Genomic DNA, 57,040 nt, shown 5'->3' with positions numbered 1-57,040 from the left:
TTTCTAGCTGACTCTCAAAGTCGATTTTGGCATTTTTAACCGTCAGAATTTCCCACACGCAATCAAGCAATTGACGATATGCTTGAGGCTCAGCGAAGTCAGTTTGCTGACAGAACGCAGCATAGTTTGGATACATACGCTCCACCAGTGCCGCCATAAAGGTGATGTGTTGCCACTGCTCAAGTTTTTCGAGTCGCAGCTGGATCGGATTTTTTAACATGGTCTGCCGTCTACACTGATTACCGACGTATAATGCCGGAAAGGATTTCCGCGCAAGTGTACTTTATATACTGCGTCAGCAAAAGGAACAGATATGAACCAACTCTATCTTTGCTCAATCAATGAAGCGCGATATCGAGCACTGTTAGAGCTGGCTGCGCTGCCAGATCTGGTACTCACTGATTCCATCCAAGACGCGACAATAATCTTAGCTGACCCTCCGAAGCTTGCGCCACGAATTGAACAAGCCACTCATTTGCAGTGGCTGCAGTCAACCTTCGCCGGTGCCGATGCATTGCTAAGCAAGCCACGAACGGATTACATACTGACGAACGTACGCGGTATCTTTGGGCCCTTAATGTCTGAGTATGTGTTTGGACAGCTTCTAACGCTGAGTCGCCACTTGCCCCACTATCGAACGATGCAGACGAAAATGCGCTGGTCACCCGCGCCCTATCAGGGACTAGCTGGGAAAACCATGGTGATCTTAGGCACAGGTTCAATCGGCACACATGTTGCCTCTACCGCTAAACACTTTGGGATGAAGACGATTGGTGTCAATCGCTCTGGAAACGTCATCCCCGGATTTGACAAGATGCTGACCACCAGAGAAATAAAAACTGCGCTTGCTGACGCAGATGTGGTTGTTTCCATTTTGCCGTCAACGACAGAAACGAAAGGTATCTTAAATCAAGAAACCTTGTCCGCTTGCCAAAACGCTATTCTTTTCAATGTTGGGCGCGGCCCCGCGGTGGATGAGCAAGGGCTACTCATCGCTATTGAAGGTGGTCATATTCGACATGCTGTTCTGGATGTCTTTTGCAAAGAACCTTTGGCTTCCTCACACCCATTTTGGCCACACCCTTCGATTACGGTTACGCCGCATATCTCTGCCGAAAGCTTCCCCGAACAGGTGTTTGACATTTTTTCCAGCAACTATCGTCGCTGGCATAACGGCGAATCGCTGCATTTTGTGATGGATTTTTCGTTAGGATACTGATGATTAATACAGAACTAACAATACTTATTGAAGACGTTCGACGCTGCAATCACTGCGAGGCGCACCTACCGCTTGGGCCCCGCCCTGTCGTTCAAGCCAGCAGTGCCGCAAAATTGCTGATTATCGGTCAGGCACCCGGTACGCGCGTTCATGAAACTGGGGTTCCCTGGAATGACCCAAGTGGTGATCGTCTGCGTGAGTGGTTATGGATGGACAAAGACAGGTTTTATGACCCTGCTCAGGTTGCCATTATGCCGATGGGCTTTTGCTATCCGGGTAGAGGAAAGTCTGGCGATCTACCACCTAGACCCGAGTGCGCACCAAAGTGGCATGCGCTCATCGCGTCGCATCTTCCCAATATTCAACTTACCTTGCTGATTGGGGATTATGCCCAGCGGTACTACCTAAAAGACAAACCGAAAACCCTGACCGAAACCGTGAAATCTAATACGAATTGGGCTGCGGATTTTCTCGCACTACCGCACCCGTCACCGCGTAATAACTTATGGCTAAAAAAGAACCCTTGGTTTGAAACCGACACGATCCCGCAATTACGCCAGCGTATTGATCAGCTTTTCTTATGACAATCAGCTTTTTCCTGAACACTTTTAAAAACACCAAAAACAAAACAACATAACTTACTGATATAACTTAAATTAGTATTAATGTTCAGCTTTATCTGCCTTTTCTCCACTGAACCTCATCAGCCCTAATTCTCTTTAAAAAAGCAGAAATCATATATATTTCTAATGCGTTCAGCTTTTTTTGCGTCAAACAGCTTTTTCCTGAACAAATATTTTACATCAAAAAAGTAAAAACCATAACACTATGTATTTAAACGAATTTTTTTCGTACAGCTTTTCGATGAATTTCCCTAACGAACCATGAACAAACAGTAGAAACAAAAAAGGCCGACAATTTGTCGGCCTCGAAATCTTGCGCTTGGATTACTTATGATACGGCTTAGACAACTCATGCACCGCATCAACGAAGACACCTGCATTCTCAGGTGGCACGTCCAGATGGATACCGTGGCCAAGGTTGAAAACATGTCCAGTACCAGAGCCAAATCCTTCAAGAATCGTTGCGACTTCTTCACGGATACGCTCAGGAGAAGCATACAGCATGGATGGGTCCATATTCCCCTGAAGTGCCACTTTGTCGCCGATACGACGTTTTGCGTCTGCGATATCGATCGTCCAATCTAGACCCACACCATCACAACCTGTCGCGGCGATTTTCTCCAACCACATACCTGCATTTTTAGTGAACAGGGTGACCGGCACGCGGCGTCCGTCATTTTCACGGATTAGGCCATCCACGATTTTGTGCATGTATTGCAGCGAGAAGTCATTGTAATCACGCGGTGTCAGGACGCCACCCCATGTATCAAATACCATCACAGACTGGGCACCCGCTTTGATTTGCGCGTTCAAATACTCAATCACGCTATCTGCCAATTTATCCAGCAGCAGGTGCAGGGTTTGTGGCTCTGCGTACATCATCTTTTTGATTTTGGTAAAGGCTTTCGAGCTGCCGCCTTCCACCATGTAAGTAGCCAGCGTCCAAGGACTGCCAGAAAAACCAATCAATGGAACCTGACCATCCAAACCTTTACGGATGGTGCGCACGGCGTTCATCACATACTGCAACTCACCTTCTGGATCAGGCAAACCGATTTTTTGAACGTCTGCTTTACACGTGATTGGTCGCTCGAACTTAGGACCTTCACCTGTTTCAAAATAAAGGCCTAGTCCCATTGCGTCTGGGATGGTCAGAATATCAGAGAATAGAATAGCGGCATCAAGATCATAACGACGCAGAGGCTGAAGCGTTACTTCACATGCGAGCTCAGCATTTTTGCACAATGACATAAAGTCGCCAGCTTGCGCACGGGTCGCCTTGTATTCTGGTAGGTAACGGCCTGCTTGGCGCATCATCCATACCGGGGTGTAATCTACAGGCTCTTTGAGCAAAGCACGCAAATAACGATCATTCTTTAGTTCTGTCATTGTCTACATCCTGAAATTTATTCCGCGTTATTGTAACACCCTCAGAACGCAACAAAAGCAGTCCTTTGTGGAGATGATCATAAATATAGGTACACATTGCATCCTTAAATTGCTGATAGATTAATCACATGTTAAAAAATAGAACAAATAATAAAATGTCTAAATAGACACTACCCATAATCGCATCTTACCCGCCCCCCTACGGCGGGCTTTTTTTTGGAGCCGCGAAAACACTGGCTTTGCCGCGTGTTTACTGGGCTTGAGGCGAATCGGCCAAAATCACCAAAACACGAATTCACGCAAATATTACGGTATATTCTCAATGTTCACCGCCATTTTATCGCCACTCAAACTGGGGGCGATTGGGGCGTGTTAATCAGGTGTGATCATGGTTGCCAGTGGGTTCAACGTTACAGCTTGTTGCAAATGGTCTGGCGCGAAGTGGGCATATTTCATGGTCATTTGGATATTGGCATGGCCCAAAATACGCTGAAGGGTGAGAATGTCGCCGCCATGTTGCATGAAGTGGCTGGCAAAGGTATGGCGGAAAACGTGGGTTTTCTGGCCGTCCGGTAAACGTGGGAACAATTTTGCCAAACGCTTTTCCAGCATTTTACGCACTGGTTGAACTGGCAGGCCGTGTTCTTCATCGTAGCGCATCAGCTCTGAATACAAATCTTCACTGATTGGCACCGTTCGGTTTTGTTTGGTTTTGGTTTTAGTGAACGTGACCTTGAACTGTGAAACCTGTGATCGGGTTAAGTTCTCAATCTCGGAAATACGTGCGCCGGTTGACATGCACAACTTGCAAACCAACAGGTATGACGCCTTATAAGTCGCCTTTTCAAAGCTGCCAAGTAATAGCCTGATTTCATCTTCAGTGAGATACGTCATTTCAGCTTGGTCACTTGCCAGTTTCTTCACGCTCGCCAATGGGTTTGGCAAGTGCCATTCGTCCGCACTGATCAGGAAATTAAACACACCTTTCAACAATGCCAGGTCAACATTGTGCGTGGCTGCTGCGGCTTGTTTGTCTTTGCCATGTTGGGCAGCGTATCGGTTTACGCGAAGTGATCGCCAGTGCAGGAACTCTTTTGCAGTGAATTCACGCGCCAGCGGGTTGCCCAATTCTTCAATGGCCTGATGCAAACGCTTCAAACTTTTTGCGCCGCTGGTTAAGTGTTGGCCGTGCAGCCGAAACCATAAATCCGCCAGTTCTTTCAAGCTGCGGGATTCTGCCTTTTGTCCCATCCATGGGCGAGCGTTAGCCGCATCCATAGTGAAGCGCTCAAAAGAAAGCGCCTCGCCTTTGGTGGCAAAGCGCTTGCGCACCCGCTTGCCCTTTGAGCCGTGCGGGTAACATTCACAAATCCAAGGCAGAGCACTGCCGTCTTTAAGGTTTCGGACTGACATAATTAGATTTCAGCTAACAGCTTTTCTTTCTTCTCGTTGAACTCGCTTTCGGTGATCACACCTGCTTCTTTAAGTTCAGCAAGTTTCTTCAGTTTCTCAACCGCATCTGGTTCTGATTGCTGGGGCTCAATTTTGGCATGCTCTGTTTGATAGCGACCAGAATCAACAGCATCAGAAATACGCTGCTCCAATTCCTTATCAGCAAAAGTCTTGAACGTTAAATCATCGTGGCTTGTGTGGAATCTTAAAACGCGATGACCAAGTGTTGATTTGCGCTCCACAGAAGTGATCGCTTTCAGTGGAATGGTTTCCAGCACTTCACCAAGAAGCCCTTTTCGATAGAAAACTACGCGAGAGCCAGTCACCATCAACACGCCATTGTGTTGCGTGTCTTTGCCCTTGCCCATCATTTCCCCGATGTAACCTTCAGCCCAAACAAGAACCGACTCACCGCTCTGCAAATGGCGATCTTTGAACTTGACGACATGCTTAGACTCTTTCATTTAAACGACTCCATTTTTTATTGTTGTATTGGGATTAATCCCTAATCATGCTCATGGCGACACGGCCTAATACTTTTATATCGCCTTCATCAACAGTCAGTGTCGAGCCATTAAACTCCACAGCCAGTTTCTTGCCTGGCAAACGTTGAATCTGGTTAATCGAAAAGTTGCCATCCACATCAATCAAATAGCGGCCTGATGTTGGGTTGGTTTCATTCTTATCAATGAAGAACCGGGTATCACTCTGTTCAATTACCAATGTGCTATCAGCAAGAAGTCCGTAAACCTCAAGCGTCTTTTCATCCAAAGATAAGTTGCCAGTTTCCTCAAGTTCACCATTTTTCAAAGTGCTAACCGTCAGACTTTCAGTTGCCAATACTCGATTGGACTCGTACGGCTCACCAGTGCCAAAAGAAAGCCACTCAACAGAAACCCCCAAAGCAAGATGGAGACGAAGAACAATCTCATAAGAGAGGTTTCCGCGCTCAGACCAGGTCGAAATTGTGGATTTTGGAACCCCAATTACGTCCGCAAGCTGCCCATGTGAGTTTTTTCCTGTGATCTGCATCAACCTTTCAATAAAAGGTTTCCCACCAACGTACGCAGGTGCGGGTATTTGCGCTTGCAATGAACTCATATGCGATCAATAATCCTCAAAGTTGAACGCTCGCACGCTAAAACGAACACATACACGCCAAATTAGACAAAGTAACGGAGAAGGATACCACTATGAGCGCTTACCCAATAGCACCGCCCGCACCATTCGTAACAAAAAAACGCTTCGCCGAAATGACCGGACAAAGCCCGCGCGCAATCGACAGCATGATTCAGAGTGGCGAATTACCGATTCTTCCAAAGAAGGGTCGCAACTCAGCCGCACTCATCAACCTTGTTGCTCTTTACCGCCGCAGCGCAGAGCAAGCCGCATGAATTCGGCTAATCACTCAAATGAAAGACTGCAATTCAAAAACCTGCCTTTGTGGTACAGAGTTTTCGGATTTGCAGTCATTTTTTGCCTTACGCACTCAATTGAGTATTGATGATGACTCAAAATAATCAAATGGACGGTTCACGTGGGAATGTCCCGCAAGGTTGGCGAGCAGGTTGTCAGGCATTTGCCGCGCTTCGCCTTTCCAGTCAGTTGGAGCGTGGACTGGGTTATGCAGCGGGAACCATCCGCAAGCGCATCAACCCAGATTACGCCGAAGCGAAGCTGACCGTTGAACAACTTATCGAAATCACCAACCGCTCAGGCCGCCCGGAACTGATTGAGGGTGTTTTGCAGAGCGTCAATTACGTGGGTGCGCCAATCACAGGTGCAGACACAGAAGAAACATTGGCAATCAAGGCGCTGAAAGCCAGCCAGTTTTCTGGCGAGTTGGCGCAAGTCGTTCTGCAAAACGCCAACGGCAGCCGCCTACCGCGTACCGAGCGTGACCGCATCAGAAACATTGCGAGTGCAGGCATTCGCAACTTCGTTTCTGTGATCAACACCATCGAAACCAAAACCGCAGGGATTCAGCCGCTTCTGTCCATAGGTGCAGATGTCGCAGCGGGTTTCCCCCTGCCCGGCATCGCATAAGGAAAACGCATCATGAGCAACGCATTTGCACTAACCAGCCAGCCGCACAACAGCAATCAGGCACGCGCCTTGATTGAGCAAGCTGCCAACGCCGACACGCGCCCAGCGGAAGACAGCATCGCTGCTGCAAAAGCGCTATTCACCAAAGGCCACAAGCAAAGCCAAATCGCTCTCGTATACAACGGTCTAGATGAAAGACAGCGTGGACTGATCCTGTTGGCTGGACGCGCAGACCACAAACTTAGAGATAAGAACTTCAAAGAACTGGACGACCTGACCCGCGAAAAAGTGCGCCGTGGCTTGAAAGAGTTTTCAAGCGTGGTTCGCCGCTTTAACAACGCCGTGGGCCATATCGAAAAAACCCTACCTTCAGATTTCAGATAACGGCAAGCAGTACCTTTGGCCCTTCGGGGCCTTTTTTCGTCAGTTGAGAAAGGCAAACACCATGGAAGAACAAAAAGTGAAAGACCTGAAAACCGCGATAGATGGACTGATTTGGTTGAGCACTGAATCAGTGCTGCAACAACCCCGCCGCTTTTTGGTGGACGTGTCAGTTTGGGCAAGTCGCAAAACCGCAAAGGTAGAGATTTTGGACGCCCGCACCGAAGCCGTCATTTATCTGGATTCAAGCAACGGCAAACCCTTCACCGCAGAAACCATTCTGGCAATGGAAGACCGCTTGATCGAGAAATTAGCCGACCTAAAGAAACCGCAGGAGCAAGCAGCATGATCAATTTCCTCGCCATATTCCTCAACCATGACGGCAAAATCGTGCGCAACGAAAAAGCCGAAGTGATGAACATCCAACTGGGTGAATTCGAATCCAAAGACACGGCGATTCAACAGGCAATGGCGCAGCTTGGCTGCGTGAAAGCCGTGAATAACGTGATCCTCAAAGGCCAAAACAAAGGTGGTTTCATGGTGGTTGATGCGCAGGAGTTCGCCGCAGTATGACCCGCCCTGCAACCCCACTGGCGATTCCGGGAACCGCCGCCGCATACGAAGCAGAAAAGCTGGCCCAATTGTGGGCCGCTGGCGCTTTGCCTGCGCGTGAGGTTTCCGGCCTTGCCCTGCCACCGGAAAAACACACCCGCGAACCGGAGGCAATGAGCGTCACCGAGCGCAAGCTTTACTACGTGAACCCAGACGACCACGACTGGCGCAAACCTTACTTTGCCGATCTGCCTGATTACCTGGTGCGCTACTTTGCCAATAAATACATTGGCATTTTCAACAGCAAAGGCCGCAAGGCTGCAAACGAATTCGTTACCAAACGAATGGGCGGTGAACTTCAGCGCCGCATTCGCTTGGTCATGAACCGTTACCGCAAACTGCCAACCCTGAAGAAAGTGGCAGCACTGGCGGGCGACTACGCCGACAAACTCAACGAAGCCGACAAACGCGCCGCACAAGGCAAAGTGTTTGTTGGCCCACAGCAAGAACGCCTGCCGTTCGACTTCGCCACCGCCACACAACGCCCACAGCGCGAAAAGCTACTGTGCGAGCTCGACCGCGACGAAATCAAAGAAATGGCCTTTCAAATGGCGAACGTCTGCCAAGAAAAAATGCTGGCAGAAGTCGACGCCCTGCCATCAGGCACCAAGCACAAAGAAGTGGCTCAACAAGCCTATGAAGCGTTGGCAAAGTTCGTGGAAAGCCTCGGCATCAAGCCACAGCTCACCAAAAAGCGCCCAACGGTAGAAGATTACGAATGCGCATTGCTGGCAACCACCAACGAAAAGTGGTGGGAAAACCGCTTGAAGAAATCCCGCAAAATCATGCGCGAACACCTCGCCATTGCCATGGGCCAAGTCAGCAAGAATGCCAGCCCATATTGCTCACGCGATTGCCAATACGAATACGAAGAACAGAAGAAGCGCAACTGGGAAGCGATCGAAGCCATGGAACTGTTCGACGCCGAAACCGAAGAAACCGCCTCACTGAAAGACATGGTATTGAAGTCAGTGGCAAACCCTGCCATTCGACGCATGGAACTCATGGTGCGCACACGTGGTTGCGAAGATATCGCCAGCCACTTTGGTTTAACAGGCCTGTTCCTGACACTGACCGCGCCAAGTTGTTACCACAACACCTACAAGAAAGGCGGCTTCATTCCCCATTGGAGCGGCGCAAGCCCGCGTGATGCACAGCAATACCTCAACCGCACATGGGCGAAAATCCGCGCAGCACTGGCACGCGCTGACATCCGTTGGTTTGGCGTGCGCACCGCAGAGCCGCACCACGACGCAACCCCACACTGGCACATGTTGCTTTGGGCAAAGCCGGAAGACGTTTTCCGCATCACCAAAGTGTTTATTGAATACGCCATTCAAGAAGACATGCACGAACTGTTCACCCAAAAGCGCCTCTTTTACCCAGTGCAATATGCAGGCGTGCCAATGCCACAGGTAGCGCCAAACAGCGGCTTTACCGTGCCGAAAATGCTAGACCACCGCTTTACCAGCAAACTGAAAGGCGTGGCGAACCTGCGCCCAGTGGTAGAAGTGCCAGCAGGTGTGATGCCATATCCATTCACCGAAGCGCCAGCGCTGACAGATTTCAACGTGGATTATTCAGCGCGTTGCGATGTGAAATTCATCGACCCAGCCAAAGGCACCGCAACCGGCTATATCGCCAAGTACATTTCCAAGAACATTGACGGTTACGCGATGGACGGCGAGAAAGACGACGAAACAGGCAAAGACGTGAAAGACACAGCAAAAGCCGTCACCGCTTGGAAAACCCGCTGGAACATCCGCCAGTTTCAATTCTTTGGTGGCGCACCTGTGACCACATACCGCGAACTGCGCCGTTATGCCAACGCCAACAAAATGGAGTTTGGCAACTACCTGGCACAACAAGAACGCAGCGATCTGATCAAGTTGTTGGAAGAAAGCTACTCACAAAGCTTTGTTGGCCCGCGCCTGAATGCAGTGGCCGTGAAGCACCTGAATATAAACACCAAAGACCTGTTTGCCCGTCTGATGAATACCTACATTCCAAAGACAGACAGCAAAGGCGTAACAGAAACATTGAAAGCCGCCGACCAAGGCGACTGGAAAGGCTACGTGATGGGGCAAGGTGGCCCGTTTGTATCGCGTGACGAACTGCAAATCCGCAACGATTACGAAGTGACGCCGTTTGGTTCTGCCTACGGTTACGCCGTGTCGAAAATCATTGGCTTTGTCGCAGACGGTGAAAGCGTGAAAACGCGCACCAAGGTTTGGGAAATCCGCAAAAAGTCAGACGCGACAGCGGAAGCTCTTGCTCTTTCTGGCGGCTCTGCCGCCTCTCGGAGTTCTGTCAATAACTGTACGCACCCCGTCTGCGTAGGAATTAACGAGCAATTTGGTCACTTATACCGCGAAGGCTGGGAAATTGGCGAAGATGCGCTCGAAGCCATGCTGAAAGGCTCCCGCGTTAACGTTGGCGACGGCAGAACATTGCGCATTCGCCAAGTGACCGAACAGGTATTAGACGAAAACGGCCAATACATCACCATCCAACGACCGCCACAACTCATTGCGGAAGACGATGGCCGCAAACAGCGCGAACAAAAAGCGTTCGATGATGCGCTAGACGATTTCCTCAACTTCGGAAAACCGGAAAGCGCACCACCAAAAGCACCGAAAAACACACAACCCGACCTTTCACGCATCCCGCCAACCTACTGGGATGACGAAGAATGGCCGCTGATTTAATGGGAAAGGAGCAGTCCGCATGAAAACTGAAAACTAATTGGACGCACCTAAGGTCGCCACGAACACTTCTGCTTCGCGCACTTCACCTGTGTCAGGGTTGACCACCTGAAGCCGAGGCCCACAGTAATCGATAAACAGCTTATCACCTGCAACATGTAGTTGGCGCATGCTGCGCTTTTGGGTTTTGAACCAACGCGTGAAGTGCTCGCAGAACTGAGTGTAAGCGTAGGCTTGCTCTGATATTGCTCATGATATTCCTGCCACAACAACATCTTGGTCATGCCCTTACGTCTGAGCTCGACAGCGTATTGCGTGAAGTCTGGCATGACTTTATCGCGACTGGCTTTCTTGCTGTGATACAGCGCTTGAATGAGAGCGGTATCGCTGCAACCTTCGGGCAGAGGCCAGCCAAGTTGGCTTTGTTTAAAGCGAGTCAGGAGTTCCGAGATGGTTGAAGGGCCGAGTTTAAGGCAAGAAGCGATACTGCGATTTGAGAGACCGCAGTCGTACTTAAGGCGTAATACCTCTTTGATTTTGTTCATTGGAGTTCTCTTTTTTGCCATTGTCGCTTCCTTCCCATCTTGTGTAAGAGGTAAAGAATAGCGAGCTATTGATTTAAAAGAGAAAAAGGAAGGATTTCGGCATTCCGATCGCGGTTTTCGCTATTCCGATCACCGATTTCGGAGTGAGGCTAAAAGTGATCGGATAATCGCGGAATCGGTGATCGGTTTAAACCGAAATGGGTGATCGGATAATCCCGAAATGACTGATCGGAATGCTCCGAAATATGCAGCATGTCTCGACAATATAATAAACGTCAAAATATACTGTATGTATGTACAGTGGTTAGGGATAATAAAAAAGTGAATGTTCAATACCAACAAGCCCTCATATGGCTTGAAAACCGCGCATCAGAAAACACCGCGAACCCAGAAGAGAACGCGGTGTTAGACTATTTAATTGGCTTAGTGGAGGCCGACGCTAAAACAGCGCCAGTTGTTGTTGAAGCGTTTGGCGAACAGATGGCGTAACAGAGCGAATCAGCGCCATTGCCAATTCGTTGGTGGTGAGTGCTGAAGGTGAAAGGGTGTAGGCATGAGCGCGACACATCACGAAGCGGTGGCCACAGCCAGAACACTGGCAATATAAATCGCTTACTGTGTTGGAAAGTCGGTTAGTTTTTTGAATGATCGCCCTTTCACCGCAACCACAATAAATGCGTTTTCCTTCCACATACGGTTGCAAAGACAAGCCAGCGGGAACGCTGGCTGGAAAACTTAAAGAATGCCTAAAACTCAGACTGGCAACAAACGTATGGCCGCATTCAGGGTTTGTGCATGAGCAATACAAGTTTGTGATATTTGAGTCTGTGCTGTCTCTCTCGCTGCGGCTCACCACAGCTTGCGCACCGCATGAACAATCCACACGCATGAAAACCTTCCCCTAACTTACTGACCGACCAAACGATAGTAATTAAGTGCTGGTTATTTGTACAGCACCCGTCTAATTCTGTCATGTCTTCTGTGTATCGAAACTCAAAACATAGTTGATATGCACTCGGTTTTTAATGTAATAGGAGAAATGTGCGGACACATGTGATGCTGTGAAAGTTTATTTGATTGATGCAAATGGTGAGTGCCGACAAAAAATTTACGCTATTGATAAAGGACAGGTGTTGCGCGAAGAATTGGCTAATTTCGAAGGTGTATTTTACCACATCAAGAAGGTAGATAGCCTTGGCTGGGTAGCACTGCATACTCAAAATAGGATGTTCCCATCTCCAGACGGACCGAGAGGGAAAACGCCAGCACGTACAAAATTCGATATTTGTGAAAGTGAACAAATACTTCGTGCAGAAATGGAAGCGGCCATATCAGTGCTTAAAGAAAAGGGTGTTAAAGCTGAAGGAGAGATTGTCAATTGTCCTAACAAGGACGTTTTTGCGAGTATTTCTTACGATTGGCCTTTACAAGCATAAAAAAAGCCCGCTATTGCGGGCATTTTCTTTTTAAGCGGTTGGCAGGGTTAGTTCAAACGTCACTTTCAAATCACTGCGGTTGATAATTTCAGGGTCATGGTTGATCTCATCCATCATCAGTTCACACACCGGAATAATTTCATCACGCAGGTATTCGCGGCCCACTTTTTCAGGGTCGCCAAAGCCAGCGGTATTGGTTGGCACTATGCCGCCTTTGCCCGGTGGGAATCGGTGGCTCACCAGAATGTCTTGCGCGGTGATGTTCTTAATGCGTTCAAATTCATCTTTGGTGGCAATGTCGCCCACCGGAATCAGTTGAATACCTTTTTCATGCCCGTTGGGAATGTTGATGTACATGCTGCGGAAGTTGCCCACGCCTTTGGAACTGGCAATGGCTTCTTTCATCATCTTTTCATCTTCATCTTTCAACTTGGGGTCTGTGCTGTAGAAAATGAAACCCATGTGTGCGCCGTTCTTGTAGTAGCGGCGGCGGAATAACGTGGCGTCTTTGTTCAGCAGGGAAGATTGCAACCCGCCCACGTAATCCGGTAGGCCATACACCTGCTGTTTCGGGTCATACTGCGCCAGCCAAATCACGTCTTTGGCTTTGTACAGGCGTTTGTTGTCGTCTCGCTCCAACACCCACACATCACCATTGCGACGTTTTCGCACATACATGGACGGCAGCGGAAACAGGCCAATCACACGGCCAAGGCGATCCCGAAGTTTCAGCAAGGCACCGTGGCCGAATTGGGTATAGTCCCGCGTGAATCGCTGGAACAGGTGGCGGCGAATATTGCCACCGCCTTTGAAACGGCCCGCCACGTAGTTGGAACGGGCGATCAACAAGCTGCCGTGGTAGGCGTTGGCGTTCGCCAGTTGCGCCAGCCCTTCTGGGTTAATGGGTGGTTCCCAGTAGTCTTCAGTGTCGTTGTAAAACAGTTCGCTGTAATCCGTTAGCCAACTGCTGGAATCTGCCGTTTCGAAACTGGAACTGAAGCTGTATGCACTGGCCGGTTCCTTCACTTCGGTGGTGTCATCATTGGCGGCGGGTCGGGTTAGTTGCTCGGTCATGGTTATTTCCCAAAGGTGTATGAGGAACCGCGCTGCGCTTCATCGGTATTAAGCGGTTCATTTATCAGCGCATGAGAAAGCGCCCAGAATGCGTCTGCGTGTCCGGTGGTTTCGCTTCGCTCGGCTTTGAAGGTCATCATGTTGCCGCTGTTGCTGGCAACGCGTTTGATCGCCATAAATGCCATGGCAATGTCTTTGTGTTCGGCATCCCACTGCACGCGGCCTGCGTCTATCACATCAATCATTTTCAGCACGAGGCGGTTTTTGTTTTCGTTGCTGTAGTGAATGGCGTGGGCTTCGCGGGGGTGTTTGGTGCTCACCAAATCCCACACACCCGCGCCAATGCCTGTGGTGTCAATGCCAATGTAAGTCACGTTATAGCGGTTAAAGGCGTCGTCTATCTGGCTGGCCTGATACTGGAAATTGAGCCCTTTCCAATAGTGCTTTTCGAGCACGCGGAAAAGCTCGGCATTAGTTTTCGGTGGCGCGACAATCACCAAGCAGGCGTTATCGCGTGATCGGCTTGGGTCATAACCCAGCCACACTTCTTGGTTGGCATAAGGCCGCGCCGTGTTGGGTTTGAAGTCTTTCCATTTGCTGGCGTCCACCATGCATTTTTCCAGTTTGCTGAATGCAAACACGCTGGCGTTGCCATCGACAAACACGCACATGAACAGGTTGGCAAAATCGGCCTTGCTGTATTCTTCGCGCAGTTCGTCAATATCAAACAGGTCACAACCGCCCGCTGCGGCATCTTCAATGGTGACAACATAGCGCCAGTGTTTATCCGGGCAGAGTGCGCCGCCCTTGCGGAATTCGTCGAATTTCGGGAACTCGACGTTTTCGCGGGTCTTGGAACTGCCGCGCCAGGTGTCGCCCGTCCAAAATGGGTATGCCTGGTGCGTTTTGCTGGAAGGGGTGGAAAAGTAGGTTTTGCGCCACTTCTTATGCGTCGCCATGGCTGACGCCAGCTTGTTCAGTTCGTCAAACTTCGGAATCCAGAAGTATTCATCGACATAAACATGGCCGTGGAAGCCCTGCGCGGTTTTGCTGTTGGTCGAACAAAAACGAAGTTCAGCGCCAGTGCTTAAAATGATCGGGTTGCCTGTCAGTTCAATGCCAAGGAACTCACGCGCAATCTTTACAATGTAGGTGCGGAAAATCTCGGCTTGGGCGCGGGATGCAGAAAGGAATACTTGGTTGTCTCCGGTGAGTATCGCATTTTCCAGCGCTTCACAGGCAAAGTAGTAAGTCGCACCAATCTGGCGTGATTTAAGAATGTTACGAATACGCTGGTGCAGGTTTTCGCGCATCGTAAGCTGGTATTTGAAGAAACTGGCGTGCAGTTCAGCGAAATCATCAGCAGTAATCTCGCTAACATCATTCTTTCTTTTCTTCCCTTTCGGCTTTTTCTCGCCGCTGCTGCGTTCTGAGCGGTTGTTGCTTCTTTCCGGTGTCGTTGGGTTGCCGCTGTTGCTTTCATTCGCTGGCGGCTTGCTGGCGGTCTTTGCGCGTTGGTGTTTTAACTTAACGTGCTGACCAATCAGCATTTCCAGCTCTTTCAACTGGGCAGGCGTTTTTTCTGCTTGGTTGGTTAACAGAATAATGCGGCGGTTGATCGCCTCATCCACTTCTTCTTCACGCAGCAAATCACGCCAGCCGTATTTATCCGCCCAGTGGTAAACAATGCGGTTATTCGGCAGCGCCAATTCATCTGCAATTTCTTGCGGCGTGTAGCGTCGCAAATAGAGGCGTTTTGCCGCCTCTCTGATTTCAGGTGAGTAAGCCATGAGCGCAGTTTACGCATTTAAACGGCCTGAAAATCCAAGTGAAATTCGGAAGAATTCGGATTTCGCCTATATCCGAATTTCTAGGAATGGAACCAGATGAAAGCCCGCCTTTAACGCAGTAACTTGCCCGTAAATTCGAACGCATTTGGCGAAAACGATTCACGAGAGCAGGGACATGTAACCGAATGAGCAAGCAATCTGGCTGGGTAATCATCGCAACGGAAGGCGCTACCGTAGACGGTCGCACCATCACCGCGTCATGGATTAAAGACATGGCGGAAAGCTACTCAGTAGAAGAATACACCGCACTGATTTGGCCTGAACATTACCGTTCTCAGTGGTCATCCTTTGAAGGTAAAAACTGGGGAACAGTGGATGAAGTGAAGGCAGAGAAGAAAGGCGGAAAACTGCGCCTGTTCGCCAAAATCACTGCGAATCATTACCTCATTGAAGCCAACAAAGACGGCCAAAAGCTGTTTACCTCTATCGAACCAAATTTGGATTATCGCGGCACTGGCAAGTGTTACCTGATGGGCCTTGCAGTGACCGACTCCCCAGCGAGTTCAGGCACCACCCGCCTCAAGTTTTCCATGGGCGGCAAAGACTGCGAACGCGAATACAGCCAGTTGGAGCCGCTTCTTTTCCTACAGGCCGACACCGAACAGGAAGAACACGAAGCCGCTGGCTTCTTCAAAGCACTGGCAGCAGGCATTGCAAAGTATTTGCCGCAGTTCAGCGCCGAACTACCGACTGACACCACACCACAACCCGAGGAAATCGACGTGAAGAAAGAAGAACTCGAAGCATTGCTCCAAGGCGCATTGCAACCGTTCTCCACACGCCTCGACGCCATCGAGCAGAAATTCAACGCGCCAGCACCAACAGGCGACAGCGAAGAAACGCCCGAAGGTGACAAAGGCGGCGACGTGACCGCGCCAACTGTTGAGCAATTTAGCGCAGCACTGAGCGACGTGATCAAACCACTGGCAGACAAGCTGAACGGCTTGGAAACCCAATTCAACAAACTGTTGGAAGAAGCGCCAAACCAACGCCCAGCGGGTGAAGGTGCGGACGACAATTTCAGCGCTGATCTGGTTTAAGGAGCTACCTACATGCAACTGAATGAAAGCGCACGTAAGTACCTTGGTCAGTACAGCGCAAATCTGGCGACTGCTTTTGAAATCGCAGACAGCAGCAAGCTTTTTGCGGTGACTGGCCCGAAGGAAACCAAGCTTAAAAAAGCCCTTCTGGATTCAGCAGAATTTCTGAAGCGCATTTCACTGATGGACGTTGATCATAAATCTGGTCAGGTCATCAATGTGGGTTCAACAGGTCTTGCTACAGGCCGAAAAGCAGGCGGACGCCATACCAGCAGCCAAGATGTAGACGGCCACGAGTACAAACTCGAAGAAACCGACTCTTGCGCGGTGGTCACATGGGAAACCTTGTCTGTTTGGGCTAACGCGGGTTCAGCGGGTGAGTTTATGCGCCTGATGAACGAAAACGCCACTATTCGCTTTGCACTGGATATGCTGCGAGTTGGTTTCAACGGTAAATCTGTTGCTACGACCACCAAGCCAGCCGAAAACCCTAACGGCGAAGATGTGAATATTGGTTGGCACAAATGGGTGCTGACTGATGCGCCAGAGCAAGTGATCACTGAGCCTGTGTATCTGGATGCAGCAGGCGGCGGTGATTACAAAACGCTGGATGCCATGGCCGCTGACATCATCAACACCAAGATTCAACCTGCTTACCGAAACGACCCGCGCTTGGTGGTGTTGGTGGGTGCTGATTTGGTGGCGTATGAATCTGCCCGTCTTTACGACGAAGCAACCACCCCTAGCGAGAAAAAGCACGCGCAACAACTGCCATACTCCATCGCTGGCCGTCCTGCCATTGTGCCGCCATTTATGCCGGGTAAACGCATGGTGGTGACACTACTTTCCAACCTGCAAATTCTGACGCAGAAAGGCACACGCCACCGCAAGGAAGAGCACGTGGAAGACCGCAAGCAGCACGAAAACAAGTACCTGCGCTGGGAAGGTTACGCAGTAGGCGATTACGACGCTTACGGCGCAATTGACGAAGCCGCAGTGAATTTCGGCACTGACCCAACACCGGAAGCATAAGAAATGGCTAGGCGTTTATCTCCAGGTATGAGGAGCAACCTCAAATGGGAACGCGCCAGCCATAACAGCGCGGGGGAACCCCCGCCTGTTATCGCGGCGGCCACTACCGGTTCTCTTGAACTCCAACTGATGGAACTGGAAAACGACCGCGCCGTGCTGAAAGGCTTAAACGCAATTTCAGACAAAATCGAGCACAAGCGTTCGGTTCTCATTCCGAAGTACCGCCCGCAGGTGGAAGCGTGGCTGGAAAGCGGCGTGGCGGAAGAAAACCCGATTTTCTCTGAAATGGTGATCTGGTTTTACGACACCGGCGACATGGAAACCTTCATGGCGTGGGTGCTGAAAGCCATTGAACTGGCACTGCCAACCCCGGAACGCTTCAAGCGTGATTGGCAAACCTTCTGCGCTGATAGCGTTTTCGATTGGGCAGACGCCCAGGTGAAAGAAGGCAACGCGATTGACCCTTATTTCACACAGGTGATGGAACGCATTCACGAGGGGGAATGGCGCGTGTTCGAGAGAGTCAGCGCCAAGCTGTACAAACTCGGCGGCCAATACCTGCTGCGCGATGAGCTCGGCAACGTGAATGTGCCAAGTGTCGGCAGCGTTGAAACGCTGGAAAAGGCACTGGCGATGCTCACCAAAGCTAACGACCTGCATTCAAAGATTGGTGTGGGCGACTTGATTAAAAACCGCATTCCGGCACGCATCCGAGCGTTACGCGAAGGCACGAATTTATAAACGGCTCCTAACCCCCCGCGTGCTTCGGCTGGCGAGTCGGGCTGCCGTAAGGCAAACCCAATGACGTTGACCTAGTGGGTAGAAGCACACCGATTTGAGGAACAAACAGCATGAGCGGATTTGGCGGCAAGGTGCCAACCAACCAGAACACCAACATTGCGGGTAACGGCTGGCCGGATTTATCCACCGCTGACTTTCGCAAGGTGCGCCGCATTCCCCATGTGTTTGACGAAAGCAGCGTGGCAATGGCAATCGAAATTGCCGCCGACAACGTGCAAGGCCAGTTGGCTGGCGTTGACCAATCGCTGACAGGCGCAAAGCTGGCGCTGTACCAACGGGCGGTGTACGCACTGGCACACGCTGACCTGCTGCCAGAGTTCGCCACCCAGAACCGCCGCGATGAAGCCGAAAACACGGCAGAAGATGCAGGCGAACAGGGCGACAGGTTCCGCGCTCAATCAACGCGGGACATTGCCCAAATTAAGGGCGAAAGCCCCAACGGAATTGAGTTGCTCTGATGGCCGACGCATACACCAAAACCAAGTTGCAGCACCTCACCGAATACGTGGTGAAGGCACTGAAAACCAGTGTGCTGGATAACAAAATCGACGCTTGGCAGGAAAACGCAAAAATCGTCATCAATGGCGACGACAGGGGCCACGGCATTCGCATTGCTGAATGGCAATACAACGCGGTGATCAGCATTGAAGGTTTTCCACATCACCTATTAGACCCGCGTTACCTGTTGGCGGCGGTGGCCTGTTGGATTAGCGAGTTCGACCACGAGCGCAGTGATCTGGAATTGGAAGACCCAACACTGGCGGTGGACATTCTCGATGAAGGCACCGTGGACGTGACCATTGAGTTAGAGCTTTCGGAGCCTATCGAAATGATCCCAGACCCTAACGGGCTGATTGAATACCAGGGCGAAACCTATCGGGTGCAAACCGTGCCGGTAGATGTAGCGGAAGAAGCCGAAATCAGCAATGAAACCGACGGTTAAGTTAAATCAGCGTGACGCGCTGAACTTCAACGAAAAACTGGCACTGCTGGCACTGCCACCCAAAAAGCGGTTTTGGATTCTGAAAACGCTGGGACGCTGGGAAAAACAGAATGTGCGCAAGCGTATCAGCCAGCAAAAAGACATTCACGGCAAAGGGCTAGAAGCCCGAAAGAAAGGCCGGAAAAAGATGTTCCGCCGCATGGCGAAGGGCTTAGAGCCTTACGTGAAAAACGGCGCGAAAGAATTAGACCTAACGTGGCGCAACAAGCAAACCGCCCGAACAGCGGCAAGGCACCACATAGGCCAAACCCAAAAGATGAGCGCAAGGCAACTGCAACGGCGCTTTGGGAAACCAGATTACGACGCCCCGCCAACCAAAGGCATGGCGCGCAAACTTCGGGAACTGGGTTACACCATCCCGACCAAAAGCGGCAAAGGCCGCAAAAAGCCAACACTGGCATGGATTCAACAAAATCTGACGCACGGTAAAGCAGGCGCAATTATCCGCGAACTGAGCGGCAAGCCGAAGCAATCACAGTGGGACATTCCACTGGCCGAACGCCAGATTCTGGGCAGCAAACACACCGACGTTAACCGCCAGCTTGTGCAGATTTTCGAGCAGGCACAGAGAAGGAAATAACAATGGCATTGGGACAAGTCGAGGTAAATAACCTCAACCTTGGACAAGGCGGCATCCCCGAAATTGAACGGCATTTACTGTTCATTGGTACCACCGCCAAAGCAGCGCTTCAAGGCAAAGTGACGCGCATTGATGCGACCACTGACCTTGATGAACTGTTTCTAAATGGCGAGCAGCCAGACGATGCACTGGCGGCGAACGTTAAAGCGGCGCAAGTGAACGGCGGCCAAAACTGGACGGCTGAAGTGTTCGGTCTTGATGGTGTTGAAGGCGGCCTGACATGGGCGGATGCCATAGACATCGCGAACGAGTCTGGTTCATTTGAAGCCGTGGTGATCATCGACGAAACCACCAACAAAGCAGACTTTGACGCCATGCAGGCGGTAACGGCAGAACTGACCAACAAGCTTGGCCGTTGGTGTTTCGTCTTGGCAGCGGTGCCGGGCATTGATGCGGAAACACAAACGTGGACCGAATACGAAAACGCCACCATTGCCCTGCAAGCAGGCGTGGCCGCCAACATGGTGGTGGCAGTGCCGCAACTTCACGGCAATAACGCAGGTGTGCTGGCTGGCCGCTTGTGTAACCGCGCCGTGACCATTGCCGACACGCCAATGCGTGTGGCAACGGGCCCAGTTCTCAGCCTTGGCGAAGCGCCAGTGGACTGCGCAGGCAAGCCGCTTGGCTTGGCAACACTTGGCGCACTTTCCCGCGAACGTTTCAGCGTGCCGCAGTGGTATGCCGACTATGAAGGCATTTACTGGGCAGACGCTTCAACACTGGAAGCCAAAGGCGGTGATTACCAGTTTCTTGAATACATCCGTCCGGTACACAAGCTGAACCGCCGTGTGCGCATCAAGGCAATTCGCCGCATCGCTGACAAGATTCTGAATTCCACGCCGGAATCTATCGAAATGAACAAGCAATATTTTGCGGCTGATATGCGCGAAATGAGCAAGGGCATTGAGATTGGCGGTATTCAGTTCCCTGGTGAAATCATGCCACCCGCAGAAGGTGACGTGACCATTCAGTGGATGACTAAAACCAAAGTGGCGATTGGCCTGATTGTGACCCCGCACAACTGCCCGAAACACATTGTGGTGAATATCGCCCTCGACCTTTCAAACCAAGCGGAGGCGTAACCCATGCGTATTTCCGGTAAGAACCTCAAATTCATGATGGATGGCCTCAAGCTGCAAGCGCAGAAGTGGACGCTGGACATCACCGATAACAGTGCCGTGACCAAAACCAATGGCGTGCCTGATGGCTACGTGGAAGGGGATGTGGAAGCCAGCGGCGAACTGGAACTGAACACCAGTAATTTCAACCTGCTGATGAAGGTGGCGAAAGGGGCGGGTTCCTTCCGTGGCTTAAAACCTTTCGACGCCATGGGCTTTGGCAAGACTGAGCGTGACGAACTGAAGGTGGAGATGTTCGGCATCAAGTTGAAAATCTCCAGCCTGATTGATGCGGATAGCAACGGGGGCAATGCGCTGGTTCACAAGGTGCAGTTCGATGTTACTGACCCCGACTTTGTGACCATCAACGGTGTGCCGTATCTGCGCCCTGAAGAAACCATCGACATTATCGGGTAATCATCATGCCGGACTTTATCGACCATGCCAGCGATAACGAAACCAAACAGACCGAAGTGGCATTGGCTAACCAGTTGGCAGCCAATGCCAAAGCGAAACGCGAACACCCATTTGGCGAAACGCACTGCTTTGAATGTGGCGCGGAAATCCCCGAAGCACGCCGAATCGCGTTACCGCATTGCTGCACCTGTGTGGACTGTCAGCAGCTTGTCGAACTGAGGGCTAAACGTTGAAACATTTCATTTTAAACCGCCGCTACTTCGATGAAGGCTCCTTCGGCACGCTGCATCGTCAAGATGGCTCACAGGTATGTGTGATGGCGGAACGTGCCGACCTGAACAACGCGCCGGGTAAATCCTGCATTCCAGAAGGTACTTACCAACTGCTGCCGCATGACTCGCCAAAGTTTGGCAGCTGCTACGCACTGGAAGCGCGCACGCTGGGTGTGACCCGTTACGGCCCAAGCCTGCGCACTCACATTCTGATCCACAAAGCCAACCTGCCAAGCCAGTTGCAAGGCTGTTTGGCACCGGGCGTTCACTTCGGTGAATTGCACGGCGAATGGGGGGTAATGAAATCAGGCGCAGCGTTTGATGCGCTGATGAAAGAACTGGGCGGCGAACCCGCCATGCTCACCATCAAGAAGGACTAGGAACATGTGGCAAGACGTTAAACGGATTCTAGGCAGTGTTGCACCGCTGATCGGCTCGGTGATTGGTGGCCCTGTTGGGGCAAGCGTGGGCGCAATGGTTGCCAGCAAGTTGGGTGTAGAGAACACCGCCGAAGCCATTGGCATGGAGCTGGCGACAAACCCAGAAGCCGTGCGGAAGGTGCAGGAACTTGAATTCGAGCATGAGCGTGAACTGAAGCAGTTAGCGCTTGAGCACGCCAAGTTGGAAAGCGAAGAACGCAAGCTGGCGATCACCGAGCAGACCAAAGTGATGCAAGCAGAGCTGGCAAGCAATGACCCGTTTGTGCGCCGCTGGCGGCCAACCTTCGGTTACGCCATGTGTGTAGCGTGGGTGTCGATTTTTATTGGTATTGCAGTGTGCCTGATTGCTTCGCCAGAACAGGCGGCAGCGGTGATCAACGCAGTGGTGGCCTTAACCCCACTATTCAGCGTCGCGCTTGCTGTGCTGGGTATCAGCATTCACAAGCGCAGCCAAGATAAGCAGGTGGCAAAAGGACTTGCCCCTGCGGGCATCCTTGGTGGTCTGAAACAGGCCGTTAAAGGGGGCTAAATGGAAGATTGGCGCGTGTTGATTGCGGTCGCTGGTTTTCTTCTGTCGCTGATTGCCTTTGTGTTCACACGCGCTGAGAAATCCGCCACCACAGCAAAAGAACTGGAACAACGCACCCATAGCAACGAATTAGCAATCGAAAGGATGCGCGGCGACAACGCCGAAAAGTACGCCACCAAACATGAATTGCGTGAAGCGGTGGACGACTTGAAAGAATCCATCAACGGGCGGTTTGACCGTCTTGAAACCAAGTTAGATAGAGAGAAATAACCATGAGCAAAGCAATCGTTCTGGCCGTCGCTGGCACTGATATCACCTTCACCCCATCGCCTGAACTCTATGGCGAATACATCAGCGCAATGGCGCGTGGTGAGTTGGTCGATTCTGCCCACAACTTCGTGATGCAAGCTGCTGAAGGTGATGAAGCAAAAGACGTGCTGCGTCAACTGGATGAAGACAACGCTGGCGCAATGCTCCAAATCGCAGGTGCGGTGGTAGGCGAGTACGCACCGAAGGTGGCAATCACCGTAAAAAAATAGAAGACCTGGTGAAGTCGCTGGAAAGCAGCGACTTACTCCAGATGTACGCATGGCGGCGCAAGTGGCTGCCGCATGAACCGGACACAGAAATAAACCTTGCGCGTGCGGTATTCCTTGAAAAGCAATATTGGGATAACGCGAGCATGGCAACGACAAACGGCACCGCCAAAGCCTTTGCAGGATAAACGAATGTCTCTACCTGAACCGCTTCGCTTCACCGTTGGCCTGATTGACCAAATCAGCAAGCCGCTTGGCAACATCCAACGGCAGTTCACTGATATGTCAAAAAGCTACCGCGACGGCACACACACCATGGTGGCGGGTGCGGCTGGCGTGGCAGGTGCAGGTATTGCACTGCAACAGGCATTGCAACCGGCCATTGATATGGACCGCGCATTGGGTGAAGTGAAATCACTCGGTGTGGCTGATGCGCAGTTGAAGACATTGGCAGAAACGGCGCTGCAATTCTCGGTTGAATATGGCAAGTCGGCGGCGGAGTTCGTCGGCGCGTCTTATGACATTCAATCAGCCATTGCAGGGTTGGCGGGGAATGAACTTTCCGAGTTCACCCGCGCTTCAGGTGTGCTGGCGGCAGCGACCAAAGCAGACACGGCCACGATTACCAGCTACGTGGGTACCATGTACGGCATTTTCCAGAACTCAGCCAATGAGATGGGGAAAGCCGACTGGGTGAACATGCTCGGCGGTCAAACCGCCAAAGCGGTGCAGATGTTCAAAACCACCGGTGCTGAAATGAGTTCGGCCTTTACCTCTGTGGGTGCATCGGCAACTGCAGTGGGCGTGGGTATGACCGAACAAATGGCGATCCTCGGTACGCTGCAAGCCACCATGAGCGGCAGTGAAGCGGGGACAAAGTACCGCGCTTTCCTTGCAGGTGCGGCGAAAGCACAAGACACGTTGAACATGTCGTTCACCGACTCGCAAGGCCAACTGCTGCCGATTGTCGATATTCTCAACCAACTGAAAGGCAAGTTCGGTGACACCATTTCTGTGGCGGAATCGGCGGAGCTTTCCAAGGCGTTCGGCTCGCAAGAAGCCGTGGCAATGATTCAACTGCTGATGCAGAACACCGAAGGGCTGGCAGGTTCAATTGACCAACTCGGCAAGGTGCAAGGGTTGGACGTGGCCGAACAAATGGCCGGGGCGATGACAGACCAATGGGAACGCATGGAGGCGGGTGTTTTCGCCATTCGTGCGGCGATTGGTACGGCGTTGTTGCCTTCCCTGTTGCCTATGGTGCAAACCTTGGCAGACGGTGCCATGGAATTGGTGGAATGGACAAAAGTCTTTCCAAACATCACCAAGTGGTTGGGTTATGCGGCGCTAGGATTCTTCGGCCTTGTCGCCGCTGGCGGTGTGCTCACCATTCTGACAGGTGCCTGCAAAATGCTGTGGGCAACCGTGTCACTCGGTGCGCCTTTGCTGAAAGTGGTGACCTTCGCATTCGGTGCGCTTTCCAAAACGCTGGCCTTTGCCAAAGGCGCAATGCTGGCCCTGAACATTGTGATTGCAGCTAACCCAATTGTGCTGATTGTCGGTGCATGTGTGGCGGCAGTCGCGGCTATTGGTGCGCTGACCTACTACTGGGATGATCTGAAAGCCAGCTTTGGTGACACCGCCTGGTTTGATGCCATCACTCTGCTTTCCGCCCCTTTCCGCGCCGCTTTTCAAGCCATTTATGGTGGCTGGAAATGGGTAACCAGCGGCTTCACTGACTTCACCGCCTTTGATGGTCTGTTTGCCATTGGCGACGAACTGAAAGCGGTATTCGGCAGCCTGTTTGAATGGCTGAACAGCGGATTCAATGCAGCCATGGAATCGGTGAAAGGGCTGGTTGATTGGATTCCGGGCTTTGGTGAAGAAGACGAAACACCGGGGCGAAGAATTGAAGCGGTTCGCCAAGCCACCCCACGTGCGCAGGTTCAGCAAGGCGGTGTGGCGCGTCAAATGGCGACCTATAACAACCAAGGCCGAAACACTCACTATGGCGGCGTGAACATCTACGCGCAACAGGTCAACAACCCGCAAGACCTTGCCCACGAATTGGAGATGGCCGCACCATGAGCAGAGATTACATCTACCAAGATATGCTGATTGAAAACGGTGACGTGAAGCTGGACGACGGACGCAACCCGGTACTGATTAAAGATGCACAGGTGATCGCCCAAGACATTAAGCACGCGATTATTGAAAGCGGCTTGGCCGTGGCCCTAGTGGGTGAAAATTCCCCGTCTGGCCGTGCCGACATCAAAAAGCAAATCGAACTCTTGGTGGAAGAAGAAACACGACTGGTGCCAGGCACAGTGACATTGGAAGAACCCAAGCTGGGCCAAATCTGGATTTTTGCCGATACCCGCGAGTTCGGCGCGTTGAAACTTGAGGTGAGCAATGGCTGATATTCCAAAGCCTGATTATAAGCAAATCGTCAAAGACGCAGGCATTCCAACCGACCACGACGGCTGGCGCAAAGTGCTGAAAGCAGAGATGGAAAAAGAAGGCAGCGTGATCAACAACGACAGCCGCTTTTCTCCTTTCTGGCGCATGATTGAGCAAGCGGTGATCACCTGCACTGTGTGGCTGGTTGAAAAGTTGCTGATCGGCTTTGTATTGCCAAACATGTTTTTGGCGACAGTCTCGGGCGAGTTTCTAAAGCAAAAGGCATGGGGCGTGGATGTAGAGCCAAAGCCTGCCAATAAAGCCAAAGGCAAAGTGGTGTTTCAACGGGCTGCCATTCAAGGGCCAGCGCTGTTAATTCCCGCAGACACTTGGGTTCAAACTGATGTCATCAACGGCAAAATCTACCGCGTGAAAGTGCTGGAAGATACGGTGATGCCGGAGAACGACACTACAGTGGACGCCATTGTGGAAGCGGAAGAAGCGGGCGCAGCCTATAACCTCGGCGCTGGGTATTTCCATGTGTTGCCCTCTGTCCCTTCTGGCATTGCGGCAGCCACCAATGAAGAAGACTGGCTGATTGAAGCAGGTGCCGACGAAGAAGATGAAGACGAATTGCGCCTGCGTGTGCGCAATCAGTGGTCTGCGGTAGCGCAATGGCACATTGATGCTGCTTACCGCGCCATTCTCACCGAGGCGGAAGGCATTCAAACCGATAACGTGTTTTTCGAACACGGTGCGCCGAATGGCCCCGGCACCGCAAACGCGCTGATTCTGCTTGATACCGGCAACCCCGCACCAGAACTGATTGCTGATCTGCAAGCGCGCATCGACGAAGGTTTACACGGCCACGGCGATGGCATGACCGTGAAAGCCATGCCGGAAACGCAGCACAACATCACGGTGTTGGTATGGCCGAAGCCTGTGCTGACAGACGCTGAACGTGAAGCGTTAAAAACAGACGTGGAACTGATCACTGAATCGGCTTTCCGCGAAAACCTCGATTACTCCGTGACGCGCACCCAGCCGGTTGGCCGTTTCAGCTTTTCACGCTTGGAGGGTGAATTGCACACCCTGCTGCCTGGTTTGGAATCGGTGAAGTTTGAACAGGCGGATATTGTCAGCCATCTGACCATTCCGCGCCTTGGCACGCTAACCGTGAACTTGCAGGGCTAACCGCATGAAGCTGCCTGAAATTAAGTTCAAGTATTGGATGGGACGCGGCGAGCTGGTGAAGTTTGCCCGCGCCCTTCGAAACTACTGGCTGAAAGTCGATGAAGCATTGCGCCTGCCTTTAACCCAGTTTGATGCGCTCACCGCGCCCATTGGCATTGTGAAGCTGATGGCATGGGAGCGGGACATTACCCCGCTGGAACGTGAAGACGAAATGATTTTCCGCATCCGTGTGGCAAATGCCTACCCGTTCGCCCGTCATGCTGGCGAAACACGCGGTTTTAAAAACATGTTCGCCAAGCTAGGTGTGGATTGGGTGGAAATCCATGAACGCCAAGACCCTGTGCAATGGGATGTGGTGACGATTGAAACCGCAGACGGGGAACTGGCGCAAAAGAACTGGCTAATGAATGCCATGATTCGCCAATACGGGCGCACCTGCCGCCGCTATCAATTCAATGTGACTTATCCAGCCACGCTGCACATGCACAGTGCGGCGTTTGGGCATCGCTTCGCACTGGAAGCGGCCAAAGCCTGCAACGAAACCGCCGTGGCGGTGCGTGAACAAAGCATCGAACATCATCAACAGATTTTTGTGGCGTCTATGACGCGCCGAATGTAAGGAAAGGGAGCGTTAACTATGAGCCAAGTGGCTATCCCGTTAGAGTTTGAAAAGTATCTGCAAAACAAGGTTTCACTCAGTCAGCCGACTGACCTCAATGAAATCATTTTTGCCATGATTCCTGATCTCGATTTGAGTCAGCCGATTGACCGCACAGTGACACTGCCGCCGCAAGGCCAATGGGTTCACCAAAAGGACGTTGACCAAATCGGCAAGTCCGGCAGTAATGCGGTGGTGTATTCGGTCGTCATTCCGGGCAGCACTGAGCCGTTCACGTTCAACGCCATGTTTTTGCGTGACAAGGCCGTGCCAAACAGTTGCGGCATGGTGGTGTATAAAGCCACTGAAACCAAAGAAACGGGCATGGCGCTAACCAAGTCCATGTTGATGCAATTCGACGGGGCCGCCGCCGCTGCGCAAGTGACAGTGGACGCCGCAACTTGGCAGATTGACTACCAAGCCCGTTTGAAAGGCATGGACGAAGACCACCGCCTGCACTGCTTGGACAATTACGGCCACACGGCGTTTATTGATGGCTTTGACGTAACCCGCCACGACGTTGACCAAACCAAGTATTTGATTGCACCGGGTGTGGTTTACCTCGGCGGCCTGCGCGTGCAACTGGCGGCGCAAATGGTGCAGACCATCACCAATAAGCCGATCACTCTGTGGCTGGATGCCTACCGAGACGGCAGCGCACTTTCCACGCATGAAAACCTGTTTGATGTGGTCGCCACCAATGACGCGCTCACCGATTACACCGACGCCGAAGGCCGCGAACATTACGTGGCAGAGCTAGCCCGGGTTGAAGCGGATGGCTCGATTACTGATTTGCGTGTTAGCGGGAAGATGAAAGCGGAGCTGGCCGAGCTTGAAGCCAAAATGTTGCGCGGTAAGGTTGGCGATCCTGAATACTCGTTCAGCGCGACACCAAAACCCTGGCAGGTGCCTGCGCGTGGAGACATGGCGCTTTCACGCGACGTCGATGCGATTCTTTGGCAACACGCTGTAGACAACAGTTTAGTGGTATCGCAAGCGCTGAAAGATGCAGACCCATTCCAATACGCTGGAAAGTACGGTGACGGTGATGGCGTTTCGACATTTACCACGCCGGATTTGCATTTGGGCACATTCTTGCGTGGTGCGCCGGAGGGTGTGGCGCATGGTGAAACGCAAGGTGACGCGATGCGAGATATTACAGCATCTTTCTACACGAACAACGGATGGATGTTCACGCAGGGACATGGAGCTATGGGTATTTTGGGAGGCCAACAAATTATGGCTAACGCGACGACAACTGCAGGTGGCGCATTAGTGGCACCTGCGGTGGACTTTAAGGCTTCCCGTGTAGTACCAACCGCAAATGAAAACCGCCCTAAAACTATCAACATCGGAGCATTCATCCACCGGGGCCACAACGGAGGCGCATCCGCATGAAAACTGCTTACGCATTCAATCCAACAACCCTGATTTTCACTGGCGCGGTGCCTGTTTCTCTGATTTCTGGATATCCTGACTACATCAAACCCAAGTTTGCATTGTGGGAACCCGCACCCGAGCACAACCCCGAAAACCAACAATGCCGCGCTGACCTGGAAAACCAAACGTGGACTGTCGAAGCCAAGCCGCAAAAAATCGCGGCATACCATAAAGAAACGCAGGCGGAAAAAGTGTTCAGCGATGTTAGCGAGGTGACGGACGATTATACGGTAGACAAACCCACTTCACCGTTCGATGAGTGGACACCTCAAGGCTGGAAAACCAACGAGCAGATCCGTTTTGAACACCGCTATGAAGAGACTGTAGACGCACGCCGCTCAGAATACACGCGTCTTTCCGACCCATTGTATATGGAAGCGTACCGATTAAAGCGCAAAGGATTGGATGACGAAGCAGAAGCCATCGAAAAGCAGGCGGATGGGTTTGTCGAAAAAATCAAAGCGGCACATCCTTGGCCGACACCGCCAGGATGGACATAAATGCTTACCCTATCCGCAACCCAAATCCCGCTGAAAGGCTTAAAAGTCACCGCCCGTCAGCAACTCGCCTGGCAGGACATGTCCGGCAGTTCTGCAGCCACTGACCAAGCCGAAACAGGCGACAAAGCCACCGTGTTGGTGGTCACTGGCACATTGCCCTTCACACAGGCCAAAAGCCTTAACCGCCTATACACACTCGCCCGCGCCAAAGGCAACAGCGCCCGCGTGATCTATCGAATTGGCAACCGCACTGCTGAAGCGCTGAAAATCAGCCAGGTGAAGTTTCAGGGCACCGTGACCGCACAGGAAGATGCCCAGCTACGTCAGTGGCACATTGCCTTTGAACTGGTTGAACACCTCAGCATTTCAGAGCGAACCGAAAAACGCGAGCCGCCAAAGCCCGCAGCACAACAAAAAGCCACAGGCGTAGCGACACCTGCGCCACCGCCAACCGCGACTGCTGACGTGCCACCGGACACCGAAGTGGAAATGACCGGCTTTATGGGCGTGCTACAAGATTTGGATAAGGCGTTGGCATGAATAACGCAAAATTTCGCATCCAATGCTGGAAAGGCAACACACTAATGGAAGTCAGCCAACATCGGCTGACCTTTTCCGATAACGCACCGGGGCGGGCGCAACTCACCATCAAAGGCGACGCAAACCCACAACAAATCATTGCTATTGAACTTGGTTGGGGCGATTCCGTTAAGCGCGTGTTTACGGGCTACATTGAGCGAGTATCACCAAGCAACCCCGGTTTCGTGCAAATCTTCTGCCGTGAACTGGCCGCCGTGCTGTATCACCAATGGCATGTTGTCATGCGTCACCCTAACTTGGCAGGCGTACTCAGCAACCTTGGACTACAAACGGGCTTGCAGTTCGTCTTTCCAGATAAAGCCTACAGCCAAACCGCGATCCCCTGCTTTTACTCAACAGGGAACGGCTACCGACTGTTAGATGAAATCGGCCAAGCCTTCAGCATTCCTGATTACACCTGGCAACAACAAGGCGACGGCAAAATTTACGTGGGCAGTTGGTCTGATTCCCATTGGGCAGACAAACCCGTTGAACTGCCAAACAACATCATGAACCCCAACCAAGCACTGAAAAAAGCCACCATGAATTGCATTCCACACCTAAAGCCCGGCGTGGTAGTGAATGGCCGTAAGCTGGCAACCGTCGAACACACAGGAACAGAGACAATCATCGAATGGACGTAAACGCGATAAAGCGCATTATCTACCGCCTTTTTCCCGAACTGACAGGCAACTGGCACCTGCCACACGCCGCCAAAGTCGTGGCCCTGACAGAATTGCCCAGCGAAGGCGATTTATCTGATCGCTTTTATCCCCACTACGCCGCAGACGTGAAACTGCTGGATGGCAAATTCATGGAGCGTGAAGACATTCCAACCCTTCAAGCCGTGCCACTGCCAGTACCAGGCATTGGCGAACAGGCCGGAAGGCTAGAACCGCCAGCCATTGGCGCAATCGTGGAAGTGGCCTTCTTCAACGGCGAACCGGATAAACCCTTCATTCGCACCGTGTTGCCACTGGGTTGCAAGCTACCCGCCATCAAAGCGGGCGAAAGCCGATACCAACAGCGACCCGGCGTTTATCAGCACGTGGACGAAAAAGGGAATTTCAGAAACATCACCGATAAGCTGGCCCAACTTCATTGCGACCTGCACGAAGTACGCGCCAAAACAGAACAAGACCACCGCGCCCCAAAGACATGGATTGGCTCAAGCGGTGAGAACGTGCTCAAGCTGCTAAGTGAACTGATGCAAGTAGTCACAGAACTGGCCGACACCTGCGCCGCCCATAAACACTCAAGCCCAGAGACAGGCGCACCAACCAGTGCACCAGATAAAGCAGACAACATGACAGGCCACGGCCAAGCATCTACCGCCCTAAAAGGCAGGCTAGATCCCATCACCAAATAAACCCACGTAAAACAAGCCACCCAAGCGCCTCACACAGAGGCGCTTTGTTTATCTTGCCCAGCCACACCGCACAAATCACGAACGCATCACCACGCGCCAAACAGCGGCCACGTAATCCGCACACGTGAACCTTTCCGCCACGTAAAACGCGCTCCTCCTCCCCTCCCGCGACGTATGCGATCTGATTTTTTTTTCAGTTTTGAATTCTGCAAAAATAAACCGCCAACCCGCACCGCTGCTGGGGCTTGGTCAATGATCAGGAATTTCAAAAAGTGCGCTTTTTTTCAGTGTTTTTCAGTTTTAACGATCACCGAAAGCGCAAGGTGCTAAACGTAAGTGATTGAATAAAGTGGAATGAATGCGGTTTACGTGGTCAAAACAGACGATCAGACGACCAAAAACAACGATCAGCAACAACCACGACAAACCCGCGCCAGCACTGGCACCGACGCCAAAAACCGACCGTTGGAAAAATTTCAAAACAGGCACACAAGAGTAACTATTATCAAGGCGGGTATAGTTTTCCTAGAGCATTAGTGCAACTTATGAGTTGGCGATGTTGGCTAACTCAACATTGCCCCAAAGTAAGTTTGAAACAGCAAACCTCGTCATTGTTGTCTCATTAGTTTTCGATAGATTTCCTAATGCCAAACGCGATTTATGTGGAAATACCCCATTTTGTCGTTTTTTCTCGTTCGCGATTATATTGCATATAGTGGTACTATATGTAAAACAATGACTTGTGAAGCAATCTAGTTTCCGTTAGATGCGTAAAAAGCCCCAAAGTGGGGTGTTTAATTGCCCCAAAGTGGGGTGTTTAATTGCCCCAAAGTGGGGTGTTTAATTGCCCCACTTTGGGATCTAATAAATTGTTATACCCTCATGAAATTGCCAGTAACGTGTGCTAAATGCATGCAAGAAGACATTGCAAATGCAATGATCACTGCCACGGTAGAGTTTAGGGATGATGGCCGTTATGAAATAAATTGCCCTAAAGGCCACTCTTCTGTCACTTTATTACAACAGCAGAAATTTGAAATTCTTTTCGATATCGGAGCCTATGCCATCTTAGATGGATACTACCGTGAAGCGGTTTCATCCTTTACTTCTTCGCTAGAGCGGTTCTACGAGTTTTTCATCAAAGTAGTATGCATCTCAAAGAATATAGATTGGGATAAAACTCAAGATGCGTGGAAAGAAGTTTCTAATCAATCTGAAAGGCAGCTTGGTGCGTTCATATTCCTCCATCTTCAAGAAACTGGAAAAAAACCTACCTTGCTAAGCAATAACAAGGTCAAATTTCGTAATGAAGTCATTCACAAGGGTAAAATACCAAGCAAAGAGCAAGCTATCCAATATGGTCAGGCAGTTCTCGATGTTATCCGGCCATTACTTAACGTATTAAAAGCCGATTACAGCGAAGCAGTAAGTAATGCTACGTTCCGTCATTTAAGTAACACCCTAACGCCATCTGACGACGGCATCCCAGTTTCTACTATGTGCATTTCAACGATAATCAGCCTTTCCAATGGTGAGCCTTCACATGATCAAAGAGGGCTGGAAGAAGCTATCAATCAGTTTCGTCGGTGGTAATGGGTTCAACAAGTCAATCAACTACGCGCCTTCGGCGCCGGACGCAGCAAAGCTGCGCCGGTTATTGAAGCGTTATAACTCAGAGGTAGTATGAGCACAGAAAATCCCATTGATTTTGCTCCGATTGTTGGAGCATCGATTGCAGCCATATCGACGATTATTGGCGTTTTCCTTGCCAATTGGTTTAATACTAAGAGTTTGAATCAAGCTCATGAAAGAGTGGTAACGCAGAGCAACAAAGATACAAAGTTGGCTAAATCAGAAGAGTTATATTTAGCATTATTTCGCTGGCATAAAGATGTGACAAACTTGTACTTGTTTCATCTTCGATATTTTGTCGGAAAGTTAGCATTCAACCAAATTAGTGAGTTGGTGACTGATAATTTCCGAGATAACAGTAAAAAGTTTGATGCTTTGACCATGCTCGTGAATGTTCATTTTCCAGAACTTAAGCCTGATTTTCAGCTAATACTGAATATGCGAGATAGTTTGACTAAATTCTTAGACGAGGATGCACCTAAGAAATATACAGTAGATGAGTTTTGCGCAGACCAAGACTGTTTTGATGCTGTCTGTGAGTCTTTCCTAGAAAAACTAGCAATTGTAGCAAGAGAGTTATAACACATATGAGCCCTTCTCCGGTCAATAGGCAATAGCTCTCTTTTGGCTGCATTCGCAGCCATTGTTTTCGAACAACAAAGTCGTCTGCTTCACTTTCCCTTACCAGAAGTTGTCTGAGCTGGGCAGTCGCAAACGTTATTCTTAACTCAAAGTTGTCCATACTCGTGTCAGCCTCATCTTTTCTGGCACGTTTATGCCCCTTTTCTTGTTAGACTTTTTACTCATTCATATCTTGTTAATCTGAATTTTCTCTACTCAAATTTATTCGCTTGAGTTGAAAGCGTAGCGTTCCTGTCGTTAGGCGACACTTTGCAGCCAAGTACCCCTTTACGCGCTCTAACTTATTGATCATTAATTGAACCAGTATGAATAAGAGTGCATTATGTAAGGGTAAGAGACGACAATTTTCGACTAATAAGCGTTAGGCAAAAGGAGTTCATTTGAAGTATTTGCGCATTGTGTTTTTGATAGCGATAGGGGGAATCGGTTTAGTGTTCTCCTTTTTACTATTAGTACACGGTTATCTAAACGGAAGTGAGTTCGTGGCGCTGTCTTTCGGGATTGCGCTGCTATCATTAATAACGGCTTTCTGGAAAGATGTATCCGAGTTATCTATTGGTGGCAATATCATTAAGCTGCGAGAAGTTAAATCTGAGCTTGAAAATACCGTTGTGGGTTTAAAATCATCAACGATTGAAATGCTTAAGATGCACATCAAATTAGTCAGAAACCCTGTGAGTAATGGCTTTTATTACGAAGGGTCTAACAAAGATGAAAGAATTGACAATTTCTGGAACATCTACGGAGTAATAAAAGACCTAGGTATTGAAAAAGAGTTGACCAATGAACTCAAAGAGACACTCGATGTTTTATTACGAAACCAATTATTTGCTCTTGGGTGCTTGTGTCGAAAAACTATCCATGAGTCATATTCAACACCATTTGACTCAACCACACAGTTACCTGCAACTCGAGACCTTCAGAAGTTAGCTGTAAAGGATGTCGAATCAAACATTTCAGCTTTGGGTTCGAATAAATCACCTGACGCGTTCCAAGACTATGTTCTTGATGGTGTGGAGTATTATGATCGGCTTTTGAAACTTTTTGAGAAATTTTCCTAACAATATTTAAGAGTGACTCACTACGCTTCAGAGGAGTTTTATAAAAATGCACGTCTATAGATATCGCTCTCCGGGGCTCTTATCTCAAAAGGGACTCATTTACGACGAATGGTATTTTGCATCTAGGGAAGAGTTAAATGATCCTATCGATATGCAGTCAAAATTTGAATTTCCAAAGGATAGTAAAAGCACTTGGTTTCGTGTCATTGAATCACTTTGGCAAAACGAAGTGTGGTCAGAGCTGGCAGCAAGATACTTTAATAGCATATGCCCCATTTCGGTGGAGCAGTTACTCGAAGAGTATGACCAACACTCAGTAAAGGTAGCTGAAAGCATATTTAAGAATAGCGTAATCAATATGGCTGATTTGCAGAAATTTGGAGAGTTGCAAAAGCAACTTAAAGCCCTGTTATCGCTTTATGCTCCTAGTGCTGGATATTCTGTTTCACTTTCAACCTGTAACAATGAAATGCTCATGTGGTCCCATTATGCATCGAGTCATACTGGCTATTGTTTGATTTATCGACCGATTAATGGCTATTTATATCAATGCCCTAGTCGTGGGAAAGATAGAGTATCAATAAGTAAGGGGCATACGAGTTTAATTGGTAACAAATTTAAGGTGGAAGAAATTGAGTATGATAATCAGTTAGAAGCCATTGATGCTTTTTATCTATTACCTTCCTACAATACTGGGTATAAGTTTGAAACTGAGGAAGAGCGTTTAGGTTTCCATGCAAAAATTCAAAGCCAATTATTAACCAAGAATAAGTGTTGGGCATATGAGCAAGAAGCTCGCTTAATGCTCCCGCAACCTAATAAGTATATTTCTAGAGAATCATCACTCACTAACTTTCAGCGTTTATTTCACTATGACTTCAGCCAAGTTGTAGGAATCATTTTTGGAGCACGCATGAAAGAAAACGAAAAGTTAGCGATCAAAGAAATAATTAATGCGAAACTAGAGAAACGATTCCGAGATTTAGGAGGTAAGTCGACAAAAACACATGTTTTTGATTTCCTATACCAACAAGCAGAGATTTGTTCATCCTCAAGGGTTGTTAGAATTAGCGACAAAGGACTGATATCAATGGGGACACATTTAACAATCGGTTCTGAGTACTATGAAAGACAACTCAAAGCTTGGAAAGAATTTAAAGGGGTAACTGTCGAAGCGGGTAGATACAGTTATGATGCGATCCCTTGAAGCGCGTATAACAAGTATTTAAGTCTTACGTGGTATATTTATGTTGAATTGTTGATTTTTTTACCGAGCAGGAGGAGTGGAGCTATCAAAAAATGGTTGAATTACTTTTTGTTTTTCATTGTGCTCCTAATTATTGGGCAGATGCAAAAAAAGGAAAAAAGAGAAGCTCTACGATTTGATCAAGTTGTTGCTTATGAGCTGTCTAAGCAAGAAAAACTGAGCGTTTGCCATGCTATTCAAGGCTCTATAGAGAGATCATTTAGTTACCAAGAGTCTAACGATGGTATCGTTGAGTTATACAATGGAAAACCACAGTCATACTGCGCTTTTTATCATACTGAAATTGAAATTGGCGATATAAATACCAAAGATATAAGCAAATGTCGTACCCTTACGAAGGCTCAGATCTCTCGGGGTGCTGTTCCGACATCAACCGAATATAATCCCCAATACTCGGTATATAAAAATGGCATGATTTATTGAAAATGTGAGAATGGAAAAAGCCCTAGGCGGATAGATGTTCGCAATGAGCGTTATGATGCAACCCCTTACCGATATGCAAAGGATAAAGATATACTGCTTGTGAAAGCAGATTATCGCCTTCTCTATTTTTATAAGGGAAAAGTGTTCAAAAGCGTATCAAGTGAAAGGGCATCCTCTATGTATAACGGTGATACCCTTAAGGTCACGCACCCTGAATACTTTGATTATGCTCCGTATTTAGTTCCGTTTGGCTCCAAAATATAACAAGAGTTTGGGGTCTCAAGATACTTTGACTAATCTGATAGTCACGATTTACGGTGATTTCCTAAATTGCTTCTGTCCAAAAGTAGTTTTCTACGCTAAGCCAACCAAAGTGCCTTTTAAACGTGATAATCTTTTACCCCTCCAAACTAATCTGAGAGGGGAAATCTCAATGCAAAAGGAAAAGCCGATACAGGCTACATTGGTTGAATTCCCCTGTGACTGCGGGAAAGGATTTTACCGAGTGGATGAAAGCGCCCGCGTGGTTCACACCAACCCCAAACAATGGAAGCACAAGTGCAGCGCTTGCGGCAAAGAAACCCACTTCGCCTTCCCTTATTCCATGGTCAAATACAAGGGCCAAGAATTCGTGCTGGCAAAACACATCCGGTTTGAAGGGAATGACCACATAAAATAAAGTGTCGCCATTTTATCGCCATTAGACCATTTTAAAATCTATAAATAACTGTAAATTAAAGAATAAAATCAACAGTACCTATAATCGCATCTTACCCCCGCCTCCCTACGGCGGGTTTTTTTACCACTAGGTCTAACACTATTCATTGCTGTATCTCCGCGTTATTCCCGCTTTTTTGATGCGACGATGAATGGTTGAGCGATCAACCCCCAATACGCGTGCAACCTGAGAAATATTCCAATCACACTGTTCCAATTCCGCAATTAACGCGTTGGCTGAGTCACTTTCCTGTCGCCCACCAGCAGCGCTGGTCAAGGTATACCGTAGGTGTTCTGGCAGGTGGTGTGGATAAATTTCGCCTTCAGGACAGAAGGCCAATGCAAACTGAAGAATGTTTTCCAGTTCTCGAATGTTTCCCGGCCAGGCATATTGCACCAAGATGTCTCTCGCCGCGTTAGAGAGGAATACTGGCTGCCTCGTGTTTTTCGCTATGATTGCTTCGGCCAACCACAAGATGTCACAACGCGCCCGTAAAGGCGGTATGTCCAGCGTTGCACCATTGATGCGATAGTAAAGGTCTTCGCGAAATGTCCCGCCTCGCACAAGATCTGGCAAAGACTTGTGGGTTGCAGCCAATACCCGGAACGAGACGGACACCGACTTTGTCGCGCCAACAGGCAACAATTCTCTCTCTGCCAGCACTCTTAGCAATCTCGCTTGAAGCGGTAATGGCATGTCCCCGATTTCATCTAAGAACAAGGTGCCGTTGCAGGCTTGCTCAATCAGGCCTTTCTTCCCTTTACTTCTCGCCCCCGTGAATGCGCCGTCGGCATAACCGAATAGCTCACTTTCAATTAAGGTTTCTGGGATTGCAGCACAATTGATGGCAACGAATGGGCCTTTTTTACGCGTGGAGCTTTGGTGAATCGCGCGAGCGAGATATTCCTTACCTGTACCCGTTTCACCATTTAAGAGCAAGGGCAAATCTGACAGCGACAAGGTGGTTGCCTTATTGGCAAGCTCAGCCATAGCTTCATCATCACCGTAAAGTGCTGACAAACTGCCGCTGATCACTTTATTGCGCCGCGGTATAAATGAAGGCTGAGGGGCTATCGCATGGGCAAACCACAAATCACCATGAATAGTCGCAAGCAATCGCTCTTCGGTAGGCAACGCACGGCTAAGTGCAGGCAGCTCGTTGATATCGATATTAAAGAAATCGGAGAAGCACCCGCCAAGCACGCGGTCTGGATTGCGCCAGTCGCTATTGCCAATCCCAGACAACAACCGCTGGGCACTGTGTGTCATTCCAATGATCAGGCCTTCACTGTCTACTGCCAAGGCACACTCGGGGTCTACGTCTAAAAACGCCGGAGATTGACTGAGCCTGACAATCCATTCCTTTCGAAAGCTATTCATCAGTGCCGCCATTTCGATACGGCGCGTGCAAGAGGTGACCAGCTGCAGCGTCAATGCCTGACTGGCTTTGGGTTGCGGGCTTTGTAAGGCGGAAATATCTAAGACTGCAGCCAGTGTGCCATCGACATCATAAATAGGTGCTGCGGTGCAAGAAAGCGGTGAGTGGGTGGCATCAAAGTGGTCGTTTTGATGCACCGTCAGTGCTTCTCCGGTGTATATACACGAGCCTACCCCGCAGGTGCCAGCGCGTTTTTCCGACCATTCGGCGCCAAGATAGAGCCCGGCTTTCTTTAGCTCCCAGGTAAGCGATGTGTCGCCTTGATAATCGACCGTCACCCCTTCAGCGTCCGTCAGCATCAGCACATAGCCATGGTCGGCAACTTGGTGATACAGGGAGTCTAAACCGTACTTGGCAGTGCGGATAAGTTTATCTAGTCGCTCTCGGTGCTCTTTCAACTGGGTCTGTGGAACGATATAGGCCTCCTGCATTACGACAGGATCGAGGTGATAATCATCGATACACCGCGTCCAAGATGCGGTGATAACGTCATCGCGAGTTGTCAGGCTCCCTTCAATAACGCTTTGCACTTCCTTGATGTGTTTACTGATGTGCGGGGTTACTGCCATCGTCCACTTCTCCTTAACTTTCTCTAAGTATTACTCCGAGTAAGCATCAATGGTTAGGGTGTCCAGCGCTTCACGCAACCGTCTCTCATAGATGAAACAGGCCTAGCTCAATCACTACAGCAACGGGCTCCTAACGCCACACCTGTTGCAACAACTGAGGCGTACGCCACACCATGAATTTTCAGAAAAAGTTGCAACGATTTGTTTTTGCTTAAAGTTTAACCCTCCTTATTGCTGGCACGCATCTTGTTCTATTCCCTTTATCTTCCTCATACCCGGAGGCTGAGACGTGACAGATCAAACCTTTGGGCAAACACAATGACAACATCAAGGAGACACTCATGAGTGATAATCCATTACCTCTCTCTCGTGAAAAATTGCTGGACGCATACCGGATGATGAAAACCATCCGCGATTTCGAAGAGCGTTTACACGTCGACTTTTCCCGCGGCGACATACCGGGCTTCGTTCATCTCTATGCGGGTGAAGAAGCCACGGCCGTCGGCATCATGATGCACCTGAACGACAACGACCACATTGCCTCTACCCACCGTGGGCACGGGCACTGCATTGCTAAAGGCGTGGATGTGCACGGCATGATGGCTGAAATCTATGGTAAGGAAACCGGTTCCTGTCGAGGCAAAGGCGGCTCGATGCACATTGCAGATTTGTCGAAAGGCATGATGGGTGCCAACGGCATTTTGGGGGCCGGTTCCCCCTTGGTATGCGGCGCAGCCCTTGCCGCGAAGCATCTTGGCCATGGCGGTGTCGGCATCAGTTTTACCGGTGATGGCGCATCCAACCAAGGCACGTTTCTGGAAAGTCTGAACCTTGCTGCTGTCTGGCAACTCCCTACCATCTTTGTGATTGAAAACAACGGATATGCCGAGTCAACCTCAGTGGATTGGGCTGTTTCCTGTGATTCTTATGTCGACCGCGCCACCGGATTCGGTCTGCCTGGCGTCACCGTGGATGGCACCGACTTCTTTGCGGTATATGAAGCAGCAGGAGAAGTCATCAAACGGGCGAGAAATGGCGGCGGCCCTTCAATGCTGGAATGCAAAATGGTGCGCTTCTTCGGCCACTTTGAGGGAGATGCGCAAACCTATCGCGCCGACGGCGAAGTCGAAGATATCCGAACTAACCGCTGCTGTCTGAAACTCTTCCGCCAACGAGTGGAAGAAACCAACCTTATCAGTGCAGATGAATTCAACGCCATTGACGGCGAAGTAGCTGCACTTATCGAAGATGCCGTTCGCGCAGCGATCGATGCACCACAACCACCAACCAGTGCCCTGCTGGCCGACGTCTACGTCAGCTATTCAGAATAACAAGGAGTGTAACGATGGCCAGAACACTATCAATCAAAGATGCGATAAACGAAGCAATCGATCAGGAAATGTCGCGCGATCCCAACGTCATCATGATGGGGGAAGACATTGTCGGCGGTACCGGTGCGCCAGGTGAAGACGATGCCTGGGGCGGTGTATTAGGGGTAACCAAAGGGCTTTATGCCAAACACCCTACCCAGATGATGGACACGCCGCTTTCAGAAAGTGCGTACGTGGGCGCGGCAATTGGAGCCGCAACCAGCGGCATTCGCCCAATTGCAGAGCTGATGTTTATCGACTTTATTGGGGTCTGTTTCGATCAGGTTTTCAATCAAGCCGCCAAATTCCGCTATATGTTTGGTGGAAAAGCAGAAACGCCCGTGGTGATCCGTGCTATGTGTGGTGCAGGCTTCAGAGCAGCAGCGCAACATAGCCAAATGCTCTCCCCTCTATTCACCCACATTCCGGGGCTGAAGGTTGTTTGTCCATCGAACGCCTATGATGCCAAAGGGCTACTTATTCAGTCCATCCGTGACAATGACCCTGTTATCTTCCTTGAACACAAGAACCTGTATGGTGCAGAGACTGATGTGCCAGAAGCCCCTTATGCCATTCCTTTTGGCGAAGCGAATGTGCTGCGTGAAGGGAAAGATGTCACGCTCGTTTCCTACGGACTGACGGTCAACCGTGCGCTGGAGTCAGCTGAAAAACTGGCAAAGCAGGGCGTGCAATGTGAAGTGATTGACCTGCGTACCCTGTCCCCACTGGATATCGATACGGTCATAGAAAGCGTGGAAGAAACCGGGCGTTTGGTGTGCATCGATGAAGCCAGCCCACGTTGTTCTATCGCTGCTGATGTGTCTGCACAAGTAGCAGAACTTGCCTTTGCCTCTTTGAAAGCGCCGATTGCCATGGTCACCCCGCCTCATACGCCGGTGCCTTTCTCGCCATCTCTGGAGGATATCTATGTGCCGACGGTAGAAGACATTGTCAGCGCAGTTAACCGAACGGTGGGAGTCAACGCATGAGTGAGAAAATCATACCTGTTGTGATGCCAAAATGGGGACTTTCTATGAAAGAAGGCACCCTTACCGAGTGGCATGTTGATGAAGGAGACACGATTGAAGTCGGTCAGGTGATCATGGATGTGGAAACCGACAAGATTGCCAGCGAGGTGGAAGCACCGGATGCTGGTCTGTTAAAACGCAAAGTGGCCGAAGAAGGTGATGTTTACTCAGTGCAAGCACTGCTGGGTGTACTAGCGCCTTTGGAGGTGACAGATGAAGAAATCGATACGTATGTTGCCAGCTTTGTTCAGCCTTCCTCCGAAGAGGGCAGCGAGGAAGATGCAACCTCGACCTATGCCTTTGTTGATACTGAGGCTGGCCGTATTCGCTACAGCCATGTGAATGCCGACGCGTCTGGGACACCTTATGTACTGGTACATGGCTTTGGTGGCGACTTGGACAACTGGCTGTTTAACCTCGATGCGCTTGCCGAAAATGCGCCCGTGTTGGCTCTCGATCTTCCCTGCCATGGACAGTCGGCGATTTCAGCAGATATCCGCTTTAGCGATTTCATCAGCGCTGTCGTGGCTGTTATGAATAAGCTGGATATTGGGAAAGCCCATCTCGTCGGTCATTCAATGGGGGGACTTATCAGCGGTGAACTCGCACGGCTCCATCCCGATAAGGTGGCTTCGCTGACCCTGATAGGCAGTGCCGGTCTTGGACGGGAAATTAACAATGACTATATCCGTGGTTTTGTTGACTCGGAAAGCCGTAAGAGCCTGAAACCTGTCTTACAGCTGCTTTTTGCAGACAGCAGTTTGGTCACGCGTAATCTGGTCGATGACGTACTCAAGTATAAACGTCTCGATGGCGTGAAGGCGTCACTGGATACACTCGCCAACCAGCTTTTTGTTGATAGCTCCCAAGGCGTTGCGCTGGATTTGGATGCCATCCCTTCCCCACTGGTGATTTGGGGTGAGGCAGATGCTGTTATCCCAGCGTCACACGCCTCAAATATCAGCGACGCAGAGATACACATCCTCGCGGAGGCGGGACATATGGTACATATGGAGCAAGCAAATAACGTGAATAACTTGATTCTGGCCCATACCTGCTAGAACAAAGGGATGCTTTGGCATCCCTATCTTTTCATGATGACGGCATCGATGAGGCGTTTGGCAATCGTACCTTCTGGTGCCACCAGCGGTAAGTCATTAACCTCAAACCAGCGCGCATCCGTCAGCTCTTCATAGTCAGGGCGTAACTCACCACCTGCATAATCCGCAATAAATCCCATCATAAGATTGGACGGAAATGCCCAAGGCTGACTGTCAAAGTAACGGATGTTTGTCACGTCTAATCCTGTTTCTTCTTTTACTTCACGCGCAACACACGCTTCCAATGTTTCACCCGCTTCGACGAAACCGGCCAACACGGTGTACATCCCGTTCTTATGACGCGGATGCTGCGCAAGAAGAATTTGCCCTTCCCGCCTCACTGCCACAATGATGCAGGGCGAAATGCGGGGGTAGGAAACTGTATTGCAAGACCTACAACTCATCGCTGAATGGTTAGTATCAAACGTATTTTCACCACCGCAACAACTGCAAAACCCTTGAGTTTGCTGCATATAATCGAGCTGTATCGCCTTACCCGCCAGATTAAACAAGGCTGGAGGCAGGGCGAGCAATGCGCGCAAGCTTTCAAATTGACCCGAATCACACCCTTCACTGAAATTGGTGTAATACACCTTTTTTCCCTCATGGCAGCCGACGACATAGCGCGTCGGAGAGATTTTATCCAATTGATATTTAGAGATTATCGGCAAGCTGTGATCAGGCAGCCACAACTTGCCATTACTTACATAACATAGGTACACAAGATCATTTCGATCAGACATAACGCAGTTTCGATCCTTGATAACCGCTGCAATTTGCGGCAATCTAAATTCAGTAACCTGATGTTAGACAATTGATGGCCTGATTGATATGGCCAATATCCTATATAAGCGCTCAGGTGCGCTGATCATGAGGACGTGGTCATGCTTAACAAACTCGAAAAAGCACAACAGCAGTGGGGTGGCTATAGTGAAGTCATCGACTACTGGCTAACACTCCGACAAGAATTACTCGTCGAATACTCAAAAATGGCAGGGTTGTCAGGAGAGAATCGGAACTGTCTACCGACAGAGCAGGCGTTAAACCGTTTTTGCGAATCGCTGGTGGATTATATTTCTGCAGGTCATTTTAAGATTTATGACATGGTCATGGCACGGTGGAAATCTACCGGGTTTTCAAGCAATGCGGAAATTGATTCCTTGTACGCTCACATCGTTGAAACAACAGAGCCACTGCTTACGTTCAATGATAAATACAGTGACTTTACACTCAACGAAGATAACTTCACGGGCTTCGACAACGATATCTCTCGCGTGGGAGAAATCATGGAATTGCGTTTCGAACAGGAAGACATGCTGATCCAGCTCATCGCTGATAGCCTCGCAATTCCACCAGGAGCATAAGATCCATATACGACTTCCGGTTGATGGCCACATCAGCCGGTCTACTAGTTGACCTCGCTTCTCGCTTCTCGCTTCTCGCTTCTCGCTTCTCGCTTCTCAACCAAAGACACATTAAAAGCAATGTATACCAACCCTAGCCGTGAAAATTACAGGTACTTTCCGCCATCTGCAATAACTAGAGCAGCATAGAACAAGATGATTTGCTCAGTGAGAATGAATGTACAGGTTCATTGGGCGCTAGAAACAAAAAAGGCATCCCGAAGGATGCCTTTTTAATATCAAGTCAGCGAAGATTAATTATCGTCGCTCAGACCCGCGTTAAGCAGTGCTGCCAGATCCTGTGATGCTTGTTCAGCATCAATTTGTGGAGTCGCTGGCTCTTCTACCACGTTGCGACGCACTTGGCGCGACTTGTGGTAAGCAAAACCAGTACCCGCAGGGATCAGACGACCAACAATAACGTTCTCTTTCAGGCCGCGTAGTTCATCACGCTTGCCAGATACAGCTGCTTCGGTCAGTACGCGCGTCGTTTCTTGGAACGATGCAGCAGAGATGAACGATTCAGTTGCCAGAGACGCTTTGGTGATACCCAGCAGATCGCGCTCGAAGTTTGCAATAGTTTTGCCTTCGGCTTCCAACTGACGGTTCGCGATAGTTACGCGAGAGTATTCTACCTGCTCACCTTCTAGGAACTCAGAGTCACCTGAAGATGTGATAGTTACCTTGCGCAGCATCTGACGAACGATAGTCTCGATGTGCTTATCGTTGATCTTAACGCCTTGCAGACGGTAAACGTCTTGTACTTCGTTAGTGATGTACTCAGTTACCGCACGTACGCCACGTAGACGCAGAATATCATGTGGAGATTCTGGACCATCGGCGATTACGTCACCTTTCTCGACTTTTTCACCTTCGAATACGTTCAGCTGACGCCATTTAGGAATCATTTCCTCGTATGGCTGGCCGTCAGTTGGCGTGATGATCAGACGACGTTTACCTTTGGTTTCTTTACCGAAGGAAACAGCACCCGTGATCTCAGCCAAAATTGCAGGCTCTTTAGGCTTACGTGCTTCAAACAGGTCGGCTACGCGTGGCAGACCACCGGTGATATCTTTCGTACCGCCAGATTCCTGAGGAATACGAGAAAGCGTGTCACCCACACCAACGTTTGCGCCATCTTCCAACTGGACAATTGCTTTACCAGGTAGGAAGTATTGCGCTGGCATATCGGTACCAGGGATCATCACAGCGTTTCCAGATGCATCAAGCAGCTTCACGGTAGGACGCATGTCTTTACCCGCAGAAGTACGCTCAGCAGCGTCCAGAATAACCATTGAAGACAGACCAGTCAGTTCATCCGTTTGACGCTGAACGGTAACACCATCCACCATGTCTGCGAATTCAATACGACCTTCTACTTCAGTGATGATCGGCATTGTGTGCGGATCCCAGTTAGCCACGGTTTCGCCCGCGTTAACTGAATCACCATCCAGCTTGCTCAAGATACAACCGTAAGGCAGCTTGTAGCTTTCCTTCGTACGGCCGAACTCATCAACGATAGTCAGCTCAGATGCACGCGAGGTGATCACCAATTTGCCAGCATTGTTGATAACAAACTTCGCGTTATGCAGGTGCAAAGAACCATTGTTCTTAACCTGAATGCTGCTTTCAGCAGCTGCACGCGATGCCGCACCACCGATGTGGAACGTACGCATCGTAAGCTGTGTACCCGGCTCACCGATTGACTGAGCAGCGATAACACCAACTGCCTCACCGTGGTTAACAATATGACCACGCGCCAAATCACGACCGTAACAGTTTGCACAGCAACCGAAGTCAGTTTCACAGCTTACAACTGAACGAACTTTGATTTGGTCAACAGAGTTCAGCTCTAGGATGTCACACCATTTTTCGTCAAGCAGCGTATTACGTGGCGCAAGTACTTCTTCAGTACCTGGCTTAAGCACGTCTTCTGCAACCACACGGCCAAGAACACGCTCACGTAGTGCTTCTTTAACGTCACCACCTTCGATAACCGCCATCATGTTGATACCTTCAGAGGTACCACAATCCGTTTCGGTAACTACCACGTCTTGCGCTACGTCTACCAGACGACGAGTCAGGTAACCGGAGTTCGCAGTCTTAAGTGCGGTATCCGCAAGACCTTTACGTGCACCGTGCGTCGAGATGAAGTACTGGAGTACGTTCAGACCTTCACGGAAGTTCGCGGTGATCGGCGTTTCGATGATAGAACCATCTGGTTTCGCCATCAGACCACGCATACCCGCCAACTGACGAATCTGAGCAGCCGAACCACGAGCACCTGAATCGGCCATCATGTATACGCTGTTGAAAGATTTCTGTGCTTCTTCTTCGCCGTCACGGTTAATAACGGTGTCGAATGACAGGTTATCCATCATCGCTTTCGCTACTTGTTCGTTAGCGGCAGCCCAGATATCGATAACTTTGTTGTAACGTTCGCCCGCGGTAACCAGACCAGACTGGAACTGTTCCTGAATTTCAGCAACTTCAGCTTCTGCTGCTTCAATCAGGTCGTATTTCGCCTGTGGGATCACCATGTCGTCGATACCAACAGATACACCAGACAGTGCCGCATATGCGAAACCGGTGTACATGATTTGGTCAGCGAAAATTACAGTGTCTTTCAGACCCAGCTTACGGTAACAGGTGTTAAGCAAATTCGAGATTTGTTTCTTGCCCAGTGCTTGGTTAACGATGCTGTATGGCAGGCCTTCAGGCACGATTTGCCACAGCATTGCACGACCAACTGTGGTGTCAACCAGACCAATATTTTCTTGGCGGTTACCCAGTTCATCAACCAATACTTCGCGAACACGAACTTTTACGCGTGCGTGCAGTTCTGCGCAGCCGGTACGGTATGCTTTTTCAGCTTCCGCAGGACCAGACAGGTACAGACCTTCACCCTTCGCATTAACTTTTTCACGGGTCATGTAGTACAGACCCAATACAACGTCCTGAGAAGGTACGATGATAGGATCACCGGACGCAGGAGACAGGATGTTGTTGGTCGACATCATCAGAGCACGCGCTTCAAGCTGTGCTTCCAGTGTCAGAGGTACGTGAACAGCCATCTGGTCACCATCGAAGTCGGCGTTGTATGCCGCACAAACGAGTGGGTGCAGTTGGATTGCTTTACCTTCGATCAACACTGGTTCAAACGCCTGAATACCCAGACGGTGAAGTGTCGGTGCACGGTTCAACAGTACTGGGTGTTCACGGATGACTTCATCCAGAATATCCCAAACTACCGCTTCTTCGCGCTCTACCATCTTCTTAGCAGCTTTGATGGTAGTCGCTAGACCACGCGCTTCCAGCTTGCCGTAGATAAATGGCTTGAACAGCTCAAGTGCCATCTTCTTAGGAAGACCACACTGGTGCAGACGCAGGTATGGACCAACGGTGATTACCGAACGGCCAGAGTAGTCTACACGCTTACCAAGCAGGTTCTGACGAAAACGACCTTGCTTACCTTTGATCATGTCAGCCAGAGACTTCAGAGGACGTTTGTTCGAGCCAGTAATAGCGCGACCACGGCGACCGTTGTCCAGCAGGGCGTCAACTGACTCTTGCAGCATACGTTTTTCGTTACGTACGATGATGTCAGGTGCAGCCAGATCCAGCAGGCGTTTCAGACGGTTGTTACGGTTGATAACGCGACGGTACAAATCATTCAGATCTGACGTAGCGAAACGACCGCCATCCAGAGGTACCAAAGGACGTAGATCCGGTGGCAGAACTGGAAGTACAGTCAGGATCATCCACTCAGGGTTGTTTCCAGACTGCAGGAATGCTTCAACAAGCTTCAAGCGCTTGGTGAGTTTCTTACGCTTAGTTTCAGAGTTGGTTTCTTCCAGCTCTTCACGCATAAGTTCAGTTTCAGCTTTCAGGTCCATATTGCCCAGCAAAGCTTTCACTGCTTCGGCACCCATACGAGCGTCGAATTCATCACCCCATTGCTCAAGCGCGTCAAGGTACTGCTCTTCAGACAGCATTTGACTACGCTCAAGATCGGTCATGCCTGGTTCGATCACAACATATGATTCGAAGTACAGAACACGCTCGATGTCACGCAAAGGCATGTCCATCAGCAAACCGATACGGCTCGGCAGTGATTTCAGGAACCAGATGTGGGCAACAGGTGAAGCCAACTCGATGTGACCCATACGCTCACGACGTACTTTGGTCTGAGTGACTTCAACACCACATTTTTCACAGATCACGCCACGGTGCTTCAGGCGCTTGTATTTACCACAAAGACATTCGTAGTCTTTTACCGGGCCAAAGATACGTGCACAGAACAGACCGTCACGCTCAGGCTTGAAGGTACGGTAGTTAATGGTTTCTGGCTTTTTAACTTCACCAAAAGACCATGAACGAATCATGTCTGGTGAAGCTAGACCGATTTTGATTGCATCAAATTCTTCGGTCTTATGCTGTGCTTTCAGAAACTTTAGTAAGTCTTTCACATTCGGCTCCTGTGAGGAGTTGACCCATAAAAGCGCAGGCTACCTGCGCCTTCATATTGATACCGGAACTTCCCTTCGCGGCTTGCGCGAAGGGAGTCACGATTAAGCGTTGGCTTATTCGTCTTCCAGCTCGATGTTAATACCCAACGAGCGGATTTCTTTCAGCAATACGTTGAAAGATTCCGGCATACCCGGTTCCATGCGGTGATCGCCATCGACGATGTTCTTATACATCTTCGTACGACCGTTCACGTCATCCGACTTAACAGTCAGCATTTCTTGAAGGGTGTATGCAGCGCCGTATGCTTCAAGCGCCCACACTTCCATCTCACCGAAACGCTGGCCACCGAACTGAGCTTTACCACCCAGCGGCTGCTGAGTAACAAGGCTGTAAGAACCGGTAGAACGGGCGTGCATCTTGTCATCAACCAAGTGGTTCAGTTTCAGCATGTACATGTAACCAACGGTTACTGGACGCTCAAACTTATCACCAGTGCGGCCATCGAACAGGTTCAACTGACCTGACTCTGGCAGATCACCCAGCTTCAACAACTCTTTGATTGAAGGCTCTGGTGCACCGTCGAATACTGGCGTTGCAATCGGCAGACCGGCACGCAAGTTTTGGATCAATGTACGCACTTCGTCATCAGTCATTGTGCTGATATCGACTTTCTGACGAGTATCACCCAGGCTGTAAACCTTCTGCAGGAATTCGCGGAATTTCGCCAACTCTTGCTGCTCTTTAAGCATCTTGTTGATCTTGTTACCAATACCTTTAGCCGCAAGGCCAAGGTGGGTTTCAAGGATCTGACCGATGTTCATACGAGACGGTACACCCAGTGGGTTCAGTACGATATCTACTGGCTCACCATTTTCATCGTACGGCATGTCTTCTACAGGGTTGATCTTAGAGATAACACCCTTGTTACCGTGACGACCTGCCATCTTATCACCAGGCTGGATGCGACGTTTAACAGCCAGGTATACCTTAACAATCTTAAGGACGCCCGGTGCCAAATCATCACCTTGGGTGATCTTACGGCGTTTAGTGTCGAACTTCTTATCGAAGTCAGCTTTCAGTTCGTCGTACTGCTCAGCCAGTTGTTCCAGCTGAGTTTGCAGTGCTTCGTCGTCAAGGGTCTGAGACAGCATGCTCGGGCGATCCATGTTCGCCAGTTTTTCTTGGCTGTAACCAGCATTTGCTAGTACGCCACGAACACGTGCAACCAGACCACCTTCCAGAATAGAGAACTCTTCTGTCAGGTCTTTCTTGGCTTCTTTCAGCTGCATTTCTTCGATTTCAAGCGCACGTTTGTCTTTCTCTACACCATCACGGGTAAATACTTGTACGTCGATAACCGTACCAGATACACCGTTAGGAACACGCAGAGAAGAGTCTTTCACGTCAGACGCTTTCTCACCAAAGATTGCACGTAGCAGTTTCTCTTCTGGCGTCAGTTGCGTTTCGCCTTTAGGCGTTACTTTACCAACCAGAATGTCGCCACCTTTCACTTCCGCACCGATGTAAACAACACCAGATTCGTCAAGCTTAGACAGCGCAGCTTCACCCACATTAGGGATATCAGCAGTGATTTCTTCGCTACCCAGTTTAGTATCACGCGCCACACAAGACAGTTCTTGGATGTGGATGGTAGTCAGGCGGTCTTCCTGTACTACACGCTCAGATACAAGGATGGAGTCCTCGAAGTTGTAACCGTTCCAAGGCATGAACGCGATACGCATGTTCTGGCCTAGTGCCAGTTCACCCAGATCCGTTGAAGGACCGTCAGCCAGTACGTCACCGCGCATTACAGGCTCACCTGGCATGACACACGGACGCTGGTTGATACAGGTGTTCTGGTTAGAACGGGTGTACTTCGTCAGGTTGTAGATGTCGATACCGGCTTCGCCAGATACCAGCTCATCTTCATTAACCTTAATAACGATACGTGATGCATCTACGGACTGAACCATACCGCCGCGTTTCGCAACAGCTGTTACGCCCGAGTCAACCGCTACTGCACGCTCAATACCAGTACCTACCAGCGGCTTATCAGCACGCAAAGTTGGAACTGCCTGACGTTGCATGTTCGCACCCATAAGTACACGGTTAGCATCATCGTGCTCTAGGAACGGGATCAGAGATGCCGCCACAGATACAACCTGGTTGGTTGCAACGTCCATGTACTGAACGTGATCGCGTGGGTGCAGACCTGAATCACCTTTCTGGCGAGCTGTAATCAATTCTTCACCGAAAGAACCGTCTTCGTTCAACACGGCGTTCGCCTGTGCGATTACGAATTGACCTTCTTCGATTGCAGAAAGGTAATCAATTTGGTCTGTAACTTTACCGTCAACAACTTTACGGTAAGGCGTTTCCAGGAAGCCGTACGGGTTAGTACGTGCAAACGCTGAAAGCGAGTTAATTAGACCGATGTTTGGACCTTCAGGTGTTTCGATAGGACATAGGCGACCGTAGTGGGTTGCGTGTACGTCTCGAACTTCGAAGCCTGCGCGCTCACGCGTCAGACCACCAGGACCCAGAGCAGAAATACGACGTTTGTGCGTTACTTCTGACAACGGGTTGTTTTGGTCCATAAACTGGGACAGCTGAGAAGAGCCAAAGAACTCTTTAACCGCCGCAGAAATAGGTTTAGCGTTGATCAGATCTTGAGGCATGATCGCGTCAAGGTCGCCAAGGCTTAAGCGCTCTTTAACCGCACGTTCAACACGAACCAGACCTACACGGAATTGGTTCTCTGCCATTTCACCCACAGAGCGAATACGACGGTTACCCAGGTGGTCGATGTCATCCACTTCACCAATACCGTTACGGATATCGATTAGCTTACGCATCACCTGAATAATATCATCGTGGCTTAGTACACCAGAACCGGTCATCTCTTCGCGGCACAGTGAACTGTTGAACTTCATACGGCCTACCGCAGAAAGATCGTAGCGATCTTCTGAGAAGAACAAGCTTTCAAAAAGCTGTTCAGCTGCTTCGCGCGTTGGTGGCTCACCAGGGCGCATCATGCGATAGATTTCTACCAATGCCGTCAGGCGGTCGCTCGTGCTGTCGATACGCAGGGTATCAGCCATGTACGGGCCGTGATCCAAGTCATTGGTGAACAGGGTTTCGATCTTCTTGTGACCAGCCTGAGACAACAGCGCCAGAGATTCCAGGCTCAGCTCTTGGTTAGCACCAGCGATGATCTCACCAGTTTCCTCGTTGATGTAGTCGCGTGCAGAAAGCTTGCCCACGATATATTCAACAGGGACTTCAATTTGTGCAACGTCGTCTTTTTCAAGCTGACGAATGTGGCGCGCAGTAATACGACGGCCTTTTTCGATGTATACCTTACCGTTAGCTTCGATATCAAAGCTTGCAGTTTCGCCACGCAGGCGATCAGGTACCAGCTCCATAACCAGAGACTTGCCTTTTACTTCGAAAACAATTTTCGAGAAGAACAGGTCTAGGATTTGCTCAGTAGTGTACTCAAGTGCACGCAGAATGATCGATGCAGGCAGCTTACGACGACGGTCTATACGTACGTACAGCAGATCCTTAGGATCGAATTCAAAGTCCAACCATGAACCACGGTATGGAATGATGCGTGCGTTATACAGCACTTTACCTGAGGAATGGGTTTTACCCTTATCGCTGTCGAAGAAGACGCCCGGGCTACGATGCAGCTGGGATACGATAACCCTCTCAGTACCGTTAATAACGAAGGTACCATTGTCTGTCATGAGTGGAATTTCACCCATGTAGACTTCTTGCTCTTTGATGTCTTTTACGGTGCCAGCAGGTGCATCTCTATCAAACATCACTAGACGCAGTTTTACGCGCAGTGGTGCAGAATAGGTTACGCCACGGATCTGACATTCTTTAACATCGAAAACTGGCTCACCGAGACGATAGCTAACGTATTGCAACTCGGAGTTGCCGTTGTAGCTCTGAATCGGAAAGACAGAGCGAAAAGCAGCTTCAAGTCCGTATTGCCCTTCTGGATCCTGCTCGATGAATTTCTCGAAGGAATCTAGCTGGATGGACAGCAAGTATGGCACGTCCAGAACTTGAGGACGCTTACCAAAATCCTTACGGATACGCTTTTTCTCGGTATAAGAGTAAACCATAGGGTTCCTCAGCTCGCTGATAAGTGACCCAAACTGTCCAGACTGATGGGACAGTAACTATAAACCGCCGTTTACTGTAGGAACATCAGAGGGTTAAATCTGATGTGTTTTGCATGGAGAGTAGTGACTAAACGGGGTGTAAAATTCACTACTGCCCTACAGCGCAAAAAGGCCGGTGGCTAAAAAGCCACCAGCCAATAGCCCTTTCAGGCTATGAAGCTAAGCAATAATTACTTAACTTCAACAGAAGCACCAGCTTCTTCTAGCTGTGCTTTAAGAGCGTCAGCTTCTTCTTTAGAAACTGCTTCTTTCAGAGGAGCTGGAGCACCGTCAACAACTGCTTTCGCTTCTTTCAGGCCAAGACCAGTTGCGCCGCGAACTGCTTTGATAACAGCTACTTTGTTTGGACCAGCAGCAGTCAGAATTACGTCGAATTCAGTTTGCTCTTCAGCAGCTTCAGCAGCAACGCCGCCAGCTACAACTGCAGCAGCTGCAGTTACGCCGAACTTTTCTTCCATAGCTTCGATCAGTTCAACAACTTGCATTACAGACATTTCTGCAACTGCGTCTAGGATTTGCTCGTTAGTGATAGACATAACAATTCTCTTTAAAGTCAACAATTAGTTTAAATAGCAACCAGTTAAAAGCAAGGCAAATTATGCCGCTGCTTCTTCTTTTTGGTCGCGAACAGCTGCAATAGTACGTACCAGTTTGCCAGCAGACGCTTCTTTCATGCACATCATCAGGCGTGCAATCGCTTCGTCGTATGTTGGCAGTGTTGCTAGTACGTCAGCGTCAGTGATAGAGCCTTCGAATGCAGCAGCTTTGATCTCGAAATTTTTGTTCTCTTTAGCGAAGTCTTTAAAAAGACGCGCCGCAGCACCTGGGTGCTCATTAGAGAAACCGATCAGTGAAGGACCGACGAAAATGTCTTGTAGACATTCGTAGGCAGTACCTTCAACTGCTCGACGTGCTAACGTGTTACGAACAACTTTCAGGTAAACACCCGCTTCACGCGCTTGTTTACGTAGAACAGTCATCGCGCCAACGGTAACGCCGCGAGAATCAGCTACAACTGCAGACAGGGCACCACTGGCAGCTTCGTTGACTTCAGCAACAATTGCTTTTTTGTCTTGAAGATTTAATGCCATTTGGATTTGCTCCTGGATTATATTTACACCACTCGCTACTTCACAGCAGGAGAGTAATTACGGCGCAGATCCAAGAAAGAATAATATCTATCATGTCCTGGCACCGTCTACGTAGGGCTTATTAAGTATCCTTCCGAAGAAAGAAACGCCTACGGTCTTGGACGAAGTCCGACAAGCGGACATCAGCCATTATTTTGAAGCGGAGAATTGTACAGTAACTCTCCGCTTCTAGCAATTAGTTTGCGTTCGCGTCCAGAGTATTCTGGTCAACCGCAACACCTGCACCCATAGTGGTAGAGATGGTTACTTTCTTAACGAAAGTACCTTTCGCTGAAGAAGGCTTCGCTTTCTTCAGAGCTACCAGCAGAGCTTCCAGGTTGCCTTTAAGTTTTTCGCCGTCGAAATCAACCTTACCGATAGTGGTGTGGATGATACCGTTCTTGTCGTTACGGTAACGAACCTGACCCGCTTTTGCGTTTTGAACCGCTTCAGCAACGTTAGGAGTTACAGTACCAACTTTCGGGTTTGGCATCAGACCGCGAGGACCTAGGATGGTACCTAGTTGACCTACAACGCGCATTGCATCTGGAGATGCGATAACTACGTCGAAGTTCATCTCGCCTTTCTTGATTTGGTCAGCCAGATCTTCCATACCAACGATGTCAGCACCAGCAGCTTTAGCAGCTTCAGCGTTCGCACCTTGAGTGAATACCGCTACGCGGATGTCACGGCCAGTACCGTGTGGCAATACAGTTGCGCCACGAACGTTTTGGTCTGATTTACGTGCATCGATGCCTAGGTTTACAGCAACGTCTACACTTTCAACGAATTTAGCAGTAGCTAGTTCTTTTAGAAGAGCAACAGCTTCGTTGATGTCATACTCACGAGTTACATCAACTTTGTCACGGATTACGCGCATGCGCTTAGTCAATTTTGCCATTGTCTTAACCCTCTACTACCAGACCCATTGAACGAGCAGTACCAGCAATTGAGCGTTTCATCGCTTCAATGTCTGCGCCAGTCATGTCTTTCGCTTTAGTTTCTGCGATTTCCTGGATCTGAGCGTCGGTAACAGTACCCACTTTCTCAGTGTTAGGACGGCCTGAACCAGACTTGATGCCAGCTGCTTTTTTCAGCAGAACTGCTGCAGGTGGAGTCTTAAGTTCGAACGTGAAAGAACGGTCGCTGTATACAGAGATAACTACTGGAGTTGGCAGACCTTTCTCTAGAGATTCTGTACGTGCGTTAAACGCTTTACAGAATTCCATGATGTTAACGCCGTGCTGACCCAGAGCTGGACCAACTGGTGGACTTGGGTTTGCTGCACCAGCTGCAACTTGCAGCTTGATGTAAGCTTCTACTTTTTTAGCCATTACTAAATACCTAAATTTGGGTTCAAACGTCTGTTTTATGAAAACAGACTCCCCGTTTAACAAAAGGGCGCGAAATTGTATTCAAATTTCGCGCCCCTCGCAACTGTTTCCGAGCAAAAAACGATCAGCTTTTTTCGACTTGGCTGAACTCTAGCTCAACTGGTGTAGCACGACCAAAGATAGACACAGAAACCTTCACACGGCTCTTCTCGTAATCTACTTCTTCAACCACGCCGTTGAAGTCCGCAAATGGGCCTTCAGTAACACGGACAACCTCACCTGCTTCATAAACAGTTTTATGAACTGGTGATTCGCTCGCTTTCTCCAGACGGTTCAGGATTGCATCCGCTTCTTTGTCAGAAATCGGAGCTGGACGATCAGGAGTACCACCGATAAAGCCCATTACACGTGGAACACTACGAACCAAGTGCCATGACTCATCGTTCATGATCATCTGAACCAGTACATAGCCTGGGAAGAACTTACGTTCACTTTTGCGGCGTTGTCCCGCGCGCATTTCAACAACTTCCTCAGTAGGTACCAGTACCTCACCAAAGTAGTCTTCCATCTCGTGGATCTTGATATATTCGTTTAGAGACTTAGAGACTCGGCCTTCAAAGCCAGAGAAAGCCTGAACAACATACCAACGTTTTTTAGGAGCTTCGCTCATGTAGTTAACCTCACACGCCAGTGATTAGGCGGACCAGACGGACCATGATACCGTCGATGCCCCACAGGATGAGCGCCATGACGACAGTGACAGCCAGAACGATGAGAGTGGTCTGCAAAGTTTCTTGGCGAGTTGGCCAAACAACTTTACGCACTTCCATACGCGATTCACGTGCAAAGGTGATCGCTGCTTTACCTTTCGCTGTCAGGGCAGCAACACCACCCGCAGCAGCAACAAGCACGACAACAGCTGCAGCTCGAAGCACGACAGACATATCACTGTACAGGCTATTTCCCACTACCGCAGTTGCCACTAAGGCAAAGACCACAACCCATTTTAGGGTGTCCATTGACCCGGTTGGGGCTTCAGCATTCGCTTTCATACATTCTACCTGTAACTAATCTATTTCATAGACGACAACAACCTCGCGTTAACGAGGTAATAGATTAAGAAAATAATACCGGTTATCCGTTTACGCATATTTTCTCATCCCAAAACAGTTATCACTGCGACCAATTGGCGAAAAAAGTTCAATCCAAAGATTTGGTGCAGAAAAAGGGCATCAAATGATGCCCTTTTTGCTAGTGTGTCGTCAAATCTTATTCGATGATTTTAGCAACAACACCCGCACCTACAGTACGGCCACCTTCACGGATAGCGAAACGTAGACCTTCGTCCATCGCGATTGGCGCGATCAGAGTTACAGTCATAGAAACGTTATCACCAGGCATTACCATCTCAACGCCTTCTGGCAGTTCGATAGTACCGGTCACGTCAGTTGTACGGAAGTAGAACTGTGGACGGTAGCCTTTGAAGAACGGAGTATGACGGCCGCCTTCATCTTTCGACAGAACGTAGATTTCTGAAGTGAAAGTAGTGTGTGGAGTGATTGAACCTGGCTTCGCCAGTACTTGACCACGTTGTACTTCGTCACGCTTAGTACCACGCAGAAGAACACCAACGTTCTCACCTGCACGACCTTCGTCAAGAAGCTTACGGAACATCTCAACACCAGTACAAGTAGTGGTGATGGTGTCTACGATACCAACGATTGCAACTTCGTCACCTACGCGAACGATACCTTGCTCAACACGACCAGTTACAACTGTACCACGGCCTTGGATTGAGAATACGTCTTCGATTGGCAGGATGAACGGACGGTCGATCGCACGCTCTGGCTCTGGGATGTAAGAATCCAGTGCTTCAGCCAGTTCGATTACTTTCGCTTCCCACTGCTCTTCGCCGTTCAGTGCACCCAGTGCAGAACCTTGAATTACTGGGCAATC

The 57,040-nt window shown here is 49.8% G+C and carries 62 protein-coding genes and 1 pseudogene (1 of these 63 cut by a window edge); 43 read left to right on the top strand and 20 right to left on the bottom strand.

Annotated features, from left to right (window positions below; genetic code table 11):
* Positions 1-220: the 5' portion of a YjaG family protein gene (locus B5D35_RS07670; RefSeq protein ID WP_078752003.1), read on the bottom strand. 368 nt of this gene lie to the left of the window's left edge; 220 of the gene's 588 nt are visible here — the first part of the coding sequence; it begins with the start codon at positions 218-220; its stop codon lies beyond the left edge, outside the window.
* A gap of 93 nt (positions 221-313) precedes the next feature.
* Here B5D35_RS07670 and B5D35_RS07665 point away from each other — a divergent pair, with 93 nt between their 5' ends.
* Both B5D35_RS07665 and B5D35_RS07660 read left to right on the top strand, forming a co-directional pair.
* Positions 314-1,219 carry a D-2-hydroxyacid dehydrogenase gene (locus B5D35_RS07665; RefSeq protein ID WP_078752002.1) on the top strand — a complete coding sequence of 302 codons (906 nt, stop codon included), beginning with the start codon at positions 314-316 and terminating at the stop codon, positions 1,217-1,219.
* The gene (locus B5D35_RS07660; protein ID WP_078752001.1) at positions 1,219-1,803 is read left to right on the top strand and encodes a uracil-DNA glycosylase family protein; all 585 of its coding nucleotides are present in this window, start codon (positions 1,219-1,221) and stop codon (positions 1,801-1,803) included. Before B5D35_RS07665 ends, B5D35_RS07660 begins: the two co-directional genes overlap by 1 nt.
* Before the next feature lie 363 nt (positions 1,804-2,166).
* Here B5D35_RS07660 and hemE read toward each other — a convergent pair whose 3' ends face one another.
* The 4 genes from hemE to B5D35_RS07640 form a co-directional block, all read right to left on the bottom strand.
* Complete coding sequence (gene hemE / locus B5D35_RS07655) at positions 2,167-3,231, bottom strand: uroporphyrinogen decarboxylase (RefSeq protein ID WP_078752000.1); 1,065 nt, start codon at positions 3,229-3,231, stop codon at positions 2,167-2,169.
* 372 nt (positions 3,232-3,603) lie between these two features.
* Positions 3,604-4,644 carry a phage integrase gene (locus B5D35_RS07650; protein ID WP_078751999.1) on the bottom strand — a complete coding sequence of 347 codons (1,041 nt, stop codon included), beginning with the start codon at positions 4,642-4,644 and terminating at the stop codon, positions 3,604-3,606.
* A gap of 2 nt (positions 4,645-4,646) precedes the next feature.
* Positions 4,647-5,147: an SHOCT domain-containing protein gene (locus tag B5D35_RS07645; RefSeq protein ID WP_078751998.1), complete on the bottom strand. Its 501-nt coding sequence runs from the start codon at positions 5,145-5,147 to the stop codon at positions 4,647-4,649.
* Positions 5,148-5,181: 34 nt separating this feature from the next.
* Entirely contained in the window at positions 5,182-5,784 is a 603-nt protein-coding gene (locus B5D35_RS07640; protein WP_244556531.1) for a phage repressor protein CI, read from the bottom strand.
* Positions 5,785-5,876: 92 nt separating this feature from the next.
* Here B5D35_RS07640 and B5D35_RS07635 point away from each other — a divergent pair, with 92 nt between their 5' ends.
* From B5D35_RS07635 to B5D35_RS24535, 6 genes are all read left to right on the top strand, one after another.
* A complete protein-coding gene (locus B5D35_RS07635; protein WP_078751997.1) occupies positions 5,877-6,077 on the top strand; it encodes a Rha family transcriptional regulator in 201 nt (66 codons plus the stop codon).
* Positions 6,078-6,186: 109 nt separating this feature from the next.
* Positions 6,187-6,729, top strand: a complete 543-nt coding sequence (locus B5D35_RS07630) for a phage regulatory CII family protein (protein ID WP_078751996.1) — start codon at positions 6,187-6,189, stop codon at positions 6,727-6,729.
* A 12-nt stretch (positions 6,730-6,741) separates the two neighbouring features.
* Complete coding sequence (locus B5D35_RS07625; RefSeq protein ID WP_078751995.1) at positions 6,742-7,113, top strand: hypothetical protein; 372 nt, start codon at positions 6,742-6,744, stop codon at positions 7,111-7,113.
* 61 nt (positions 7,114-7,174) lie between these two features.
* Complete coding sequence (locus B5D35_RS07620) at positions 7,175-7,459, top strand: hypothetical protein (RefSeq protein WP_078751994.1); 285 nt, start codon at positions 7,175-7,177, stop codon at positions 7,457-7,459.
* The gene (locus tag B5D35_RS07615) at positions 7,456-7,683 is read left to right on the top strand and encodes a hypothetical protein (protein ID WP_078751993.1); all 228 of its coding nucleotides are present in this window, start codon (positions 7,456-7,458) and stop codon (positions 7,681-7,683) included. Before B5D35_RS07620 ends, B5D35_RS07615 begins: the two co-directional genes overlap by 4 nt.
* On the top strand, positions 7,680-10,430 hold the full coding sequence (locus B5D35_RS24535) for a replication endonuclease (protein WP_078751992.1): 2,751 nt from the start codon (positions 7,680-7,682) through the stop codon (positions 10,428-10,430). Before B5D35_RS07615 ends, B5D35_RS24535 begins: the two co-directional genes overlap by 4 nt.
* Before the next feature lie 36 nt (positions 10,431-10,466).
* Here B5D35_RS24535 and B5D35_RS07605 read toward each other — a convergent pair.
* Positions 10,467-10,993, bottom strand: a pseudogene (locus B5D35_RS07605) (IS21 family transposase); the annotation flags it as partial.
* Positions 10,994-11,293: 300 nt separating this feature from the next.
* Here B5D35_RS07605 and B5D35_RS24275 point away from each other — a divergent pair.
* On the top strand, positions 11,294-11,461 hold the full coding sequence (locus B5D35_RS24275) for a hypothetical protein (RefSeq protein ID WP_157828341.1): 168 nt from the start codon (positions 11,294-11,296) through the stop codon (positions 11,459-11,461).
* Here the strand turns inward: B5D35_RS24275 and B5D35_RS07600 are convergent.
* On the bottom strand, positions 11,412-11,861 hold the full coding sequence (locus B5D35_RS07600; protein WP_078751991.1) for an ogr/Delta-like zinc finger family protein: 450 nt from the start codon (positions 11,859-11,861) through the stop codon (positions 11,412-11,414). The two genes, B5D35_RS24275 and B5D35_RS07600, sit on opposite strands and share 50 nt — an antisense overlap.
* Before the next feature lie 172 nt (positions 11,862-12,033).
* On the opposite strand from B5D35_RS07600, the gene B5D35_RS07595 reads away from it, so the two are divergent.
* Positions 12,034-12,408 (top strand): hypothetical protein, encoded by a 375-nt coding sequence (locus B5D35_RS07595; protein ID WP_078751990.1) that lies wholly within the window; start codon positions 12,034-12,036, stop codon positions 12,406-12,408.
* 30 nt (positions 12,409-12,438) lie between these two features.
* Here the strand turns inward: B5D35_RS07595 and B5D35_RS07590 are convergent, their stop codons facing one another.
* Together B5D35_RS07590 and B5D35_RS07585 are read right to left on the bottom strand one after the other, a co-directional pair.
* Positions 12,439-13,482 carry a phage portal protein gene (locus B5D35_RS07590; protein WP_078751989.1) on the bottom strand — a complete coding sequence of 348 codons (1,044 nt, stop codon included), beginning with the start codon at positions 13,480-13,482 and terminating at the stop codon, positions 12,439-12,441.
* Between the two features lie 2 nt (positions 13,483-13,484).
* Positions 13,485-15,272, bottom strand: coding sequence for a terminase large subunit domain-containing protein (locus tag B5D35_RS07585; RefSeq protein WP_078751988.1), 1,788 nt, complete (start codon positions 15,270-15,272; stop codon positions 13,485-13,487).
* A 185-nt stretch (positions 15,273-15,457) separates the two neighbouring features.
* On the opposite strand from B5D35_RS07585, the gene B5D35_RS07580 reads away from it, so the two are divergent.
* From B5D35_RS07580 to B5D35_RS07440, 29 genes are all read left to right on the top strand, one after another.
* Entirely contained in the window at positions 15,458-16,372 is a 915-nt protein-coding gene (locus B5D35_RS07580; protein WP_078751987.1) for a GPO family capsid scaffolding protein, read from the top strand.
* 12 nt (positions 16,373-16,384) lie between these two features.
* Entirely contained in the window at positions 16,385-17,404 is a 1,020-nt protein-coding gene (locus B5D35_RS07575; protein ID WP_078751986.1) for a phage major capsid protein, P2 family, read from the top strand.
* A gap of 3 nt (positions 17,405-17,407) precedes the next feature.
* Positions 17,408-18,145: a phage terminase small subunit gene (gene gpM, locus B5D35_RS07570; RefSeq protein WP_170915147.1), complete on the top strand. Its 738-nt coding sequence runs from the start codon at positions 17,408-17,410 to the stop codon at positions 18,143-18,145.
* A 110-nt stretch (positions 18,146-18,255) separates the two neighbouring features.
* Positions 18,256-18,663 (top strand): head completion/stabilization protein, encoded by a 408-nt coding sequence (locus B5D35_RS07565; protein WP_078751984.1) that lies wholly within the window; start codon positions 18,256-18,258, stop codon positions 18,661-18,663.
* The gene (locus B5D35_RS07560) at positions 18,663-19,148 is read left to right on the top strand and encodes a phage tail protein (RefSeq protein ID WP_078751983.1); all 486 of its coding nucleotides are present in this window, start codon (positions 18,663-18,665) and stop codon (positions 19,146-19,148) included. The genes B5D35_RS07565 and B5D35_RS07560 overlap by 1 nt, the downstream gene beginning before the upstream one ends.
* The gene (locus B5D35_RS07555) at positions 19,132-19,788 is read left to right on the top strand and encodes a virion morphogenesis protein (RefSeq protein WP_078751982.1); all 657 of its coding nucleotides are present in this window, start codon (positions 19,132-19,134) and stop codon (positions 19,786-19,788) included. The genes B5D35_RS07560 and B5D35_RS07555 overlap by 17 nt, the downstream gene beginning before the upstream one ends.
* A gap of 2 nt (positions 19,789-19,790) precedes the next feature.
* Positions 19,791-20,930, top strand: a complete 1,140-nt coding sequence (locus tag B5D35_RS07550; RefSeq protein WP_078751981.1) for a DUF2586 domain-containing protein — start codon at positions 19,791-19,793, stop codon at positions 20,928-20,930.
* Positions 20,931-20,933: 3 nt separating this feature from the next.
* Positions 20,934-21,383, top strand: coding sequence for a phage protein (locus B5D35_RS07545; RefSeq protein WP_078751980.1), 450 nt, complete (start codon positions 20,934-20,936; stop codon positions 21,381-21,383).
* Positions 21,384-21,388: 5 nt separating this feature from the next.
* On the top strand, positions 21,389-21,616 hold the full coding sequence (locus tag B5D35_RS07540; RefSeq protein WP_078751979.1) for a TraR/DksA C4-type zinc finger protein: 228 nt from the start codon (positions 21,389-21,391) through the stop codon (positions 21,614-21,616).
* A complete protein-coding gene (locus tag B5D35_RS07535) occupies positions 21,613-22,035 on the top strand; it encodes a DUF5675 family protein (RefSeq protein ID WP_078751978.1) in 423 nt (140 codons plus the stop codon). Before B5D35_RS07540 ends, B5D35_RS07535 begins: the two co-directional genes overlap by 4 nt.
* A gap of 4 nt (positions 22,036-22,039) precedes the next feature.
* Entirely contained in the window at positions 22,040-22,624 is a 585-nt protein-coding gene (locus B5D35_RS07530; protein ID WP_078751977.1) for a 3TM-type holin, read from the top strand.
* Positions 22,625-22,894, top strand: a complete 270-nt coding sequence (locus B5D35_RS07525; RefSeq protein ID WP_078751976.1) for a hypothetical protein — start codon at positions 22,625-22,627, stop codon at positions 22,892-22,894. It begins immediately after the preceding gene.
* Positions 22,895-22,896: 2 nt separating this feature from the next.
* A complete protein-coding gene (locus B5D35_RS07520) occupies positions 22,897-23,163 on the top strand; it encodes a putative phage tail assembly chaperone (RefSeq protein ID WP_078751975.1) in 267 nt (88 codons plus the stop codon).
* A gap of 41 nt (positions 23,164-23,204) precedes the next feature.
* The gene (locus tag B5D35_RS24270) at positions 23,205-23,348 is read left to right on the top strand and encodes a DUF6890 family protein (RefSeq protein ID WP_170915146.1); all 144 of its coding nucleotides are present in this window, start codon (positions 23,205-23,207) and stop codon (positions 23,346-23,348) included.
* Between the two features lie 4 nt (positions 23,349-23,352).
* The gene (locus B5D35_RS07515) at positions 23,353-25,248 is read left to right on the top strand and encodes a phage tail tape measure protein (protein ID WP_078751974.1); all 1,896 of its coding nucleotides are present in this window, start codon (positions 23,353-23,355) and stop codon (positions 25,246-25,248) included.
* A complete protein-coding gene (locus B5D35_RS07510; protein WP_078751973.1) occupies positions 25,245-25,580 on the top strand; it encodes a DUF2590 family protein in 336 nt (111 codons plus the stop codon). Before B5D35_RS07515 ends, B5D35_RS07510 begins: the two co-directional genes overlap by 4 nt.
* Entirely contained in the window at positions 25,573-26,754 is a 1,182-nt protein-coding gene (locus B5D35_RS07505) for a baseplate J/gp47 family protein (RefSeq protein WP_078751972.1), read from the top strand. Before B5D35_RS07510 ends, B5D35_RS07505 begins: the two co-directional genes overlap by 8 nt.
* A 4-nt stretch (positions 26,755-26,758) precedes the next feature.
* On the top strand, positions 26,759-27,373 hold the full coding sequence (locus B5D35_RS07500; protein ID WP_078751971.1) for a phage tail protein: 615 nt from the start codon (positions 26,759-26,761) through the stop codon (positions 27,371-27,373).
* Positions 27,374-27,391: 18 nt separating this feature from the next.
* Positions 27,392-28,810: a phage tail-collar fiber domain-containing protein gene (locus tag B5D35_RS25390; protein ID WP_078751970.1), complete on the top strand. Its 1,419-nt coding sequence runs from the start codon at positions 27,392-27,394 to the stop codon at positions 28,808-28,810.
* Complete coding sequence (locus B5D35_RS07490; RefSeq protein ID WP_078751969.1) at positions 28,807-29,352, top strand: hypothetical protein; 546 nt, start codon at positions 28,807-28,809, stop codon at positions 29,350-29,352. Before B5D35_RS25390 ends, B5D35_RS07490 begins: the two co-directional genes overlap by 4 nt.
* Positions 29,353-29,892: a baseplate complex protein gene (locus B5D35_RS07485; RefSeq protein ID WP_078751968.1), complete on the top strand. Its 540-nt coding sequence runs from the start codon at positions 29,353-29,355 to the stop codon at positions 29,890-29,892. It abuts the gene before it with no gap.
* On the top strand, positions 29,889-30,575 hold the full coding sequence (locus B5D35_RS07480; RefSeq protein WP_078751967.1) for a hypothetical protein: 687 nt from the start codon (positions 29,889-29,891) through the stop codon (positions 30,573-30,575). Before B5D35_RS07485 ends, B5D35_RS07480 begins: the two co-directional genes overlap by 4 nt.
* The gene (locus B5D35_RS07475; protein ID WP_078751966.1) at positions 30,566-31,300 is read left to right on the top strand and encodes a hypothetical protein; all 735 of its coding nucleotides are present in this window, start codon (positions 30,566-30,568) and stop codon (positions 31,298-31,300) included. Before B5D35_RS07480 ends, B5D35_RS07475 begins: the two co-directional genes overlap by 10 nt.
* A gap of 912 nt (positions 31,301-32,212) precedes the next feature.
* Complete coding sequence (locus B5D35_RS07465; RefSeq protein ID WP_198557011.1) at positions 32,213-32,893, top strand: hypothetical protein; 681 nt, start codon at positions 32,213-32,215, stop codon at positions 32,891-32,893.
* Positions 32,894-32,983: 90 nt separating this feature from the next.
* Positions 32,984-33,514 carry a hypothetical protein gene (locus B5D35_RS07460; RefSeq protein WP_078751963.1) on the top strand — a complete coding sequence of 177 codons (531 nt, stop codon included), beginning with the start codon at positions 32,984-32,986 and terminating at the stop codon, positions 33,512-33,514.
* Between the two features lie 440 nt (positions 33,515-33,954).
* Positions 33,955-34,635 carry a hypothetical protein gene (locus B5D35_RS07455; RefSeq protein ID WP_139367732.1) on the top strand — a complete coding sequence of 227 codons (681 nt, stop codon included), beginning with the start codon at positions 33,955-33,957 and terminating at the stop codon, positions 34,633-34,635.
* A gap of 46 nt (positions 34,636-34,681) precedes the next feature.
* Positions 34,682-35,842: a DUF2971 domain-containing protein gene (locus tag B5D35_RS07450; RefSeq protein ID WP_078751961.1), complete on the top strand. Its 1,161-nt coding sequence runs from the start codon at positions 34,682-34,684 to the stop codon at positions 35,840-35,842.
* Positions 35,843-35,983: 141 nt separating this feature from the next.
* Entirely contained in the window at positions 35,984-36,325 is a 342-nt protein-coding gene (locus B5D35_RS07445; protein WP_139367731.1) for a hypothetical protein, read from the top strand.
* A gap of 433 nt (positions 36,326-36,758) precedes the next feature.
* Positions 36,759-37,004 (top strand): hypothetical protein, encoded by a 246-nt coding sequence (locus B5D35_RS07440; protein ID WP_078751959.1) that lies wholly within the window; start codon positions 36,759-36,761, stop codon positions 37,002-37,004.
* A 138-nt stretch (positions 37,005-37,142) separates the two neighbouring features.
* Here the strand turns inward: B5D35_RS07440 and B5D35_RS07435 are convergent, their stop codons facing one another.
* Positions 37,143-39,050 carry a sigma-54-dependent Fis family transcriptional regulator gene (locus tag B5D35_RS07435; RefSeq protein ID WP_078751958.1) on the bottom strand — a complete coding sequence of 636 codons (1,908 nt, stop codon included), beginning with the start codon at positions 39,048-39,050 and terminating at the stop codon, positions 37,143-37,145.
* 341 nt (positions 39,051-39,391) lie between these two features.
* On the opposite strand from B5D35_RS07435, the gene B5D35_RS07430 reads away from it, so the two are divergent.
* Genes B5D35_RS07430 through B5D35_RS07420 form a run of 3 tightly spaced genes read left to right on the top strand, consistent with a single transcriptional unit; the run spans position 39,392 to position 42,509 of the window.
* Positions 39,392-40,381 carry a thiamine pyrophosphate-dependent dehydrogenase E1 component subunit alpha gene (locus B5D35_RS07430; protein WP_078751957.1) on the top strand — a complete coding sequence of 330 codons (990 nt, stop codon included), beginning with the start codon at positions 39,392-39,394 and terminating at the stop codon, positions 40,379-40,381.
* Positions 40,382-40,395: 14 nt separating this feature from the next.
* Positions 40,396-41,409 (top strand): alpha-ketoacid dehydrogenase subunit beta, encoded by a 1,014-nt coding sequence (locus B5D35_RS07425; protein WP_078751956.1) that lies wholly within the window; start codon positions 40,396-40,398, stop codon positions 41,407-41,409.
* Positions 41,406-42,509 (top strand): acetoin dehydrogenase dihydrolipoyllysine-residue acetyltransferase subunit, encoded by a 1,104-nt coding sequence (locus B5D35_RS07420; RefSeq protein WP_078751955.1) that lies wholly within the window; start codon positions 41,406-41,408, stop codon positions 42,507-42,509. Before B5D35_RS07425 ends, B5D35_RS07420 begins: the two co-directional genes overlap by 4 nt.
* A gap of 23 nt (positions 42,510-42,532) precedes the next feature.
* Here the strand turns inward: B5D35_RS07420 and nudC are convergent, their stop codons facing one another.
* On the bottom strand, positions 42,533-43,291 hold the full coding sequence (gene nudC / locus B5D35_RS07415) for an NAD(+) diphosphatase (protein WP_078751954.1): 759 nt from the start codon (positions 43,289-43,291) through the stop codon (positions 42,533-42,535).
* Positions 43,292-43,432: 141 nt separating this feature from the next.
* On the opposite strand from nudC, the gene B5D35_RS07410 reads away from it, so the two are divergent.
* A complete protein-coding gene (locus B5D35_RS07410; RefSeq protein ID WP_078751953.1) occupies positions 43,433-43,912 on the top strand; it encodes an Rsd/AlgQ family anti-sigma factor in 480 nt (159 codons plus the stop codon).
* A gap of 293 nt (positions 43,913-44,205) precedes the next feature.
* On the opposite strand, the gene rpoC is transcribed toward B5D35_RS07410, so the two are convergent.
* From rpoC to B5D35_RS07365, 9 genes are all read right to left on the bottom strand, one after another.
* A complete protein-coding gene (rpoC, locus tag B5D35_RS07405) occupies positions 44,206-48,420 on the bottom strand; it encodes a DNA-directed RNA polymerase subunit beta' (protein WP_078751952.1) in 4,215 nt (1,404 codons plus the stop codon).
* Positions 48,421-48,534: 114 nt separating this feature from the next.
* The gene (gene rpoB, locus B5D35_RS07400; RefSeq protein ID WP_078751951.1) at positions 48,535-52,560 is read right to left on the bottom strand and encodes a DNA-directed RNA polymerase subunit beta; all 4,026 of its coding nucleotides are present in this window, start codon (positions 52,558-52,560) and stop codon (positions 48,535-48,537) included.
* Between the two features lie 230 nt (positions 52,561-52,790).
* A complete protein-coding gene (gene rplL / locus B5D35_RS07395) occupies positions 52,791-53,156 on the bottom strand; it encodes a 50S ribosomal protein L7/L12 (RefSeq protein WP_078751950.1) in 366 nt (121 codons plus the stop codon).
* A gap of 60 nt (positions 53,157-53,216) precedes the next feature.
* On the bottom strand, positions 53,217-53,711 hold the full coding sequence (gene rplJ / locus B5D35_RS07390) for a 50S ribosomal protein L10 (protein WP_078751949.1): 495 nt from the start codon (positions 53,709-53,711) through the stop codon (positions 53,217-53,219).
* A 235-nt stretch (positions 53,712-53,946) separates the two neighbouring features.
* Positions 53,947-54,651 carry a 50S ribosomal protein L1 gene (rplA, locus tag B5D35_RS07385; protein WP_078751948.1) on the bottom strand — a complete coding sequence of 235 codons (705 nt, stop codon included), beginning with the start codon at positions 54,649-54,651 and terminating at the stop codon, positions 53,947-53,949.
* 4 nt (positions 54,652-54,655) lie between these two features.
* On the bottom strand, positions 54,656-55,084 hold the full coding sequence (gene rplK, locus B5D35_RS07380; RefSeq protein WP_078751947.1) for a 50S ribosomal protein L11: 429 nt from the start codon (positions 55,082-55,084) through the stop codon (positions 54,656-54,658).
* Positions 55,085-55,208: 124 nt separating this feature from the next.
* A complete protein-coding gene (nusG, locus tag B5D35_RS07375; RefSeq protein ID WP_078751946.1) occupies positions 55,209-55,754 on the bottom strand; it encodes a transcription termination/antitermination protein NusG in 546 nt (181 codons plus the stop codon).
* Between the two features lie 10 nt (positions 55,755-55,764).
* Complete coding sequence (secE, locus tag B5D35_RS07370) at positions 55,765-56,136, bottom strand: preprotein translocase subunit SecE (protein ID WP_078751945.1); 372 nt, start codon at positions 56,134-56,136, stop codon at positions 55,765-55,767.
* Between the two features lie 217 nt (positions 56,137-56,353).
* A partial coding sequence (locus B5D35_RS07365) for an EF-Tu C-terminal domain-related protein (RefSeq protein WP_244556530.1) occupies positions 56,354-57,040 on the bottom strand: 687 nt, incomplete at its 5' end.

Source organism: Enterovibrio nigricans DSM 22720 (genome assembly GCF_900167155.1).
Lineage (GTDB): Bacteria > Pseudomonadota > Gammaproteobacteria > Enterobacterales > Vibrionaceae > Enterovibrio > Enterovibrio nigricans.
Note: the sequence above shows the minus strand (reverse complement) of the source record. Positions and strands in the feature narration are given on the sequence as shown.

Bases quoted from the DNA above. Each gene is read 5' to 3' on its own strand.
- nudC (WP_078751954.1), bottom strand. From the start codon at position 43,291: ATGTCTGATCGAAATGATCTTGTGTACCTATGTTATGTAAGTAATGGC.
- B5D35_RS07490 (WP_078751969.1), top strand. From the start codon at position 28,807: ATGAAAACTGCTTACGCATTCAATCCAACAACCCTGATTTTCACTGGC.
- rplL (WP_078751950.1), bottom strand. From the start codon at position 53,156: ATGTCTATCACTAACGAGCAAATCCTAGACGCAGTTGCAGAAATGTCT.
- B5D35_RS24535 (WP_078751992.1), top strand. From the start codon at position 7,680: ATGACCCGCCCTGCAACCCCACTGGCGATTCCGGGAACCGCCGCCGCA.
- B5D35_RS07590 (WP_078751989.1), bottom strand. From the start codon at position 13,482: ATGACCGAGCAACTAACCCGACCCGCCGCCAATGATGACACCACCGAA.
- nusG (WP_078751946.1), bottom strand. From the start codon at position 55,754: ATGAGCGAAGCTCCTAAAAAACGTTGGTATGTTGTTCAGGCTTTCTCT.
- B5D35_RS07485 (WP_078751968.1), top strand. From the start codon at position 29,353: ATGCTTACCCTATCCGCAACCCAAATCCCGCTGAAAGGCTTAAAAGTC.
- B5D35_RS07435 (WP_078751958.1), bottom strand. From the start codon at position 39,050: ATGGCAGTAACCCCGCACATCAGTAAACACATCAAGGAAGTGCAAAGC.
- B5D35_RS07645 (WP_078751998.1), bottom strand. From the start codon at position 5,147: ATGAAAGAGTCTAAGCATGTCGTCAAGTTCAAAGATCGCCATTTGCAG.
- B5D35_RS07600 (WP_078751991.1), bottom strand. From the start codon at position 11,861: ATGCGTGTGGATTGTTCATGCGGTGCGCAAGCTGTGGTGAGCCGCAGC.
- rplA (WP_078751948.1), bottom strand. From the start codon at position 54,651: ATGGCAAAATTGACTAAGCGCATGCGCGTAATCCGTGACAAAGTTGAT.
- B5D35_RS07530 (WP_078751977.1), top strand. From the start codon at position 22,040: ATGTGGCAAGACGTTAAACGGATTCTAGGCAGTGTTGCACCGCTGATC.
- B5D35_RS25390 (WP_078751970.1), top strand. From the start codon at position 27,392: ATGAGCCAAGTGGCTATCCCGTTAGAGTTTGAAAAGTATCTGCAAAAC.
- B5D35_RS07660 (WP_078752001.1), top strand. From the start codon at position 1,219: ATGATTAATACAGAACTAACAATACTTATTGAAGACGTTCGACGCTGC.
- B5D35_RS07510 (WP_078751973.1), top strand. From the start codon at position 25,245: ATGAGCAGAGATTACATCTACCAAGATATGCTGATTGAAAACGGTGAC.
- B5D35_RS07465 (WP_198557011.1), top strand. From the start codon at position 32,213: ATGCAAGAAGACATTGCAAATGCAATGATCACTGCCACGGTAGAGTTT.
- B5D35_RS07480 (WP_078751967.1), top strand. From the start codon at position 29,889: ATGAATAACGCAAAATTTCGCATCCAATGCTGGAAAGGCAACACACTA.
- secE (WP_078751945.1), bottom strand. From the start codon at position 56,136: ATGAAAGCGAATGCTGAAGCCCCAACCGGGTCAATGGACACCCTAAAA.
- B5D35_RS07555 (WP_078751982.1), top strand. From the start codon at position 19,132: ATGAAACCGACGGTTAAGTTAAATCAGCGTGACGCGCTGAACTTCAAC.
- B5D35_RS07560 (WP_078751983.1), top strand. From the start codon at position 18,663: ATGGCCGACGCATACACCAAAACCAAGTTGCAGCACCTCACCGAATAC.
- B5D35_RS07620 (WP_078751994.1), top strand. From the start codon at position 7,175: ATGGAAGAACAAAAAGTGAAAGACCTGAAAACCGCGATAGATGGACTG.
- B5D35_RS07445 (WP_139367731.1), top strand. From the start codon at position 35,984: ATGCAAAAAAAGGAAAAAAGAGAAGCTCTACGATTTGATCAAGTTGTT.
- B5D35_RS07585 (WP_078751988.1), bottom strand. From the start codon at position 15,272: ATGGCTTACTCACCTGAAATCAGAGAGGCGGCAAAACGCCTCTATTTG.
- B5D35_RS07665 (WP_078752002.1), top strand. From the start codon at position 314: ATGAACCAACTCTATCTTTGCTCAATCAATGAAGCGCGATATCGAGCA.
- B5D35_RS07650 (WP_078751999.1), bottom strand. From the start codon at position 4,644: ATGTCAGTCCGAAACCTTAAAGACGGCAGTGCTCTGCCTTGGATTTGT.
- B5D35_RS07425 (WP_078751956.1), top strand. From the start codon at position 40,396: ATGGCCAGAACACTATCAATCAAAGATGCGATAAACGAAGCAATCGAT.
- B5D35_RS07410 (WP_078751953.1), top strand. From the start codon at position 43,433: ATGCTTAACAAACTCGAAAAAGCACAACAGCAGTGGGGTGGCTATAGT.
- B5D35_RS07550 (WP_078751981.1), top strand. From the start codon at position 19,791: ATGGCATTGGGACAAGTCGAGGTAAATAACCTCAACCTTGGACAAGGC.
- B5D35_RS07450 (WP_078751961.1), top strand. From the start codon at position 34,682: ATGCACGTCTATAGATATCGCTCTCCGGGGCTCTTATCTCAAAAGGGA.
- rplJ (WP_078751949.1), bottom strand. From the start codon at position 53,711: ATGGCATTAAATCTTCAAGACAAAAAAGCAATTGTTGCTGAAGTCAAC.
- B5D35_RS07515 (WP_078751974.1), top strand. From the start codon at position 23,353: ATGTCTCTACCTGAACCGCTTCGCTTCACCGTTGGCCTGATTGACCAA.
- B5D35_RS07440 (WP_078751959.1), top strand. From the start codon at position 36,759: ATGCAAAAGGAAAAGCCGATACAGGCTACATTGGTTGAATTCCCCTGT.
- B5D35_RS07430 (WP_078751957.1), top strand. From the start codon at position 39,392: ATGAGTGATAATCCATTACCTCTCTCTCGTGAAAAATTGCTGGACGCA.
- B5D35_RS07545 (WP_078751980.1), top strand. From the start codon at position 20,934: ATGCGTATTTCCGGTAAGAACCTCAAATTCATGATGGATGGCCTCAAG.
- B5D35_RS07475 (WP_078751966.1), top strand. From the start codon at position 30,566: ATGGACGTAAACGCGATAAAGCGCATTATCTACCGCCTTTTTCCCGAA.
- B5D35_RS07505 (WP_078751972.1), top strand. From the start codon at position 25,573: ATGGCTGATATTCCAAAGCCTGATTATAAGCAAATCGTCAAAGACGCA.
- B5D35_RS07540 (WP_078751979.1), top strand. From the start codon at position 21,389: ATGCCGGACTTTATCGACCATGCCAGCGATAACGAAACCAAACAGACC.
- B5D35_RS07525 (WP_078751976.1), top strand. From the start codon at position 22,625: ATGGAAGATTGGCGCGTGTTGATTGCGGTCGCTGGTTTTCTTCTGTCG.
- B5D35_RS07615 (WP_078751993.1), top strand. From the start codon at position 7,456: ATGATCAATTTCCTCGCCATATTCCTCAACCATGACGGCAAAATCGTG.
- B5D35_RS07565 (WP_078751984.1), top strand. From the start codon at position 18,256: ATGAGCGGATTTGGCGGCAAGGTGCCAACCAACCAGAACACCAACATT.
- B5D35_RS24270 (WP_170915146.1), top strand. From the start codon at position 23,205: ATGTACGCATGGCGGCGCAAGTGGCTGCCGCATGAACCGGACACAGAA.
- B5D35_RS07635 (WP_078751997.1), top strand. From the start codon at position 5,877: ATGAGCGCTTACCCAATAGCACCGCCCGCACCATTCGTAACAAAAAAA.
- rpoB (WP_078751951.1), bottom strand. From the start codon at position 52,560: ATGGTTTACTCTTATACCGAGAAAAAGCGTATCCGTAAGGATTTTGGT.
- hemE (WP_078752000.1), bottom strand. From the start codon at position 3,231: ATGACAGAACTAAAGAATGATCGTTATTTGCGTGCTTTGCTCAAAGAG.
- B5D35_RS07500 (WP_078751971.1), top strand. From the start codon at position 26,759: ATGAAGCTGCCTGAAATTAAGTTCAAGTATTGGATGGGACGCGGCGAG.
- B5D35_RS07630 (WP_078751996.1), top strand. From the start codon at position 6,187: ATGATGACTCAAAATAATCAAATGGACGGTTCACGTGGGAATGTCCCG.
- B5D35_RS07575 (WP_078751986.1), top strand. From the start codon at position 16,385: ATGCAACTGAATGAAAGCGCACGTAAGTACCTTGGTCAGTACAGCGCA.
- B5D35_RS07580 (WP_078751987.1), top strand. From the start codon at position 15,458: ATGAGCAAGCAATCTGGCTGGGTAATCATCGCAACGGAAGGCGCTACC.
- rplK (WP_078751947.1), bottom strand. From the start codon at position 55,084: ATGGCTAAAAAAGTAGAAGCTTACATCAAGCTGCAAGTTGCAGCTGGT.
- B5D35_RS07520 (WP_078751975.1), top strand. From the start codon at position 22,897: ATGAGCAAAGCAATCGTTCTGGCCGTCGCTGGCACTGATATCACCTTC.
- B5D35_RS07640 (WP_244556531.1), bottom strand. From the start codon at position 5,784: ATGAGTTCATTGCAAGCGCAAATACCCGCACCTGCGTACGTTGGTGGG.
- B5D35_RS07625 (WP_078751995.1), top strand. From the start codon at position 6,742: ATGAGCAACGCATTTGCACTAACCAGCCAGCCGCACAACAGCAATCAG.
- B5D35_RS07460 (WP_078751963.1), top strand. From the start codon at position 32,984: ATGAGCACAGAAAATCCCATTGATTTTGCTCCGATTGTTGGAGCATCG.
- B5D35_RS07420 (WP_078751955.1), top strand. From the start codon at position 41,406: ATGAGTGAGAAAATCATACCTGTTGTGATGCCAAAATGGGGACTTTCT.
- gpM (WP_170915147.1), top strand. From the start codon at position 17,408: ATGGCTAGGCGTTTATCTCCAGGTATGAGGAGCAACCTCAAATGGGAA.